The sequence below is a fragment of the Nocardiopsis salina YIM 90010 genome, from assembly GCF_000341025.1.
GTDB lineage: Bacteria > Actinomycetota > Actinomycetes > Streptosporangiales > Streptosporangiaceae > Nocardiopsis > Nocardiopsis salina.
Map to the genome: position 1 here is coordinate 1 of NZ_ANBF01000001.1, position 57,069 is coordinate 57,069.

Genomic DNA, 57,069 nt, shown 5'->3' on the forward strand with positions numbered 1-57,069 from the left:
CGTTCCCGGTTCCTCGTTCCCGGTTCCTCGTTCCCGGTTCCTCGTTCTCGGGTCTCGGTCACAGTCTCCGTCTCGCTCCCGGTCCCCACTCACAGGTCACCCCCAACGAGTCGGGCGCCGCAACCGGATGCGTAAAGGCCGACGAGCCAGGGACTGTGTTTGCGACCACCGCGAATCACGCATGCCGCGGCAGGACCGCACCCCACGCCGCACCCCGCCCCCGAGCCTTCGCCCTCAATCGCACGCCCCATCAGCGATGCAGCGGTGTCAGGGCGTGTTCCGGGGGAGGGCATGCGCTCGCCCGGAGGGTCCGGCTCGTCCTGGTGTGATGTGCTTCACTCTATTGTCTGCATTTGCCCCCCTTGGTTGTGTGGCGTGGAACACGTTAAGGTCCGAATCATCAAACGTTTGATCATCTGGGCAGTCGCCCCCACGAGTGAGAGGTCACCCGACCATGGCCACCAAGCCGTTCGCCTCCTCCGCCGACACCGCAGCCAAGGAACAGACCCTCGAGGTGCTCGCCGACGGCGTCTACGCCCTCACCGCCGAGGGCGACCCCAACGTGGGCGCCATCGAGGGCGAGGACTTCCTGGTCGCCTTCGAAGCGCTGGCCACCCCCACCGCCGCCCGTGACTGGCTCGCCGAACTGCGCAAGCACACCGACAAGCCGGTGCGTTACCTGGTGCTCTCCCACTACCACGCGGTGCGCGTACTGGGCGCGAGCGCCTTCGACGCCGACATCGTCCTGACCCACGAGAAGACCCACGAGCTCATCCGCGAACGCGGCAAGGAGGACTGGGAGAGCGAGTTCGGGCGCATGCCCCGCCTGGCCAAGGACGCCGGGTCCGTGCCCGGGTTGACCTGGCCCACCCAGACCTTCGCGGACCGCACCACCATCGACCTGGGGGGTGAGCGCGGCGAACTGGTCCTGCAGTACATGGGCCGCGGTCACACCGAGGGCGACATCGTGGCCTGGCTGCCCCGGCACAGGATCCTGTTCGCCGGCGACCTCGTCGAGGCCCAGGCCGCCCTCTACACCGGCGATGCCTTCCACCACGACTGGGCCGGGGCCACTCTCGACGGGGTCAAGGCCCTGGGCGCGGAGATGCTCGTGGGCGGGCGCGGGGCCGTCAGCCGCGGCCGCACCGAGGTCGACGCCGCCATCGAGCAGACCCGGGGTTTCTTGAACGTGATGATCGCCGAGGTCGGGGCCGTGCACCGCCGGGGCGGCACCCTCAAGGAGGCCTTCGACGCCACCCACGCCGCCCTGGTCGGCGACTACGGCCACTGGCCCATCTTCGAGCACTGCCTGCCCTTCGACGTCTCCCGGCTCTGGGACGAGCTCTCCGGCATCGAGCGGCCCATCATCTGGACCGCCGAGCGCGACCGCCAGGTCTGGGACCAGCTGCAGAGCTGACCGGTTCCGGACCCACCCCCTGCGCGCCCCCCGCGCGCCTCTGTGAACGGAGCCCCCCATGGCACCCCCCGTCTTCCCCGTTCCTCCTTCCCCTGACGAGCCCGTGCTGGTCCTGGGCGCCGGTCCGGTCGGCCAGACCGCCGCCCTGCTGCTGGCCCGGCGCGGTGTCCCCGCCGTGGTCGTGGACTCGCGCTCCGAACGCGACGCCATCGGGTCCAAGGCCATCTGCCAACAGCGCGAGGTCCTGGACGTGTGGGACTGGCTCGGCGCCGGCAGTATCGCCCGCGAGGGCCTGACCTGGGACACCGCCCGTACCTTCTACCGCGACCGCGAGCTGTTCAGTGTGCGTCTGGGCGACCCCGGCTCCTCCCACCTGCCGCCCTTCGTCAACCTGTCCCAGTCGCGCACCGAAGAAGTCCTGGACCCGCTCCTGGAGGCGGCGGGTGTGCAGGTGCTGTGGAATCACACCGTGACCGGCCTGGCCCAGGACGGCGACGGAGTGGAGGTCACCTGCCGTACCCCCGACGGCCCGGTGCGCCTGAAGGGCACGCACGCCCTGTCGTGCCTGGGCGCGCACGGCGGTGCGGTGCGTGCGGCCCTGGGGGTGGGGTTCGAGGGCACCAGCTTCGACGACCGCTTCCTCATCTGTGACATCCGTGCCGATCTGGGGCACTGGCAGCGCGAGCGCAGGTTCTACTTCGACCCCGAGTGGAACCCGGGGCGCCAGGTGCTCATCCACCCCTGTCCGGGGTCGGTGTACCGCATCGACTGGCAGGTCCCTGCCGGTTTCGACCTGGAGGCCGAACGCCGCGACGGGCGCCTGGAGGCCCGCATCCGGCAGATCGTCGGGGAGCGTGCCTACGAGATCGTGTGGAGCTCGGTCTACCGCTTCCACACGCGGGTGGCCGACCGCATGCGGGTGGGCCGGGTACTACTGCTGGGCGACAACGCCCACCTGGTGGCGCCCTTCGGTGCGCGCGGGCTCAACTCCGGGGTGGCCGATGCCGAGAATGCCGTGTGGAAGATCGCCTACGTGCGGGCCGGGTGGGCGCCTCAGGAGCTGTTGGAGAGCTACCATGCCGAACGCCACGCGGCCGCCGTGGAGAACGCCGATGTCACCAGCGCGACGATGCGTTTCCTGGTGCCGCGTGACGAGCAGGAGCACAGGGTGCGCCGCACCGTTCTGGAACGCGCCGTGTCCGACCCTTCCCACCACCACCGGGTCGACTCCGGGCGCCTGGCCGAACCGTTCTGGTACACCGACTCCCCGCTGACGACCCCCTGCCCCGACCGGCCCTTCGGAGGTCGGCCCCCGCGCGGGCAGACCCCCGACCTGTGTCCCGGTGTGCTCGTGCCCGACGCCCCGGTCTCGGCCGGAAGCGGGTACCGGCGGCTGCGCCCGCTACTGCGCGAGGGCTTGACCCTGCTGGTGGGGGACGCATCCGCGGTCGTCCTGAAGGCCGTGCGTGAGGCGGCCGAGCGCGCCACCCGCGCCCCGGTGGCCGTGCACCCCGTCACGGAGCTGGACACCGACGGTGCTCTGACCCGCGCGCTCAGGGCCCGGCCCGGGCAAGTGTGGCTGGTGCGCCCGGACGCGCACGTGGCCGCCGTGGTCGAAGGCGCCGATACCGCGGCCGTGCAGCGTGCCGTGCGCACCGCCCTGGGGCACGTGCCCGCCCCGTCCAGCCCCGACCTGCCTTCCGACACATCCGTCGGCGGGCCCGCCACCCGAGCCTGAGAGCAGGCTCCGCACGAGGAAGGAAGGCGGCCATGGCCTTCTACCGAAGGGTCGGGGACGTGCCCCGCACCCGCCACACCCAGCACCCCAACCCCGAGGGCGGGCTCTACTACGAGGAGCTCATGGGGGAGGAGGGTTTCTCCAGCGACTCCTCTCTGCTCTACCACCGGGCGATCCCGTCGGCGATCGCCGACGCAGCCGAGTGGCAGGGGGNCGCCCCGCTGATCCCGCGCCACCTGACCCTGCACGACCTCTTTCCCGGGCAGGTGTGGAAGGACGCCGACGTGGTGGAGTCGCGGCGTCTGGTGCTGGCCAACGAGGACGTGCGTATCTCCTACGTCGCCGCGGGCGCGCCCTCGCAGCTGTACCGCAACGGCATCGGCGACGAGTGTGTCTACGTCGAGTCCGGCCAGGGCCGGGTGGAGACCGTCTTCGGGGCGCTGGAGGTCGGCGGGGGCGATTACGTGGTGATCCCGCGCTCGACCACACACCGGTGGGTGCCGACCGGACCAGAGCCCCTGCGTGCGTACGCGATCGAGGCGAACAGCCACATCGCCCCGCCCAAGCGGTACCTGTCGCGGTACGGGCAGTTCCTGGAGCACTCCCCCTACTGCGAGCGAGACCTGCGCGGGCCCGAGGAACCGCTCCTGGCCGAGGGCGAGAACGTGGATGTGCTCATCAAACACCGCGGTGACGGCCCGGGCGGGATCTCCGGCACCCGCTACACCTACCCGTCCCACCCCTTCGACGTCGTGGGCTGGGACGGGTGCCTGTACCCGTACGTGTTCAATGTCGCCGACTTCCAGCCCATCACCGGCCGGGTGCACCAGCCGCCGCCGGTCCACCAGGTCTTCGAGGGCCACAACTTCGTGATCTGCAATTTCGTGCCGCGCAAGGTCGACTACCACCCCCAGGCGATCCCGGTGCCCTACTACCACTCCAACGTCGACTCCGACGAGGTGATGTTCTACTGCGGCGGGGATTACGAGGCGCGCAAGGGGTCGGGGATCGGGCAGGGATCGATCTCACTGCACCCGGGCGGGCATTCCCACGGCCCCCAGCCCGGCGCCTACGAGCGCAGCGTCGGGGCGCAGGCCTTCGACGAGCTCGCGGTCATGGTCGACACGTTCCGGCCGCTGGACCTGGGAGAGGGCGGACGTGCGGTCGACGACGGGGCCTATGCCTGGACCTGGGGGAGGAACGCCCGGTGAGCGCTCTGCTGTACCGACGACTGTTCGACGACGCTGCGCTGTTCCCGCCGGGCAACGCGCCTCTGGGCCAGGCGCTGCCCGAGCACCGTGCCCACCGTTCCGGGCCGCGGGACGAACATGTGGGCCCCTTCCTGGTCTCCGATGCGCGGGTGGCAGAGCTGTGTGCGCTGCTGTCCCGGGAGGAGGCCCCCGGCCCGTTGGAGGTCGTGGTGACCGTGCCCGGCGGGGCCGTTGACGTTCCTGCTGCGCTGGCTGCCGCCGACGACCCGCGTCTGCGCCTGGTGGGGCTGGAGGTCGCCGCGTCGCCCGGCGGGGTGGGCCGGGTGGCGGGGGTGCTGGCGCGGCACCTGCCGCCCGGGGTGAGCGCCTACGTGGAGCTCTCCCGCGAGGGCGAGGTCGCCGGTGATCCGGCCGAACTGGCCGGGTCCGGTTACCACGCCAAGTTCCGGACCGGGGGTGTGAGCGCCGACGCGCACCCGGACGAGGCCGAACTGGCCCGGTCGCTGCATGCGGCGGTGGGGGCGGCGGTGGCCTTCAAGTGCACCGCCGGGCTGCACCACGCGGTGCGTCGCACCGGTGATCAGGGCTTCGAACAGCACGGGTTCCTCAACGTGCTCCTGGCCACCGCGGCCCTGCTCGACGGTGCCACGGCCGCCGAGGCGGCGCAGGTGCTGGCCCGGCGCGACGGTCACGGCCTGGCGCGGGAGACCGCGAGCATCGGCGAGGCTGAGGCCGAGCGCGTGCGCACCGCCTTCCACTCCTTCGGTACGTGCAGCATCACCGAGCCCCTGGAGGACCTGGTGGTGCTCGGCCTGCTGCCCGCCCCCGCGAGTCGTCCCTGACCCCTGCGAACACGGAAAGCGACACCCTTCATGCTTCAGACCTGGCTCGATGTGGCCCCGGACGCCGAGTTCGGCCCGGCCACCCTGCCCTACGGTGTGTTCAGCACCGACCCCGAGGGCGCCGAACGCCGCACCGGTGTGGCGATCGGCGCGTACGTGCTCGATCTGGGCGCGGCGGCCCGCGCCCTGGACGCATCCTTCGCCGAGCAGGTGCAAGGCCCGACCCTGGACACGTTCATGGCCGCCGGCCGCCAGGTGTGGGACCAGGTGCGCGCTGACCTGCAGTGCTGGCTGGGAGATCCCGAGTTCGAGGCGGCGGTGCGCCCGCATCTGGTCGAGCGCACCTCGGTACGCCTGCACCTGCCCTTCACCGTCGCCGACTATGTGGACTTCTACGCCTCCGAGCACCACGCCTCCAACGTGGGGCGCATCTTCCGGCCCGAGCAGGAGCCGTTGACCCCGAACTGGAAGCACCTGCCGATCGGCTAACACCNCTCGGGCACCGACGTGGTGCGCCCCAGCGGCCAGCGCAAGCCCCCCACCGAGCCCGCTCCGCTGTTCGGTGCGTCGGCGCGTTTGGACATCGAGGCCGAGGTCGGGTTCGTGGTGGGCACCCCCAGCCCGATGGGTGAGACGGTGCAGGTGGACGACTTCGCCGAGCACGTGTTCGGGGTGTTCCTGCTCAACGACTGGTCCTCGAGGGATTTGCAGGCCTGGGAGTACGTGCCGCTGGGGCCCTTCCTCGGCAAGTCGTTCGCCACGTCGGTCTCGCCGTGGATCGTGCCGGTCGCGGCCCTGGAGACGGCCCGGGTGGAACCGCCGGTACAGGCCCCCGAGCCGCTGCCCTACCTCAAGGGTGCGCAGGCCTGGGGGCTGGACCTGCGCCTGGAGGTGTACCTGAACGGACAGCATGTGGCGAGCCCGCCCTTCGAGACCATGTACTGGACCGCCGCCCAGCAGTTGGCGCACATGACGGTCAACGGGGCCGGCCTGCGTACCGGGGACGTGTTCGCCTCGGGCACGGTCAGCGGCCCCGAACCCCACCAGCGCGGGTGCCTGCTGGAGTTGACCTGGAGCGGGCAGCAGCCCCTGCTTCTGCCCGACGGCACCGAGCGCACGTTCTTGGAGGACGGCGACGAGGTCACCATCACCGCCTCCGCCCCGGGGCCGGACGGTGCACGGGTGCACTTCGGTGCCGTCAGCGGTACGGTCCTTCCCGCCCGCTGAGGCCCGGATCGTGGACGGTGTGGACCGGGGAGGGGCCCGATACTGTAGCCCTCCCCAACGGGAAGGATGCCCATGGCCGAGAAGGACCCCCGACCGAAGGACGACTACGCCACCGGAGAGCCCGCCGAGGGAGGGGGCCAGGACCCCGCCTGAGCGGTACCGGCGTGCGCGGCACATGTGCGCAGCCCGCGGACCGGACGAGGCCTCTTCCGGTCCGCGGGCCCCGTGAATGCAAGTCCCGCCTCAGCGTTCGGGGCGGGCGATCAGGGCGGAGTTGACCACGTCGTCACAGGGATGCATCTCCACCAGCGGTGTGAAACCGCACAGGTCGTCCGGTGAGACCGAGGGGTACAGGGCGGTGCGCAGCCGGTGCGCCGAGCGGGTGATGAGCAGGGCGTCGGGGCGCATTGCGGTGGACAGGGCGCCCGTGATGCAGCGTTTGGCGTGTGAATCGGTACCCACCAGGGCCGCCAGCAGGACGGCGTCGCACGATGTGGTGGCGGGCAGGTCCACCGCCGAGCCGGCGTCGGCACACACTGTCTGCACCTGCGTGCCGAGCGCCTCGTGCAGGGCCGAGGCGAGGTCGCAGGCCTGCGGATCGTTGTCCACGGCGGTGACTTGCACGCCGTGGTCCTGGGCCATGACCAGGGCGGTCAGGGGCAGTGGCCCCGCACCCAGCACGACTGCCGAGCGCGGGTGCTCGGCTCCTACGGCGTCCAGGCCGGCGAGTTCGAAGCGCACCAGGCGCCGGTAGTTGTCCAGGTAGGGGAAGCGGGCCAGCTCCGCCCAGGGGTTGTCGGCGGCGATGACGCGCCGGGCCCAGGCGCGTTCGAGTTCGCCCTCGCCGCGGGCGCTGACGATTCTGAGCGAGTCCAGGAGCGTGTCCACGGACGGGGAGGCCAGCAGTTGTTCGGTCAGGTGGTCGTCGACGACGGTGCACAGGTCGACCAGGTGTCCGAAGGCCGCGTCGACCTCGGGGCAGGGGCGCAGGTCGGTGGCGCTGAGTTGGGACTCGAGGGCGCGCAGGTCGGCCAGGAGGTCTGGTGGGGAGGGCTTGTGGGAGGGGGCGCGGTCTCGGGTGGGTGTCTCGGTCACGGGCATCCCTTCGGTGAATGCGCAGGTCGTGGCATGGGTTTTTTGGGGTCGGGTGTGTCTGGGCGCGACGGTCCCCGGTTCGGGTCGCCGCAACCACGCCGCATATGATAATCATTTTCATGTGAGTGGATGCGAACTATGTCCAGGAGGCCTGGATGCTCGACGTGGCGGACCTGACCGTTCGGGCCGGCGGTGCCGGGGAACACACCCCCGTCGACGGGGTGGGTTTCACCGTGGGGGCGGGCGAGAGGCTCGGCCTGATCGGCGAGTCCGGTTCCGGCAAGTCCCTGACCGCACTCGCCCTCATGGGGATGCTGCCGCCCGGGTGCACCGCCCGGGGCAGCGTGCGCCTGCAGGGCCGCGAACTTCTCGGGCTCGCGGAGAAGGACCTGCGCGGTGTGCGCGGGAGCGGCATGACGATGGTCTTCCAGGACGCCCTGAGCGCACTCAACCCGCTGGTGCGCGTGGGTCGCCAGGTCGCCGAACCGCTGCGCCGCCACCGGGGCATGGACGCGCGCCGGGCCGCCCGCACCGCCGTGGAACTGCTCGACCAGGTGGGGATCCCCCGCCCCGAGCAGGCCGCCCGCGCCCACCCGGCCCGCCTGTCGGGCGGCCAGCGCCAACGTGTCTGCATCGCCATGGCCCTGGCTTGCCGGCCCCGCGTGCTGATCGCCGACGAACCCACCACCGCGCTGGACGCCACCGTCCAGGCCGACATCCTCGGTCTGCTGGAGCGGTCCCTGGACGCGGTCGGCGAACCCCGGCCCGCCCTGCTCTTCATCACCCACGACCTGGCCGTGGTCTCGCGGGTGTGCGACCGATTGCTGGTCGTGCACCAGGGGCGCATCGTCGAGCAGGGGCCGGCCCAGGACCTGCTGCGCGCCCCCGAACACAGCTACACCCGCACCCTGGTGGCCGACGCCTGGGCCCTGGCCCACCCCTGACGCCGACCGCCCGCCACGCATGTGTCCACCCCCACGACCGCGAGGAAACCTGCCCATGCCCTCCCCTGTCCTGCTCTCGGCCAGTGGCCTGCGTCTGCGCCACCGGACCCGCAGCACACCCCTGTCCCCGCGCCGGGTCACCACCGCCCTGGACGGGGTCGCTCTGACCCTGGCCGAGGGCGAGCGCCTGGGGGTGGTGGGCGCGTCCGGTTCGGGCAAGTCCACCCTGGTGCGCGTCCTGCTCGCGCTCGAACGCCCCGACGCCGGCCAGGTGCGCTTCGGCCCCGAGCAGCGCCCGGTGCGCGCCGGCAGCGCCCGGCGCACACGCTGGTTCCGCTCCCAGGTGCAGTTCGTGCCCCAGGACCCGGCCGGATCGTTCAACCCGCGCCTGCGCGTTGGCGAAAGCATCGCCGAACCGCTGTCCTGCCTGGGTATCGGCGGCGACCACCGCGCACGCGTGGGGCAGGTCCTGGAGGCGGTCGGCCTGCAGGCGTCCATGGCCGACCGCCACCCGCACGAGTTCTCCGGGGGGCAGCGCCAGCGTCTGGCCGTCGCCCGCGCCCTGGCCCCCGGTCCGCGCGTGCTGATCGCCGACGAACCGGTGAGTGCGCTCGACGTCTCCTCCCAGGCCAGGATCATCGAACTGTTGAATCGGTTGAGCGGCGAGCACGGGCTCGCCCTGCTCCTGGTATCGCACGAGCTGGGGGTGGTGCGCCGTCTGTGCGAGCGGGTCATGGTCATGCACCAGGGTCGGGTCGTGGAACAGGGGGAGACCGCCCGGGTCCTGGACCGCCCGGAGGATCCCTGCACGCAGCGCCTGGTCGAGGCCGTGCCCCGCCTGCCCGCGCTGGAGGCAGAAGAGAACGACCCCCGCACCCGCCCGGCAGGTGCGGGCGCCCGCACCGCGGACCGCGCCCCGGTCCGCTGAACCACACCGGAGGAAACCACCGTGACGACCGCCTCTGTGGCGCGCCGCCTCAACCCGCTGCGCCGTTGGTCCCTGCTGAGCAGGTTCACCGAACTCGGCGGCGTGGCCCGACTGCTGCTGCTGACCCAACTCGCCTTCAACCTGGGGTTCTACCTCGTGGTGCCGTTCCTGGCGGTGCACCTGGCCCAGGACCTGGCCATGGCCGGATGGGCGGTCGGGGTCGTGCTGGGGGTGCGAACCTTCAGCCAACAAGGGCTGTTCGTGGTCGGCGGTGCCCTGGCCGACCGGTTCGGGACCCGGCGTGTGGTGTTGGCCGGGTGTGTGGTGCGCATCGCCGGGTTCCTCGTGCTGGCCGTGGCCCCGACCTTCCCGGTCGTGCTGGCGGGCGCGGTGCTGACCGGGTTCGCCGGGGCGCTGTTCTCCCCGGCCGTGGAGGCGGCCCTGGCCGAAGAGGGTACGGACTGCGAGGAGCGCGGCGTGATGACCCGGGCCGAGCTCTTCGCCCTGTTCGCGGTGTTCGGCGAGGTCGGGTCGGTGACCGGGCCGCTGGTGGGCGCGATGCTGCTCGGCGTGGACTTCGCTCTCACCTGCACGGTCGCCGCGGCGGTGTTCGTGCTGATCTGGGCCGGCCACTACCGGATGCTGCCGCGCACCCCGGGGCGCAGTTCCGGGGAGCCGGTCCTGGCCGGGTGGGCCGGTGTGCTGCGCAACCGCGCCTTCCTCGTCTTCGCGGTGGGCTACAGCGCCTACCTGGTCAGCTACAACCAGCTCTACCTGGCGCTGCCGGTGGAGCTGGAGCGCGCCACCGGCAGCCAGGGCGCCCTGGGATGGATGTTCGCCCTGGCCTCGGTCCTCATCGTCGTGGGCCAGCTGCCCCTGGCCGCGTGGGCGCGCGGGCGCTTGGGACGTGCCCGGGCCCTGCCGCTCGGGTTCGGACTGCTGGCGGCGGCCTTTACGGCTGTGGCGTTGAGCGCACCCCTGGACCCGCTGCCCGGGCCCTGGGCGCTGGCCCCGGCGGTGGCGCTGGTGGTGCTGCTGACGCTGGGCCAGATGCTGTCGGTGCCCGTGGCCCAGGACCTGGTGCCGCGGTTGGCCGGCGAGCAGCGCCTGGGCAGCTATTTCGGGTTTCTGTCCTCGGTCGGTGGTGTGGCCGTGCTGGCGGGCAGCGCCGGTGTGGGCGCCCTTCTGGACCGGGCGTACGAACCCGCGCCGGGCGCCGCCCTGCCGTGGGCGGCCATGGCGGTACTGCCGGCCGTGGGCGGGCTCGTCCTGTGGATGGTGGCGCGTCGGGCAAGGGTGCCCCGCGGCCGTGCCAGGGCCGCGGAGCACGCACCGGCCTGAGCCCGGTTCCCCGGCGCCGCGGTGGGGGACACCCCTGCCACGCTTGGGGGAATGATTTTCATTTACGATCGATGTGCCCCTCAGTGCCCCCCTCGGAACAGAAAGTGTGCCCATGACCGTCTCCCCTTCACGCGGGCCCGCCCTGCTCGGTGCCTCGACCGCGCTCGTACTCCTGGTGACCGGCTGCTTCACCGACGGCGGCCAGGACACCGAGGGCCGGCTCGGTGTGGCGCTGGCCTTCCCGCCGGTCAAACAGATGTCGCCCTTCAGCGACGACGCCCTGCTGCTGGGTCGGGTCGGTGCGGCCGAACCCCTGACCCGGCTGGACGAGGAAGGAGAGCTCCAGCCCCTGCTGGCCCAGGACTGGGACCAGGACGAGGACGGCGCCTGGACCCTGCAGCTGCGCGAGGACGTCACCTTCCACGACGGCAATCCGATGGAGGCCGAGCACGTGGTCGAGGCGCTCGAGCACGCCTCCGCCGCGAGCCCGCGCCCGCGCGCCCTGGTCGGTACCGACCTGGATGCCTCCGCCGAGGACGAGCACACCGTGCGCGTCGAGACCGGTGACGGCGACCCGATCCTTCCCCAGCGCCTGTCCGCGCCCGAACTGGCGATCCTGGCGCCGTCGGCCTACGAGGGGGACCCCGCGGCCCCCGACCCGGTCGGCGCGGGCACCGGTCCCTTCGAACTGACCGAGGTCGGCGGGGGCTCGGCCACCCTGGAGGCCCACACCGACTACTGGAACGGGGCTCCCAGCGCCCAGGGGGTGGACGTGGACTTCGTGGAGAACGACGCGAGCCGGGTGGGCGGGCTGCGCACCGGCGAGGTCGACGTGGTCGACGCCGTGCCCATCGTCGAGGCCGAGGCCATGGACGAGGACGAGCTGGTGGAGGTGCCGATCCCGCGCACGGTCGGGGTTCTGCTCAACAACGAGAGCGGTGCCTTCACCGACCCCGGGATGCGGGCCGCTGCGGCCGGCTCGGTGGACAGCGCACCCGTGGCCGAGGGGGTCTACGAGGGTCGCGCCGACGCCGTGGAGGGCCTCTACGGTCCGGTCAGCGACTGGGCCGAGGAGCGTGCCCGGCCCGAGGGCGCCGACCCTGAGGACCCGGACGGCGAGACGATCACGCTGGCCACCTACGACGACCGCCCCGAACTTCCCGAGGCCGCCTCCGCGGTGGCCGAGGACCTGCGCTCGGCCGGGTTCGAGGTCGAGGTCACCGTTCAGGACTTCGCGACCATGGAGACCGACCTGATGGAGGGCGCCCACGACGCGGTCATCGGAACCCGCTCCTACCTGGTCGAGACCAACGACCCGGTCAACTACCTGGCCTCGGACTGGAGCTGCGAGGGCAGCTACAACCTCGCCCGCTTCTGCGAGGAGGACGTCGACACGATGATCGCCGAGGCGGCCGGCCACACGGAGCCCGAGGAGCGGCACGAAGCGGCGGTGGAGATCGAGCAGGCCGTGCTGGCCACCGACTCCTTCGTACCGCTGGTGGCCGAACGCGCCCGGGTGGGTGTGTCCGAGGGCGTGGAGGGCGTGGCCCAGGATCCGCTGGAGCGCACCCTGATCACCGAACGGACCCGGGTCCCGTGAGCGCGTCGGCACAAGAGCGTTCCGGCCGGGCCGCTGCCGCGGCGGCGTCCGGGCTCCGGGGCCCGCTGACCGTTCTGGCCTCCTGCGCGGGGGTCGTCTTCGTGGTGGGTGCCCTGCCCTGGCTCAGCGGCAACGATCCCGCACAGACGGTGCTGCGCGCCCGCTCGGCCGAACGCGAGGCCGACCCCCGAGCGCTGGAGGCGGTACGCCGCGAACTCGACCTGCCCTCCGGACCCGTGGCCGGGACCCTGGAATGGATGGGCGGGGCCCTGCGCGGTGACCTGGGGGTGTCCTGGGTCAGCGGTGCGCCGGTGGCGCCCTCCATCGCCTCGGCCCTGGGGGTCTCGGCCGCCCTGGCCGCCGCGGCGGCGCTGACCGCCTTGGTGACCGGGTTGCTCGTGGTGTTTCCGGCTCTGGTGCGGGCGGTGCGTTCGCACCGGGGGCCCGGGCGCGGGGCCGACGTGACCGGGGCGGCCCTGGCCTCGACCCCCGACTTCCTGCTCGCCTCGGTGCTGCTGTCGGTGGTGGCCGTGGGGTGGGGGCTGGCGCCCACCTCGGGGTGGGAGGGGCCGGCGCACATGGTGCTGCCGGCCCTGGCGTTGGGGATACCCGCGGGTGGTCTGGTCAGCCGTGTGCTGGCCGGAGCGCTATCGGCGACGCTGGCCGAGGCCTGGGTGCGCACCTGGCGTGCGGTCGGCTGCTCCCCGGCGGTGCTGGCGCTGTCGTTGCTGCGGCGGACCGTGGCGGTGGCCCTGCCGCAGGTGTTGCTGGTCTTCGCGGGGCTGATGGGTTCCTCGGTCATCGTGGAGAGCGTCTTCGCCGTCCCGGGCCTGGGGCACACCGCGTTGGACGGGGTGCTCGCCCAGGACCTGCCCAGGGTCCAGGGGGCGGTGGCGGCGCTGGTGGTGACGGGCCTCGCCGTGGGCGGTGCGGGTATCGTGCTGCATCGCGTCCTGCTGGGGCCGGCCCTGGGATCGGCCGGTCTGTCCCCCGCCGTGGCCGCGGGGGCACCGCCGCGGTCCCTGCCGGTGTTCCTGGGCGGAGTGCTGGCCGCAGTGGTCGTCCTGGGGTTGTTGCGCGACCCGGACGCGGTCGGCCTGGCCGCCCGCCTGGAGGCACCCTCGCCGGCCCACCCCCTGGGCACCGACGCGCTGGGGCGCGACGTGTGGGCCCGGTTCGGCCACGGCGCTCTGATCAGTGTGGGCGCGGGGGTCGCGGTGAGCCTGGTGGCGCTGGCCGTGGGTACCGCCGCGGGCGTGTGCGGGCGCCGGGCGCGTGCCGGAGCGGCCGATGTGCTCAACGCGCTGCCGCCGGTGCTGGTGGGTGTGTTGGTGGCTGCGGTGGTCGGGCCCGGACTGGGTGGGGCGATGGCGGCCGTGGCGGCGGTCGCCTGGATCCCGGTCGCTGTGCACGCGCGCACACTGGCCACGGAGGTGCGTGCCTCGGGGTTCCACATGGCGGCCGTGGCCGGGGGAGCGGGGCGTTCGTGGCTGGCCCGTCGGCACCTGGTGCCCTCCGTGCTTCCGGCGGTGTCCCGGCACGCGCTGATGCGGATCCCCCACAACACCCTGGCGCTGGCCGGGTTGAGTTTCCTGGGCCTGGGCGCGCCCCACGACTCTCCGGAGTGGGGCGCGATGCTGGCGGAGGGGGTGCGCTATGTCGAGCGCGCCCCGTGGGTGGTGGCGGTGCCCGCGCTGGGGTCGGCCCTGCTGGGCGCGGTCGCCTCGCTCGTGCGTACGCGGGGCCCGGGCAGCTGATCCCGGGTCGGCCGCGATGTGCGGGCCGTTCTCACCCATTGCCGCGGCGGACGACTTTCGGTAAGCAGGTGAGGTACGTCACTGTCCGGTGCGGCGCTGCCGCGCGGGTCGGGACGTGTTCCGACGGCGTCGTCGCAAGGGGCAGCATGAGGACGGAACGACCTTTCACCACCTGCGCGGCGGCCGCGGCCTCCGCGGTGCTCCTGGCCGCCACGGGGTGTTCGGGGGAAGGCGACCGCGACCCGGACACCGTCCGCGTGGTCTACCAGAACTACGGCACGTTCATCGCCATGGACACCCTGATGCAGAAGGTCAAGGAGGAGTTCGAGGCCGACAACCCCGGGACCACCGTTGAGCTCAACGCTGTCGAGGCCCCGCCGGAGGACTTCCAGACCCAGGTCAACCTGATGAACGGCTCGCCCAGCGAGGCGCCCGACCTCATCTACCAGGACACCTTCACCATCAACCAGGACGCCGACGCCGGCTATCTCATGCCCCTGGACGATCACTTCGCCTCCTGGGACGAGGCCGAGCACTTCACCGAGCAGGAGGCCGAGGCGGTCACCTCCCTGGACGGTGACCGCTACGGGGTCATGCTCGGCACTGACGTGCGCGGGCTCTGGTACAACACCGAACTCCTCGAGGAAGCGGGGTTGGAGGTGCCGTGGGAACCCGGATCCTGGGAGGAGGTGCTGGAGGCCGCGCGCACCGTCGATGCCGAGCTGGGTGACGAGGTGGTCCCGATGAACGTGTACTCGGGCACCCCGGCCGGGGAGATGGCCGCGCTGCAGGGGTTCCAGATGCTGCTCGGCGGCACTGGTGACACTCTCTTCGACGAGGACTCCGAGCAGTGGGTCGTCGACAGCGCCGGGTTCACCGAGTCCCTGGAGTTCGTGCACACCCTCTTCGACGAGGAGCTCACCCTCGACGCGCAGGATGCCCTGGACGCCAACATCGGCACCCTCAACAACGAGGAGCGTTTCCCCTCGGGCGAGCTCGCCATCAGTCTGGAGGGTTCCTGGGCCACCCAGTCCTGGATCGAGGAGGCCAACCAGCCATGGCCCGAGTGGGAGGAGACGATGGATTTCGTGCCCATGCCCACCCAGGAGGGCCAGGCCCCCGGCATCACGAGCATGTCCGGCGGGTGGGCGCTGTCGATGGGCGCGCACGCTACCGACCCCGACCTGGCCTGGGAGGTCATGACCCACGCCCTCACACAGGAACACGCGGTCAAGTTCGCCGTGGAGGGCGGCCAGATCCCGGTACGGGAGGACGTCGCCGAGGACCCCGGCTTCCTGGAGGCCGCACCCATGGCCGAGGAGACGGCTGAACTGGTCGAGGTGACCGGGTTCCGTCCTGCCTACAGCGAGTACCCGCAGGTGTCGTTGGCGATCCAGGAGGCGATGGAGGCGGTGATGCTCGGCGAGGCGAGCCCACAGGAGGCCGCGCAGGCCTACGCCGAGGAGGTCGAGGGGATCGTGGGACCCGACCAGGTCACGGGTTCCTGAGCATGGCCGTCCGGGCGCACGCCCCCGCGCCCCGCCGCGGCACGCCCGGGGCAGGGGCGCGCACGTTCTGGGAGCGCACCGCACGGTGGGCGGTGCCGATGGGCCCGGCGGTGTTCCTGTTGCTGGCCTTCTTCGCCGGGCCGGTCCTGTGGACGGTGTGGGCATCCCTGACCGACGTGGCCCTGACCGGGGCGCAGGCGGCCGACACCCGGTTCGTGGGCACCGCCAACTTCGAAGAGATGCTGGCCGACCCGCGGTTTCGCACCGCCGTGGTGCTCACCGTGGTCTTCCTTGCCGGGTGTGTGCTCGGCCAGACCGTGCTGGGCCTGGCGCTGGCCCTGCTGATGCAGAACCGCCACGGCTGGGTGCGGGGCCTGGTCGGATCGGTGGTGGTCGGCGCCTGGGTGGTGCCCGAGGTCGTGGCCGGGTTCGTCTGGTACGCGTTCCTGGAGCGCGAGGGCACCCTCAACGCGATCCTGGAGCGCTTCGGCGCCCCCGAGCAGAACTGGCTGTTCACCGCGCCCCTGCTGGCGGTGGTCCTGGCCAACGTCTGGAAGGGCACCGCCTTCTCGATGATGACCTACTCGGCGGGGCTGGCGGAGGTACCCGAGGACCTGAAGGAGGCTGCCCGCGTGGACGGGGCCTCCGGGTTCCAAGTGCTGCGGTACGTGGTCCTGCCGCTGCTGCGCCGCACCCTGGCCACGACGCTGCTGCTCATCACCCTGCAGACGGTGCAGGTGTTCACGCTGATCTTCGTCATGACCTCGGGTGGTCCCGGCGCACGCAGTACCACCCTGCCCCTGCTCATGTACCAGGAGGCGCTGCAGATGGGCGACCTGGGCTATGGGACCGCGATCGCGCTGGCCCTGCTGGTCGTGGCCGGTCTGTTCTCGGCGGTGTACGTGTGGATGCTGCGCAAGGAGGAGGCACGGTGAGCGGTGGTCGAAGCAGGGGGCGGCGCCTGCGGGTGAGCAGCCCGAGCCGGGCCGGTGGCAGCCTGCTCGCCCACCTGATCCTGGCCGGGCTGGGGTTGGTCTTCCTGCTGCCGCTGCTGTGGATGGTCTTTGCGNCCCTGACGCGTCGCTGCGAGCGAGGCGGCCCTCGGGGTTCACGCTGGAGAACTTCACAGCCATCATGACGCCGGAGATCGTCTACGTCCCGATCTGGAACAGCATCCTGACCTGCGGGGGAGCGGCGCTGATCACCGCGGTGTGCTCGATGCTGGCCGCCTACCCGCTCTCGCGCTACCAGCTGCGTTTCAAGAAGCCGTTCCTGTACACGGTCCTGTTCGCGACGGGGTTGCCCATCACCGCGATCATGGTGCCGGTCTACGGGATGTTCGTGCAGGCCGACCTGTTGAACTCTCTGACGGCCACGACCCTGTTCCTGTCGGCGAGCACGCTGCCGTTCGGGATCTGGCTGACCAAGAACTTCATCGACGGCATTCCCATCACCCTGGAGGAGGCTGCCTGGGTGGACGGTGCCTCGGCCTGGCAGTCGATGCGGTACCTGGTCGCACCGCTGCTGGCCCCTGGGTTGTCGGTGGTCGCGATCTTCACCCTCGTCACCACCTGGGGCAACTTCTTCGTGCCCTTCATCCTGCTGACCAGCGCCGAGAAGATGCCGGCGGCCGTGCGGGTCTTCACCTTCTTCGACCAGTACGGGTCGGTGCGCTACGGCGAGCTGGCCGCCTACTCGCTCCTGTACACCGTCCCGGTGGTCGTGCTCTACCTCCTGGTCTCCCGCGCCCTGGGCGGGCGCTTCGCCCTGGGCGGGGCGCTCAAGGGGTAGTTGTGTTGTTCGGTGAGGCCGCCGAAGCGGTCGGCGGAGATCGCCCTCGACGGACGCCTGCGGGGCAGTACTCGTCGAAGCCGCAAAGGGGGCACCGAACAAGTGCTGGTCCATCCAGGGGCGGCTCAGCGGCGCAAGCGCAGGGTCAGGATCTGGAAGGGCCGCAGGGCGAACACGGCCGCCCCGCCCTCGGCGCCGCCCGGGCCGCCGGGCAGGTCCACGTCCAGGTGCGGGGCCTCGTCGTAGGGCTCCTCCAGCAGGTTCACCGCCTCGATGCCCGAGACGGGCAAGTGCGCACGCGCGGTCGCGCTCGCCCGCCCGCCCCGGGCCTCGTACAGGCGGACCACCACGTCTCCGGAGCGGTCGTCGGCGAGCTTGACCGACTCCACGATCACCCCCGGGTCGTCCACGCTCACCAGCGGTTCGACGGCCCCGCCCGCGGTGCGGCGCTGCGGCAGGTTGAGGCGGTACCCCTCGCGGACCGCGTCCTCGATGCCGGCACCCGGGGCCAGGGCGTAACGGAACCGGTGCTGGCCCTGGTCGGTGTCGGGATCGGGAAAGCGCGGTGCGCGCAGAAGCGACAACCGCACGGTCGTGGTCGTGCCCCCGTCGGTGCGTACGTCGCGGGTGACGTCGTGGCCGTAGGTGGAGTCGTTGAGCACCGCCAGCCCGTATCCGGGTTCGGCCACGTGTACCCACCGGTGCGCGCAGATCTCGAACTTGGCAGCGTCCCACGTGGTGTTGGTGTGGGTGGGGCGTTCCACGTGCCCGAACTGGATCTCGGAGGAGGAGGCGTGCGCGCGCACGTCCAGGGGGAAGGCGGTCTTGAGCAGCTTCTCTCGCTCGTGCCAGGCGACGGTGGTCTCCACGTCCAGGCGCCGGGCCCCCGCCTCCAGGGTGAGGGTCTGTGACAGGTGGGAAGAGCCGAAGGAGCGCAGCACCCGTACGGCGCCCGCCCCGTCCGCCTCGTGCACCGCCTCGACGCTGTCGGCTTCGGTCAGGTCCGTGACGGTGTTGCGGTAGAAGTGGTCCACGTCCCAGGCGTCCCACTGGTTGGGCAGGTCCTGGTGCAGCTGGAGCAGGTTCCCCGCCTGTCCCGGGGCGAGCGCTTCACGTCCCTCCACCAGGTCCGTGACCGAGGTGAGCAGCCCGTTCCGGTCCACGTGTGCGCGCAGGAGCCCGTTGTCGAGGACGAAACCGTCCCCGGTCCCGGTGACGGGCACGGGCACGGACGGGCGGGTCTGGTCCACGGGCAGGGCGCCCAGGGCCGGGACCCCTTCGCGCGGGTGCGGGCAGGCGTTGAAGACGGCCTCGCCGTCCTCCTGTGGTCCGGCCGAGTCCCGGGCCAGGGTGTGCTGGGCGGTCTCGATCAGTTCGGTGAGCTCGTGCGCGGCCCGGGCGTAGGACTGGGCGGCCTCGCGGTGGACCCAGGCGATGGAGCTGCCCGGCAGGATGTCGTGGAACTGGTTGAGCAGCACTGTGTGCCACAGCCCCTCGAGCTGCTCGTAGGGGTAGGCGGCGCCGGTGCGCACCGCCGCGGTTGCCGCCCACAGCTCGGCCTCGCGCAGCAGGTGTTCGCAGCGCCGGTTGCCCTGTTTGGTGGCGGCCTGGCTGGTGTAGGTGCCGCGGTGGAACTCCAGGTACAGCTCGCCCCACCAGACCGGGGCCTGCGGGTACTCGGCGCAGGCGCGTGCGAAGAAGTTCTCGGGGTGTTCGATCCGCACCCGGGGCGAGCCCTCCAGATCGCTCAGGCGCCGGGCGCGGCCCAGCATCTCGCGGGTGGGGCCTCCGCCGCCGTCACCGTGGCCGAAGGGCACCAAGGAGTGCGAGGAACCGCCCTTGTCCCGGAAGGTGCGCGATGCGTGGGCGAGCTCGGCGCCGGTCAGTTCGGCGTTGTAGGTGTCCACGGGCGGGAAGTGGGTGAACACGCGGGTGCCGTCCAGACCCTCCCACCAGAACGTGTGGTGGGGGAAGGCGTTGGTCTGGCTCCAGGAGATCTTCTGGGTGAGGAACCAGCGTGACCCGGACAGCCGCACCAGCTGGGGCAGGGCGGCCGAGTACCCGAAGGAGTCGGGCAGCCACACCTCCTGGGTGTCCACGCCCAGTTCGTCGCGGAAGAAGCGTTTGCCGAAGCTGAACTGGCGGGCCAGGGCCTCGGCCCCCGGCATGTTGGTGTCCGACTCCACCCACATGCCGCCCACGGGCACGAACCGGCCGCGGCGTGCAGCCTCGGTGACCCGGGAGAACAGCTCGGGTTCGTGCTCCTTGAGCCACACCCATTGCTGGGCCTGGCTCATCGCGAAGACGAACCCGGGGTGCTCCTCGGCAAGGGAGACGACGTTGGCGCTGGTGCGTACCACCTTGCGTACGGTCTCGCGCACGGGCCAGAGCCAGGCGGAATCGATGTGGGCGTGGCCCACGGCCGAGAGCCGGTGGGCGCTGGCCGAGGCAGGTGATTCCAGGGCGGGGGCCAGGTGTCGGCGTGCGTCGGCTGCGGTGGCGGGGACGTTCTGCAGGTCGAGCGTGTCCAGGGTGCGTTCGATGGCGCGCAGCAGCTCCCAGCGGCGCGGGTCGCCGGTGTCGAGCTCGCGCATGAGTCCGCCGGCCACCTCCAGGTCCAGGACCAGTTCCCACACCTGGTCTTCGAAGACGGCCAGGTCGGCGCGGGCGAGCCGGTAGAGGGGCTCGTCCTCGGGGCCGCGTCCGGATCCGCGGTCGGTGGGGCGGAAGGGCGGGTGTCCGAGGATGACGGGGTTGGCGGCGGCTTCCACGTGCAGGGCCACGTCCTCGCCGCCGCGAGCGGATCCTGCTACGGGGATCCAGGCGTTGCGGGGGTTGAGGCCCTTGACGATGCTGCCGTCGGGGCGGCGGACGAGCCCTTCGGCCTGGAAGCCGGGGTTGGCGTCGTTGAAACCGAGGTCGACCAGCGCCTCGACGGTGCGCCCGGCCCAGTCCCGGGGCACTTGTCCGCGAAGCCGGAACCAGGTGGTGCCCCAGGCCGGTCCCCAGGCGTCGCCGACGCGGGCGGGGGAGTGGGGTGCGGCGAGGGCCTCGGAGGCGGGCACGGGTTCGCCGGGTGCGTCCCAGCGGGCCACGTCCAGGGGGTGGAGGGTGGTGTGTGCACGGCCGGCCGGATGCGTTCCTCGAGGGCCCGGTCCAGTCGTGCTTCGGTCGGCCGCCGGTCGTCGTGCACGCTGTTACCCCGTTCGGTCGTCGTGGCCGGCTCACGCCGGTCACGCTCCCACCGCGCGGGGGCCGCGTCAACGGTCCGGTCCGGGACCGCCGTGCGCGCCCAGGGAGCGCAACAGGTAGGGCAGGAGCTGGTCGGCCATCTGGTGTCCGGGGCCGGGCTCCTGGCCGGGGGTGTGGGGGATGAGGAAGGTGTGGCTGACCATGGGGCCGATGACCATCTCCCCGACCACGTCGGGGTCCTGCACGGGATCGATCTCCCCGCGGTCTGCGGCGCGTTCCAGCAGGGCCGAGACGCGCTGTTGAAGGGGCACGACGAAGTCGTCGAAGAGCACGTCGGCCAGGGCGCGGTTGTGTGCGGCCTCGCCGAGCACGGCGCGCAGTAGCCTCCCGGAGGCCCCGTCCAGGGCGCGTGCCTTGTCGTGCAGGAGCGTGGACAGGTCGCCGTGCAGGTCGCCGGTGTCGCGGTCGGGGCCCAGGTCCTCGGCCCAGGTCTGGGCAGCGCCCACGACCAGGTGTTCCTTGGAGCGCCAGCGGCGGTAGAGGGTCGCGGTGGAGACCCCCGCCTCCTTGGCGACGGCGGCGGTGGTCAGCCCGCTGTAGCCGTGGGACTGCAGGACGGAGAGGGTGGCCTCCATGAGTGCGCGGTCCCGCGTGGTGTCGCGGGGCCGTCCCCGGGTGGAGGCGGGTTCGGCCTCCGGCAGGTGCTCGGTGGTCATGACGGAAATCTTATGCGGGTCCCGTCAGGGGGTTGGAAACGAAACACTTTCGTTTACCATCGGTCCATGACGAGAACCGAAACCCCCGGCGAACCCCTGACACTGACCACCGACATCCCACCGACCGTGGCCCGCCTGCGCTCGGCCTTCGCCTCCGGGCACACCAAACCCCTCGGGTGGCGGCGCGCCCAGCTGCGCCAGCTGCGCCGCATGCTCGTGGAACAGCGCCCGGTGATCGAGCGCGCGCTCCACGACGACCTGGGCAAGAGCCCCGTCGAGGCGCACACCACCGAGATCGGGTTCGTGATCAACGAGATCGACCACACGCTGCGCCACCTGTCGGCGTGGCTGCGCCCCAAGCGTGTGGGCGTGCCCATGGCCCTGGCCCCCGCCAAGGCCCGCACCGTGCGCGAACCCCTGGGTACCGTGCTCATCATCGCGCCGTGGAACTACCCGGTGAACCTGTCCCTGGCACCCTTGGTCGGTGCTCTGGCGGCCGGCAACGCCGCCGTGCTCAAGCCCAGCGAACTGTCACCGACCACCTCCGGTGCGCTGGCCGAACTGCTGCCGCGCTACCTGGACACCGAGGCGGTCGCCGTGGTCGAGGGCGGCATCCCCGAGAGCACCGCCCTGCTGGAGGAGCGCTTCGACCACATCTTCTACACCGGCAACAGTGCAGTGGCGCGCATCGTCATGTCCGCGGCGGTCAAGCACCTGACCCCCGTGACGCTGGAGCTGGGAGGTAAGAGCCCTGCGATCGTCGAACCCGGCGTGGACCTTGCCACCACCGCGCGCCGCCTGGCCTGGGGCAAGTACACCAACGCCGGCCAGACCTGCGTGGCCCCCGACTACGTGCTGGCCATCGGCGACACCGCCCAGGAGCTGCAGACCGAACTGGCCGCCGCCATCACCGAGATGTTCGGCGAGCAGCCCCAGAAGAGCCCCGACTTCGGGCGCATCGTCAACGAGCGCCACTTCGAACGCCTCAACGCCCTGCTGGAGAGCGGGACCGTCGTGACGGGCGGGCAGACCGACCGTGAGGACCTCTACATCGCCCCGACCGTGCTCGGCGGCGTTGAACCCGACACCCCTGTCATGGCCGAGGAGATCTTCGGCCCCGTCCTGCCGGTGATCAGCGTGCCCGACCTGGACGCGGCGATCCGGTTCGTCAACGAGCGGGACAAGCCCCTGGCCCTGTACGCCTTCACCGACTCGGCCGAGACCAAGCGACGCCTGACCGCCGAGACCTCCTCGGGCGGTCTCGCCTTCGGGCTGCCCATCGCGCACCTGGCCGTGCCGGGGCTGCCCTTCGGCGGTGTCGGGGAGAGCGGCATGGGTGCGTACCACTCCAGCGCTTCGCTCGACACCTTCTCGCACGTGAAGTCGGTGCTGGACAAGTCGCTGGCCATGGACACCATGCGGGTTGCCTACGCGCCCATCGACTCCTTCAAGGAGAAGGTGCTGCGGCGCATGCTCTGAGACCGGGGTGCCCTGGCTTCACTGGAGCCAGGGGTCGTCCCCTGTTTCGGGCTGGCCCTCGAGCCCGTCGTCACCTTCGAGCCCGTCGTCATCGCCGGGCTCGGGCGTGTCCTGCAGTTCGGTGCCGTCACCGGGCCGGGGGGCCTCCTCCAGCTCGGTGTCGTCGCCGTACTCGGGCCCGCCGTCGGGCCGGGCGTGGTTGTAGGACGCGCCCGGCTCCAGCTCCTGGCCGTCGAAGAGCTGGTCGACGGTCACGAAGGTGAAGCCCTGCTTGTCGAGCTCCTTGAGCACGTAGGGCACGGCCTCGACGGTGGTCTCGTGCACGTCGTGGAAGAGTACGACGCTGCCCTGGGCGGCCTCCTCCACGGCCACGTCGGTCACCGCTTCGGGGTCCAGGCTCTGCCAGTCGAGGGTGTCCACGTCCCACAGCAGCATGGGGTGGTCCACGGTCTGGCGCACGGTCTGGTCGAGCTCGCCGTAGGGCGGGCGCATGGTCCGGGGGGCCTCGCCGGTGACCTCGGCGATGGCTTCGTCGGTGCGCCCGACCTGCTCCTGGATCTCCTCGGTGGAGAGCTCGGGCAGTTCGGGGTGGTCCCATGTGTGGTTGCCGACCTCGTGGCCTTCTGCGGCCATGCGCTCGACCGTGGCGGAGTGGTCCTCGACCTTGGAACCGAGCAGATAGAAGGTCGCGGCGGCCCCGTGTGTGTTCAGCGTGTCCAGGAGTTCCTCGGTGAACTCGTCCGGGCCGTCGTCGAAGGTCAGCGCGACGCACCGCTCGACGGAGCAGTCGGGCTCCGGCTCCTGGTGCTGGGGCTCGGTCTCGGCGGCGGCACTACCGGGTCCGGCCAGCAACAGCCCTCCGGAGAGCAGGAGGGTGGAAGTTGCAGCAAACCCGAACTTTGGTATCGATCTCGTAACGTTCACAGCATGCACTGTAAATGACGGGGTGACCTGTGTGGGGTGGGGCAGGTCACGCTCGATCGGTGGGATGGGCGACACCGGGTCGGCTCAACCTTTTCCCTGCACGCGCAAAGGAGCCCGCGATCCCGGTCGGATCGCGGGCTCCGGCGGCCGACGGCGGCCTTTGCGGGTCAGCCGATCCGGGCGTCGGTGAGCACGTCACCCGACCCCATGCCGCCCAAACCGAACAGGTCGGTGATGGTCACGAAGTGGTAACCCTCTTCGTGCAAGCCGTCCAGGACGTCCGGAACGGCGTCGACCGACTTGCCGTGGATGTCATGGAACAGGACCACGCTGCCGGTCTCGGCGTTGGTCAGGGCGTGCTCGGCCACCTTGTCCGAATCGCGGCTCTGCCAATCCTGGGTGTCCACGTCCCACAGGATGATCGGCTGGTCGACCACCCCGCTGACGGTGTCGTCGACCGACCCGTAGGGCGGGCGGATGGTGGGCGGCTCCGCCCCGGTGATCTCGCTGATCGCGTCGTTGGTGCGCGCGATGTCCTGGCGCACCTCCTCGGGCGGCAGCTCGGCCAGGTCGTCGTGCTGCCACGTGTGATTGCCCAGTTCGTGGCCCTCCTCGTCCATGCGCTCGAGGGCCTCGGGGTGCTCGCCCACCAGCTCGCCCAGCACGTAGAAGGTGGCCCGGGCGTCGTACTCGTCCAGGATGTCCATGAGCCGGTCGGTGTGCTCGCCGGGGCCGTCGTCGAAGGTCAGGGCCACGCATTTGAGCCGTGCGCAGTCCATACTGACCCCCTGGTGGTCCGGGGAGTCCCCGAGTGGGAACTCCCCGGCGCCGGACTCGTTGTCCAGGGCGGCGTCGCGCGCGGCCAGGCCCAGCTCGGAGAGCATCTCCTCGCTCGCCTCGGCCTTGACCGGCAGCACGGCCTCCCGGCCGCCGGAGGCCTCGGGAACCTCGCCGGGGGGCATGTTGACCGCCAGGCCCCCGGCCGTGCTGAAGGCCAGGTCCTCCAGCGGGGAGCCGGCCCAGTTCTCGGCGGCCTCGTCGGCCTGTTCGGGGTCGGAAAGGTCGAGGGAGTCGTCCGGGGCGGCCGCTTCCTGATTCTCGCCCTCGCCCTCGGCCGCGGCCTCCTCGGTCTCCTGTGCCTCGTCGGCCCGGGAGGCGACCTCGCCCAGCACCCCGGGAAGCTGCTGGGAGGTCATGTCGTACTCCTCCTGCAGGGCCCCGGCCAGGGACAGGTGGGCCCGCTCCAGCGCGGCCTCGTCGGCGAACAAGGAGGTCCAGGGCAGGACCTCGCCGGAGGAGGCCTCGTACCAAAGGGTCTGGTGCTCGTCGTCGTCCTGCACACCCGAGGAGACCGCGGAGGTGATCCGGGCGCCCACCACCTGGGACGAGACGGCCAGGAAGCTCGCGTCCTGCTGCAGTTCGGAGCCGCCGCGGTCCGGCAGCCCCTCCAGGAACTCGGTCTGGCGCTGGGCCATGCGGGTGCGCACTTCCATCATCAGCGGGTGCGAGGCGGCCACGCGCGGGTAGCTGGTGCCCACGGTGCTGTGTCCGGCCTCGACGGTCGTGGACTCGACCGTGACCCCTTCGAAGGCGTCCAGCGGAGTACGGATCGCCTCCGTGGGCGCCGTGGGCTCCTCGGTCGCCTGGCAGGCAGAGGTCAGGAGCAGTCCGGCAGCGGCGGTAACGAACAACTTTCGGCGCAGTGAGGTGTCAGCCACGGGGGGACCATAGCGGAGCGACCCGGCCCGAGGTGAGGCACGCCGCAGCCGATTGGCTACTCTGGGTGAGTAATTGCCCAGGACGTGTCCGGGCGTGTGCATCCGGGCTTCCGGACGCCGCGGACCTCACAGGGGCAGGGCCGATTCGGCTGCGGCGGCGACCAGAGCACGCGTCTGGGCCAACACCTCCGGCCCCTGTTCCTCGGGCAGGTGTACGTGCCCGGACGGCAGGCCGCGGCCCGAACGGTCGCGCAGCAGGGTGTTGCGGTAGGCGATCTCGTTGGAGAGGTAGTCGCCGCCGCTGCCGCGTACCGCCACCGAACCCGGCGTGGGTCCGTCGGGCCGCTCCACTTGCGGGTGGCCCTCGACCACGTGCGTGTTCACCTGTACCGGGATCGGACCGGGCGCGGCCAGAGCCATCTGCTCGGTCGGCAGTGAAGTGCGGGTCCACTGCGGTCCGCCGCCGGGCGCAGGGATGCTTCCGCTGCGCCGCACGCCCAGGTTGTCGGCGCCTCCGCCGCGGCGGGCCCCGTTCCACACCTCCAGGTCGAAACGGCCGCTGCGCCCGCGGCTGAGCGTGAGCACCGCCTCGGCGCGCTCGTGCTGCTCGGCCAGGGCCTGTTCCACCAGCCCGTCGTCGAAGTCGGCCCAGCGCACGGGGAAGATGGCCGCGCGCACCACGGCCGTGCGACGGCCCACGGGGAAGGTCCACCCGTTCAGGTCCAGGGCCGCGGTGCCGGAGGGGTTGGAGCGGGAGGGGTCCTGGTCCAGGTGGAAGGGGTCGAACCCGGTCACCACCACGCGCACCCACCGCTCACCGGGCGGGAAGTCCAGGTCGGTGATCCCACGCGACTCCACCTCCAGTACCCGCATGAGATCGGCGCGGCCGGCGGGGTCCAGGGGGAAGGAGGGACGCCAGGTGCGCAGCCGCCCGGCCAGAGCCAGGCGCGCCCAGTACAGGGGCCGGTCGTCGAGCTCGTCCAGACCGGTGCGGGTGGCCTCGGTCCACAGGCGCGAGCCGTGCGCGGCCACCACCTCGTGCGCCTGGGCCAGGTCCTTCGCGTCCCTGAGCTCGGCGGTGAACAGGGGCTCGGCCGCACCGAAGCCGGAGCGGGCCAGGATCCGACGGGGCTCGGGGAGGTCGACGCGGGCCTCTTCGGGCGTGGTGTCGTGGTGCACGGGGTCGCAGACTGTCGGGGTCGGGTCGTGGGGCGGTCGGGGCGCCGGTCCGACAGCACAGCCTAACGTCGCCGGGTCCTGTTCGTGCGCGCGGATCCGCGCCGTGGCGGGGGAGAGGGGATCCTCACGTACGGGCGCGGCCGGGTCTGGACCGGCAGGCCCGGACTTGGCAGGGTGTGGTGTGTCCATCGTCCCTCTCAACGAAGAGAGAAGCACATGAGCACTGCTGCCCTCCCCCAGACCGAGGTCCTGGCGCAGCGGGCACGCACCGCCCTGGAGCGCTGCGGCCTGTCCCGGCTGCCCGAACCGGTCGGGGCGGCCGGTATGGCGCGCACGCCCATCACCGGGCAGTACCTGTTCCCCGTCGAGTACGACACTCCGCAATCCGCCGGGCGTGCCGTGGGCGCCGCCCAGGAGACCTTCGGCTCCACCTGGCGCGAGACGCCCGCCCCCGAGCGCGGACAGCTCGTGCGCCGCTTCGGAGAGCTGCTGCGCGAGCACAAGGCCGACCTGGCCGAGCTGGTCACCATCGAGGTCGGCAAGATCCGTTCCGAGGCCCTGGGCGAGGTCCAGGAGATGATCGACATCTGTGAGTTCGCCTTGGGGCTGTCCCGGCAGCTGTACGGGCGCACCATGCCCTCCGAGCGCCCCGGGCACCGGCTCATGGAGACCTGGCACCCGCTGGGTGTGGTCGGTGTGATCACGGCGTTCAACTTCCCCGTGGCCGTGTGGTCGTGGAACACGTGCGTGGCACTGGTGTGCGGCAACACCGTGGTGTGGAAGCCCTCCGAACTCACCCCGTTGACCGCGCTGGGCTGCCACAGTCTGCTGCGCCGGGCCGCCGAGGACGTTGGCGCCCCGGCCGACGTGCACCGCTTGGTGCTGGGTGAGGCGCAGGTCGGCGACGCCCTGGTGGAGGACGAGCGGGTGGCGCTGCTGTCGGCGACCGGTTCGACCGCCATGGGTCGCACCGTGGCACCGAAGGTGGCCGCTCGGATGGGCCGTTACCTGCTGGAGCTGGGCGGAAACAACGCGGCCGTGGTGGCCCCCTCGGCCGACCTGGACCTGGTCGTGCGCGGCAGTGTGTTCGCCGCCGCGGGCACGGCCGGCCAGCGCTGCACCAGCCTGCGCCGGCTCATCGTGCACGAGGACGTGGTCGACCGGGTGGTGGACGGCGTCGTGGGCGCCTACGGCCAGCTGCGCGAGCGCATCGGCGACCCGTACCAGGACGAGACGCTGGTGGGCCCGTTGGTGGCCGAGCGCGCCCACAGTGCGATGCGCGAGGCCTTGGAACAGGCCGAGGCGGAGGGCGGGCAGGTCCTGGCCGGCGGCGCGCGGTGCCTGGAGAAGGAGGCGCCCGACGCCTACTACGTCGAGCCTGCCGTGGTGCGCATGCCCGAACAGACCGAGACCGTGCGCCGGGAGACCTTCGCGCCGATCCTGTACGTGCTGACCTACCGCACCTTCGACGAAGCGTTGCGGTTGCACAACGGCGTGCCCCAGGGGCTGTCCTCGGCCGTCTTCACCCAGGACCAGGCCGAGGCCGAGCGCTTCCTGGCGGCCTCGGGCTCGGACTGCGGCATCGTCAACGTCAACATCGGCACCTCGGGCGCCGAGATCGGCGGAGCCTTCGGCGGTGAGAAGGAGACCGGCGGCGGACGCGAGTCGGGCTCGGACGCTTGGAAGGCCTACATGCGCCGGGCCACCAACACGGTCAACTACGGGGGCGAGCTCCCGTTGGCCCAGGGGGTGCGCTTCCTCTGAGGCCCTGATCGGGTCCCCTCGCCGCGAGGGCCGGGGACCCCCGGGGTCAAAATGATTGCCCACAACCTTGTTGGGTGCAATCAATATTGTTAGCGTGAGGAGGGAACGAGGGAGAGGGGGAAGCCGTGGCACACGAGGCCGGAGGGGACCGGCTCGCCCTGGACAATCAGCTGTGCTTCTCCCTCTACACCGCCTCCCGGGCCCTGACCGGGTTCTACCGGGAACTTCTGGAGGGCTTGGGGCTGACCTACCCCCAGTACCTGGTCATGCTCGTGCTCTGGGAACGCGGCCCGCTCACGGTCAAGGAACTGGGACGCGCCCTGCACCTGGACTCCGGCACGCTCTCACCCCTGCTGCGCCGCCTGCAGGGGGCCGGGCTCATCACTCGCGAGCGCGCCGACGAGGACGAGCGCATCGTCAGGGTCGCCCCCACGGAGGACGGGGTCCGCCTGCGCGAGCGTGCGCACAACATCCCCGATGCCCTGTTGTGCGCCGCAGAACTGTCCACCGAACGGGCCCGTGCCTTGCGCGAGAGCCTCGACGCGGTCACCCGCGCGGTGGAGGGCCGGGGCGAAGGATCCCTGCCCGCACAGGACACGAACACACCCGACCCAGGCCCCGCCGAGGGCCGAGAGAGGTAGTTATGGCACGCCAGACCCTTTACACCGCAGACGCCACCGTCACCGGCGAAGGCCGCAAGGGCCACGGCAGGACGAGTGACGGCCGCCTCGAGGTCGACCTGTCCGTGCCGGCCGGCGTGGGCGGTGACGACGGGCCGGGTACCAACCCCGAGCAGCTCTTCGCCGTGGGTTACGGCGCCTGCTTCCACGGCGCCCTGCGCAAGGTCGCCCGCGAGTCCAAGACCGAGATCGGCGAGTCCACCGTCGACGCCCAGGTCGGGCTCGGCAAGTCCGACGAGGGCCTGGACATCGCCGTGGACCTGACCGTCACCATCGCCGGCGTCGACCAGGCCACTGCCGAGAAGCTGGTCGAGACCGCGCACCAGGTCTGCCCGTACTCCCGCGCCACGCGCGGCAACATCGAGGTGAACCTGACGGCCAAGGCCGGCTAGGCGCAACCAGCACGATCATCGGGCCGGGACACGCAGTGTGCGTGCCCGGCCCCTTCGTGTGTGCCGTCTTCAGGCCTTTTCTCCCCTTCGATAGGCGGCCAGAGCTCGCTCGAACCCGGGGTCCACGGGGTGCGAGCTCTTCCTGGAGCGGTCGACGACGACCACGGTTGCGGTGGACGGCTCCTGCAGCAGCGAGGTCACCGCCAGGGCGAAGGTGTCCGGGGCCAGGACCGGTTCGGCGCCCAGGGCCAGGGGGCGGCGTCCTGCCGGGCCGATGCGGCCCCAGCCGCGCTGCTCGTCCCAGCACAGCAGCAGCCCCCGTTCGGACTGCGTGCGCGGAACCCTGACCAGGGCGCTGCGCACGTCGTGCCGCTGGACATGGCACTCGGGCAGGTACAGGTGGGGCGGGTGGACGAGCTCCTTCGCCAGGCGCCGGACGCACATGTGGATGTAGGCGTGGTGGTTCAGCGGCCAAGGGGTGGAGTTCGCATCGGGGTAGGACGTGCAGGGCGTGGGCTGCATCGCCGTCCTCCTCACTCTGTGGTCGTGGCTGCGGCGATGCCGGGGGCGGGGGCTGTCTCCGGGGCGGGGGTGGCCGCCCCGGCCACGGTCAGCAGCACGGTGATCGGCAGTTCTCCGTACGTGCCGTTGACGGTGACCAGGCGCTCGTCCGGGCGTTCGTGGTGGGTCTCCTGGCCCGATTCGAGGACGGATCGCCAGCGGGCCAGCACCCCGTCGGGGCCGAAGAGCGCCGACGCCTCCGGGCTTCCCGCGCCGGCCGCGTAGTGCACTGCGGTCAGCCCCTCCACGTCGACCACGCAGGTGGTCAGGCACGGCCAGAGGCCGGGTTCTCGTTCGAGAAGTTCGGTGACATTCTGTGTGCAGGTGATCGCCTTCTCCGGACCTCTTGGTGTGGGTTCGGTTACTCTTTCCCGACTCTGCTTCCGATTCGTGGGATGCGGGGGCCCGCCCGGGGTGGGCATGATGGAACGCATTCTCTATTCCCTTGATTCGGGGGTAGTTCTCTGGGTCTTTCTTCGTGATTCGTTGCGTGCCTCCTCGACGTATCGGTTCAACGATTCACAGGTGATACGCCGGATCCATTTCTTCGGCCCGATTTTCACCGATTCGAGTTCCTGGGCGTAGCACAGCTCGTATACGATGCGCTCCGACACATCCAGGAACTCCGCAGCTTTGCGTACGCTGACCAGGAGTTTCGGCTGGTCGACGATCCGGACTTCTGGCGGCGTGGCCATGCGGAAAACCTAACAATCGACGGATGGGGTGTACAGGCCTCTCCACTTCTGCATGCCGGTGCAACCAGCGGTCTATGTCGTGGTCGGGACCTTGGTGCGGTCCGAGTGGAGGCGGAGGGAACTTCGCCAGGCCTTGCGAGCTTCTGCAGGCCTCGAATGCAAGTCTGCCCGATCCCGCTGCGAAGTTTCAGGCAAAAAAATTTCTGACACCCGGAACGATGCCAGAAAAGTGAAGTTTCGGAGCGGGTCGCGGGGACCCTCGTTCGTTCCTCACCGCTCCGTAGCGGTTCGCCGGCGGACCGGCAACAGCCGACCCGGAACCCTCTCCGCGGGTGACCGACTCCAGGGACCCGTCGGTCCCGCACGCCGGGCACAGGTCTCCGGTGTCCTCCACCAACGCGGCCGGCCGCAGAGGGCCAGGGCCGGTTGCGCTTTCCCGCTCCTTCGGTGGGGAATCGCCGCCCGGAAAGGAACGAGGGGTGCAGGAAGCCCTCGGGCTCCCTGCACCCCGGTGGAACCACGGGGTTCCTGCCTCAGGCGGCCGCCTCCAACAGCAGCAGGCGGTCGAGGATGTCCTGCAGGGTGACCAGCCCGATCAGCTCACCCTCCTGCTCCACCAACGACAGGTGGCTGCGGCTGTCGCGCATGATGCCCATCGCCGCATACATCGGCGTGGTTGCCGGCAGTGTGAGTACCGGGCGCATCAGGTCCGCGGCGGTGGTCCCGGCCGGGCTCGCCAGCGCTTCGCGCACGTGCAGGACCCCGACCGGGACGGTCTCGTACGGGTCGGCGACCACCAGGCGCAGGTGCGTGGACTCGCGCGATACCTGCTTGATGCGTTCCACGTCCCCGTCGGGGTGCACCCACGCGATCTCCTCGCGCGGGGTGAGGATCTCGTCCAACGGGCGGGAGTTGACCTCCAGCGCCGTGGCCAGCTGGTCGCGGCGCTCCGGGTCCAACGCACCGGCCTTGGCCGAGTGGTCCACCAGCTCGCGCACGTCCTCCGGGTTGTGGCCGCTGGAGAGCTCGTCGACCGCCTGGACCCCGAACCGGTGCAGCACCCAGTTGGCCATGCCGTTGAGCATCAGCAGCGCCGGACGGGTCACCCACATGAAGGCCCGCATCGGGACCGCCAACAGCGTCGCCGATTTCTCCGGGTGCGAGATCGCCCAGGACTTGGGTGCCATCTCACCCACGACCAGGTGCAGGAACGTCACGATGATCAGCGAGAACGTGAACGAGAGCATGTACCCGACCGCGCCGGGCAGCGAGTCGAAGAGCGGCTCCAGTATCTGGTGGAAGGCCGGTTTGGAGACCGCACCCAGAGCCAGCGTGGCCAGGGTGATACCGAGCTGGGAGCCGGCCAGCAGCAGCGACAGGTCGCGTGCGCTCTTGAGCGCCGCCCGCGCCGAGACGCTGGCGTGCGCGGCCTGCTCCAACCGGNCGATCGCCACGAAGAAACCGCTCAACGCGATGAACACGACGGTCAGCGCCATCGCCAACCACAGGTTCATGTCACTCACGCGCGCACCTCCTGGGAACCGTTCTCGATCTCGTGCAGCCGCAGTTCCACCGTGTGGGGCACGTGGCGCTGGACGGTGTTGACCACCATCGTCAGAGCCATGTCCGGGTCGCCGTCGTGGGCACTGGCCGGGCGCGGCAGCGCCAGGTCGACGCTGTCACCGGGCTGGGGCAGACGGTGCAGTTCGTGGATGACCAGGCCGCCGACTGTCTCGTAGTCGCCCCCGGGCAGGTCGTGCCCGATGAGGCGCTCGACCTCGTCGATGTGCAGTGCCCCGGGGATGAGGTAGGTGCCCTCTCCGTCCAGGGACGCGGGGGACTCCTCCTCGGGCGTGTGCTCGTCGGCGATCTCCCCGACCAGTTCCTCGGCCAGGTCCTCGGTGGTCACCACCCCGGCCAGGCCTCCGTACTCGTCCACGACGCAAGCGAATTCGTCCTCGGCCTCGCGCAGGTGCGCCAGCACCGAGGGCAGCGGGAGCGAAGCCGGGACCATCACGGTCTCCCGGGCCACTTCCCTGACCTCCACGCCCGACAGGTCGCGCTCACCCAGGGCCAGGACGTCGCGCAGGCAGATCACGCCCACGATGTCGTCGACGCCCTCGCCCAGGACAGGGAAACGCGAGTGGTCGGAGGCCATGAGCTCCACCACGCGGCTGACGGGCTCGCCGTCCTCGACGGTGGTGACCTCCGGGCGGGGGATCATGGCGTGCCCGGCAGTGCGCTCGTGGAAGTCCAGCGTGCGGTCCAACAGGGTGGACAGCTCCGCGGGAAGGTCGCCGCTCTGGCGGGACTCGGCGATGATGCTCTCCAGGTCCCGCGGGGTCGCCGCGTGCTGGACGTCCTCGACCGGGGTGATGCCCACCAGCTCGAGCAGGCGGATCGAGGCCTGGTCGAACAGCCAGATGACGGGCCCGAAGATCTTCAGGTAGATCTGCGTCGACAGCGACAGCCAGCGTGCGACCGGCTCGGGCCGGGCGATGGCCAGGTTCTTGGCGAAGAGCTCGCCGAAGACCATCTGCACGACGGTCGAGAACAGAATGGCCAGGGCGATACCGATCGCCAGGCCGGTGCCGGTTGGAACCCCGGCCAGGCCGAGGAGCTCTGCCAGACCGTCACCGATCAGCGGTTCGGCCACGTAACCGACCAGCAGGGTGGTGACGGTGATGCCCAGCTGGGCACCGGAGAGCATGAAGGAGGTGCGGTTGGTGATGTTCAGCACCCGCTGGGCCCCATGGTCACCGGCAGTGGCGCGGGCGCGGACACGCGAGCGGTCCACGGCCACGTATCCGAACTCCTGAGCGACGAAGTAGCCGGTCAGGACGGTGATCAGGAAGACCACCAGGGCGCCGAAGGCGATACCGAGGACGGTCATCATCGGGCACGCACCGCCATGCGGGGGAGGACCCCGGAGCCTACGGGGTCAGGCGAACGGTACGCACCCTTGCGAGAAGGGGGTTCGTCGGAGTCTGGGTCGCAGCATCCCGCGGGGATGCTGCCGGTACTTCGGGACGGGTCCACTGTTCCTCTCTCTGCGCTCGCGCGCGTGGGCTGTGTGACTGGAGTGGTCCAGGTGAAGTCAATGACGTCGGGAGCGGGCAGAAAGTTCCCGCGCCCGGCTCAGGCGCCGACGGGGGCGTCGGCCTCGTCGCCGAAGCCGGCCCACTCGCGGCGGCGGATCTCGGCGAGGGCGATCGCGGTGGCCACGGCCACGTTGAGCGATCCGACCCGGCCGATCTGCGGAATGTAGGTGATGGCGTCAGCCCCCGACAACAGAGCAGGGGAGCAACCGTGGTCCTCGGCGCCCACCGCCAGGCACACGTCGCCCTCGAGCGGGGCGGCGTGCAGGGGGACGGCGTTCTTGGCCAGCTCCAGCGCCACGACCTTGTAGCCGTCGGCGCGTGCGGCCTCGATGGCCTTGCCCGTGGTGGACAGGCGCGTGTGCTCGACCTTGGCGGCGGTGCCCAGGGCGGTCTTTCCGACCTTGGGGTCCTCGGGGTCGGCGCTGTTACCGCTCAGCCAGAGGCGGTCCACGCCCAGCGTGGCGCAGGTGCGCAGGATGGAGCCCAGATTGTAGGGCTGGGTGACGGACTCGACCAGAAGGGCGAGGCGCCCCTCGGTGCGCCTGCGCCACTGGCGGTTCAGGCGTTTGACGTCCGTGGGGCGCAACTGCGAGCTCAACGCTTCCTCGATGGATCGGGTAGCCGGAGGGACCGGCGACGAGAGTGTGCGGAACAGATTACCGGCCGGGTGCCTGACGTGCACGTATGATGCCGGACACATCGGGCGGGGCGGTTCAGGACGGACTGTGGCGGACGGCCAGGACACGGAAGCCCGCGCGCGAGGCGGTGCGCTCGACGTGCCACCCCTGACCGGTGAGCCACTTGTGCAGGGAGTCCGAGCCCAGGTGGCGCTGGACGACCAGGTGGGCGGTGCCCTCCGTGGAGAGCCGGCCCAGCCAGGTGCGCAGCATGCCGTGCAGCACGGCCTTGCCCACTCGGATGGGCGGGTTGGACCACAGAGCGTCGAAGGGGCCCTGCAGTTCCTGCGCGGAGGGTTCGGACACGGCTTCGGGCAGCGGCTCCTGCTCGACGGCGAGTCCGGCCTCGGGTGCCACGACGGCGAAACGGGCCCCGAGCCCGTGCTCTGCGGCGTTGCGGCGGGCAAGGGCGACCGCGCGGGCGTTGACGTCCACTCCCAGAACGGTGGCCTGCGGGGCCCGGGAGGCCATGGTCAGCGCGATGGGTCCGTAACCGCAGCCCAGGTCGAGCAGGCGCCCGTGCGTGGGTGGGGGCGGCACGCTCTCCAACAGCACGCGGGTCCCCAGGTCGACCTTGTCGGGGGAGAAGACACCGCGGTCGGTGTGCAGACGCAGGTGCACATCCGGCAGGACCAGGTCGGCGGTCGAGGGCCGACTGGTGCTGTCGGGGTCGGAGTCGAAGTAGTGCTGGGCCACGCCGTGACGCTACCAGGCCGGGGGCACGGCCACACCTGCAAAAACCTCACAGCGGTGCGGAAACGAAACGCCAACAACGGTGGAATGTCCACCATCCTGAGGAAGATGGATGTAGGAGCAGTCCGCGACGCGTGAGGGGACCGATGCCATGCAGACGATGAAGCGCTGGGAGGTCGACGTCGTCGTCGCCGAGGAGAACGAGGGCGACAACGCACGCACCTGGGCCGAGGTCGGCCTCATGGCCGACGACGGCACCGCACTGCGCGGGCACGGGATGGCGCGCAAGCACCCTTACGACGGCGACGTCCCCGAGATCGGCGAGGAACTGGCGGTCTCACGCGCCCTGTCCGACCTGTCGCGCCAACTCCGTCAGGTCGCGGCCGAGGACATCAACGACAACACCGGTAACCCCTGGCGCCCCACCTGAGCGCCCGGGTCCCGCACACCACATCGGAGGGTGCCCCGCCGCAGGCCTGGTGCGGGGCACCCTCCGATCGTGCCCCCGACCTGTGCCGGTCCCGCCCGGCCCGGCCGAGCGAGACCCGCACGACACGGAGGCCAGCACCCGCCGGTCACCCGTATCGGGCACACTCGGAGGACGGACCCGTCACTCCCATCCACGGGCACGAGGCACCGTACAGACCCTGACCGGCCCGGCCGGTGAGGGCGAGGGCCCGGTGCCGCCCCGGACGCACGCCGGGGTTGACCATACAAGGAGACCCCGTTGACCACCTCTTCCGGACCGCAGGCCAGACCGCACCGGAGCCTGGGCACCATCGATGCCGCCGCCATCGGTGCGGGTGCGATGCTCGGTGCCGGGGTGTTCTCGGTGTTCGCGCCCGCAGCGGTCGGCGCGGGCGCCTGGCTCCCGGTCGCCATCGCCATCGCCGGTCTCGTCGCCTACTGCAACGCCGTCTCCTCGGCACGGCTGGCCGCGCGCCACCCCGAGTGGGGCGGCGCTTACGTGTACGGGACCGAGCGCCTGGGCGAGCTGTGGGGCTTCCTGGCCGGGTGGGCGTTCGTGGTGGGCAAGGTCGCCTCCTGCGCCGCCATGGCGCTGACCTTTGCGCATTACGTGCTTCCGGGGTGGGAGAGACCGGCTGCCGTGGCCGCGGTCGTGGTGATGGTCGCGCTCAACTTCCGCGGCATCAGACGTTCCACGCTGGTGGTCAAGGTCCTTGTACTGCTGGTGCTGGGCGTGCTGGCGGTGTCCGTGGTCGCCATGCTCATGAGCGGGCGCCTGGCCGCGGTCGCTGAGGTCGACGGGCTGGGGCCCTGGCCCGGCTCCTTCGGTCTTCTGGGCTCGGCTGCGATGATCTTCTTCGCCTTCGCCGGCTACGCCCGTGTGGCCACCCTGGGCGCCGAGGTGCGCGAGCCGCGTACCACCATCCCCCGTGCGATCAACCTGTCGATGGTCACGGTGCTGGTGGTCTACATGGTCGTGGGCACCGGGCTGCTCATCGTCCTGGGGCGTGAGCGCCTCATCACCAGCGAGGCGCCGTTGGTGGACGCGGTCCTGGTCTCCGGCCAGCCCTCACTGGTGCCGGTGATGGTCGCCGGCGCGGCCGTGGCCAGCCTGGGAGCGCTGCTGTCGCTGTTGCTGGGGATCTCGCGCACCACCGCCGCCATGGCCTCGGACGGGCACCTGCCCCGCGCCCTGGGCATCGTGCACGAGCGCTCCGGCGTGCCCCACCGGGCCGAGGCCGCAGTGGGCACGGTGGTCATCGTGTTGATCCTTTTCGGCGACCTGACATCGGCCATCGCCTTCTCGGCCTTCGGTGTGCTGGTCTACTACACCGTCACCAACGCCTCGGCTCTGCGCCTGGGCCCGGACGAGAACCGCCCGCCCCTGGTGGCTCCACTGGGCGGGCTCGTCGGCTGTGTGGTGCTGGTGTGCAGCCTGCCCTTGCCCGTGATCGGGCTGGGTGTGCTGGTCCTGGGCGCGGGTGCGGGCCTGTGGTGGGTGCGTGACCGGATGGGCCACCGCGCGGGCTGAGGCGAGACCGCCCCCGATTCAGGGGCGGCCGACCAGGAACTCCAACCCGCGCCGCGCTGTCGTGGACAGGTGCAGTCCCGAGAGCTCCTCGGGCGTGAACCAGCCGCACTCACACGTCGAGCCACCGCTCTCCAGCACCTGCGCCGGCCGGGGCTCGGGCACGAACACGTGCGAGAAGACCCAGACGGAGTAGATGTCGGTGCCGCTCTGGACGGCCCTGCGGTGGCTGGTCACGGTGATGAGCTCACCGACCACACCGTGCTGGCCGGTCTCCTCCAGCACCTCGCGGCGCAGGGCGGCACGGGAGTCCTCGCCGTCGTCGACCCCTCCGCCCGGCAGATGCCATGTTCCGGCCCCGGGGAACCCCTCGGAGATCCGGCTGAGCATGATGCGCCCGGACGCGTCGGTGACGATGCCGTAGGAGGCGAACCGTCGAAGGCGCGGGCGTTCGGCCTCCTCGCCCGCGACATCCTCCTCGGCCTCCAGCTCGGCCGGGCCCGGGGCCAGGGCTGCCGAACCGGCCAGCTGCGCCCAGCTGTGGCGGTGTGCGGGCTCGGCGAAGACCACCCGGTCGATGTGCAGCCGCCGACCGCCCGGGCGCGGCACCAGTTCGGTGATCACGTCCACTGCTGTCAGTGGGGCCTCGGGCGCCAGGCCGTTGCTCTCGCGCAGCAGCACGGCCGGGTCCTGGCCGAACAGCACACGTTCGCCGCGCAGCTCGGGGCCGTGGGCGCCCGCAGTGATCAGGTGCGCGGTCACGCGCCTAGTCGTCCCCCCTCGGGGGTCGGACTTCACAGGGTCCCCGCGGGGGCCGGGCCGGAGACGCCGGTCATGGAGAGCAGTTCGTCGAGCGAGGTGATGGTGGTCAGGCCCTCGTCGCCGGCACGGCGCTGACGGTCGATGACGACCGGGCGCATGCCCGAGGCCACGGCGCCCACGGCGTCGGCCTGAACCTGGTCGCCCACGTGCCAGCAGTCGGCGGGGTCCACCCCCAGGCGCTGGGCGGCGGCCTCGAAGATGCGGGGCTCGGGCTTGCCGGCGCCGGCGGTGTCGGCGCACACCACGGTGTGGAAGTACCCGGCCAGTTCCATGCTCTGGAGCTTGGGGTGCTGCATCTGCTCGGGCCCGTTGGTGACCACGGCCAGGCGCAACCCGGCCGACCCCAGGGCCTGCAGTGCGGGGTGCGCGTCGGCGAAGACCTGCCAGGAGCTCCGGTGGGTCTCCAGGTAGAGCCGGTAGAGCTCGTCGCAGTGGTGGTCGGAGATCTCCGAGTGCCCGGCCTGCACGGCCAGGGCCCGGATGCGCTCGCGGCGCTGCTGGTCCAGGCTCAGCTCCCCGCGCAGGTAGGCACCGAAGGAGATCTCGGTCTGGACGTCCCACAGGCTGCGTGCGGCACCGAAGTCGGGGTGGCCGAGCCGCTCCATGACCGCGCGCAGTCCCGCCGAGGACGCGCCCGCGTCGTCGATGAGAGTGTCGTCCAGATCGAAGCAGATCGCGGCCGGGGTTGCGGGATTGTTCGGCATCGTTCCTCTATGGATGGGCAGGACAAACAACCCAACGCTAACCCGTTGATCAGATGGAAAAGGTGTAAACCCCACTGAAAGGGATGTGTCCAAGATCACTGTACGGCCCGTCGGTGCAGCGCTTCGCACCGCGGTCGGGTCACGGCATCCGCTGGAACCACAGCAATGAGGTCACAGCGGTACCCAGGATCAACAGGATCGCGACCACCACGAATCGTGTGACGATCTCCTCGTGCACGACCTCGGTGCCCAGCGAGGAACCGATGTCCTCGTAGACCTGGTCGAGCTCCTCCTCGCTCTCGGCCTCGTAGAAGTGGCCCCCGGTGTCGTCGGCCAGCCCCTGCAGGGCGTCCTTGTCGATGTCGGCGGGCACCTGGTAACCGTCGATCTCGATCATCGCCGCCCCCGAACCGAAGGCGATCGTGGAGACCGGGACCTCCTCCTCGGCCGCCACCGCCGAGGCCTGGGTGATGTCGCGGCCGCTGGTGTTCTCCCCGTCCGAGAGAAGCACGATCGCCGAGGGCGGGGGATCCTCGGCCGACTCCTCGTCGAACCCGCGGATCGCCTCCATCGACGCGAACACCCCTTCGCCGATGGCCGTTCCCGGCCCCAGGCGCAGGTTCTCGACCGAGGAGATCACCGCCTGGTGGTCATGGGTGGGGGAGGAGACCACCGTCGCGGTCGAGGAGAAGGAAACCAACCCCACGTTGAACCGGTCCGGAAGTGTCTCGACGAACCCCTGAGCCGACTCCTTGGCCGCCGCCAGCCGGTCCGGCTCGATGTCGTCGGCCGCCATCGACAACGACACATCCACCGCCACCATGATCGTGGCGCGCTCCCGGGGCTGCTCCACCGGCATCGCGGGCTGGGCCACCGCCGCCACCAGCACACCGAGCGCGGCGGCGAACAGCGCCGGGGGTACGTGCCGGCGCACGTCAGGGCGGTGCGGGACCACCTGGTCGAGCAGATCGAGGTTGGTGAAACGTACCGTGTACTGGCGCCGTCGGCGCTGGGCCAGCACGTAGGCGGCCACCACCGCGACCACGAGCAGCAGCCACCACAGCCGCTGGGGTTCCAGAAAGGTCATGGCCTGTACCCCCCGTGCCTCGTTCGGCTCGTTCTCGCTTCGGTCACCTGGGAGCCCCCGGAGTGTGGCGGGCCAGGTGGCGGGCGGTGCGCCGCTGGTGGATGACGAAACGTGCGATGTCCAGGACCCAGTCCCGGTCGGTGCGCAGAGCTAGATGGTGCACACCACAACGCCGCAGCGTCCCGCGCACCGCCTCGCGCTGGGCGGCGGCCGCCTGCCGGTACTTGTTCCGCACCGCACGGGTCAGGCGCACATCGCGCACCCGCCCCGTACGCGGATCCCGCAGCGGCACGTCCCCCACTTCGGGCAGATCGAGCTCGCGCGGGTCCAACATCTCCACGACCAGTACCTGATGGCGCGTGGACAACTGCCTCAACGGGCGCTCCCACGTCGCCTCACCTCCGAAGGCCGGGGTGTCCAGGAAATCGGAGACGACCACACGCAGCCCGCGGCGCCGCCGCGTGCGCGCCAGGTCGTCGAGCGCGTCGGCCAGCGTGGCCCCGCGCGGATCGGGGTTCTCCACGTCCCCGGTGGGGGCGGCCGCCACCGTCGCCAGCAACGACAGCAACGCCTCCTTGCCCGACCGGGCCGGCCAGCGCCGGATCGCGCCCCGGTGCAGGAAGTGCGCCCCGAACCGGTCGCCCACACGCTGGGTCAGCAGATTGGCCGCCACCATGGCCCCGACCGCCACCTCGCGCTTGGTCCGGGTCTGGGTACCGAAATCCATGCTCGGCGACAGGTCGAGCAGGGTCCAGCTCTCGAGCTCGCGGTCGGCGACCAGATCGCGTACGTGCGGGGCGTCGGTGCGTGCGGTCACCGCCCAGTCCATGTGTCGGACGTCGTCCTCACCGGGTTGGTACAGGCGTGCCTCGGCCGCCTCCGAGCCCGGCCCCAGCCGCAGTCCCAGGTGTTCGCCGTGCAGCAGACCGTCCAGCCGGTGCACGATCTTCAGGTCCAGACGGCGCAGTGCTGCACGCAGGCGGGGGTCGGTGCCGATAGCCGGTGGTCTCACGCCGCTCACCTCGAGGGGGCGAAGGAGGCGCTCTCCCCGCTGGGTGGTTCGTCCCAGATCACCCGCGGTGCCATCACGGTCGACAGGATGCGCTCGACGACCTGCCCGGCGGTGATGCCGTCGGCCAGAGCGTCGAAGGTCAGCACGAGTCGGTGGGCGATCACGTCGCGGGCCAGGGTGCGCACGTCGTCGGGCAGGACGTAGTCGCGACCGCGCAGCAGGGCCAGTGCGCGGGCGGCGGCCACGAGTCCGAGGGTGGCGCGCGGGCTGGCGCCCACCTCCAGCACCTGGCGCAGGTCCGGCATCTGGTAGTTCTCCGGCTCGCGGGTGGCCATGACCAGGCGCACCACGTAGTCGGAGATGAGCTGGTGCACGTGCACCTTCTGGGCGTCGGTCTGCAGTTCGCCGAGGGTCACCGGGTCCAGGACCTGGTGGGCGGTGGGCGGTGCGGCCGACATCCGTCGCAGGATCTCCATCTCCTCGTGCGCCTTGGGGTGGCCCACGTCGACCTTCATGAGGAAGCGGTCGCGCTGCGCCTCGGGCAGCGGGTACACGCCCTCGGACTCCACCGGGTTCTGGGTGGCGATGACGATGAAGGGCGAGGGCAGCGGGTAGGTGGTCCCGCCCAGGGAGACCTGGCGTTCGGCCATGACCTCCAGCAGCGCCGACTGGACCTTGGCCGGGGCGCGGTTGATCTCGTCGGCCAGCACGAAGTTGGCGAAGACCGGCCCCAGCTCGACGTCGAAGCGTTCGGTGGAGGGGTGATAAATCCGGGTGCCCACGATGTCGGAGGGCACCAGGTCCGGGGTGAACTGAACCCGGGCGAAGGAGCCCCCGGTGACCTTGGCCAGGGTCGACACGGCCAACGTCTTGGCGATGCCCGGAACCCCTTCGATGAGACAGTGTCCCTGGGCGACGAGGGCGATCAAGGACCGCTCCACCATGGACTCCTGGCCCACGATGACCGTCGAGACTTCGTGCAGCGCTGCACGAAGCAGTCTGGTCGGCTCTCCCGGTGTGCTCTCCGGCCCCGGGGAGGGAGCGGAGCCGTTGCCGGTCTCTGCCATGTTCCGCCTTCCCGACATGGGTACCCCGTTGGCATGGGGACGCGAATAGGGTGTGGATCACCCACCTGTGGCGACACTACCCGTTCGGCGCGGCGGCCGTCGGGTGGACAACGCCGGGACCACAGCGGGCGGGCGAGCGCGAGAGGGGGCGCGAGATGGCCGGTCCCACGTCGGGCCTGACCGAGACCGACCCGACCCAGTTGGGCGGTTACCGCCTGGAGGGCCGGTTGGACACCTCCTCGCTCGGGGTGGTCTACCTGGGACGGGACAACACCGGCGCGCCGGTGGACGTGGCCGTCCTCAACGCGGGTGCGGGTATCGACCCGGGCTCGCGACGACGATTCGTCGACGCCGTCGCTGGGGGAGAGGACGTGCTCTCGGCGCGCACGCGCGGGCGCGCTCCCCTGTGGGTCGCGGTGGCCCACGACGAAGAGGGCCACGGGGCGGGTGAGTACCTGCGCAAGGCAGGTCAGGGCGGTCCGGTGATGGCCGCGGGCCCCGTGGTGATGCCGCACTGGGCCGGCGAACGTTCGGGGGCGGTGCGGTGGACGGCCTGGGACGGCCGGCGGGGGAGCAGTGCCGCGGCCGGCCCTGGCAACTGGGGGCTGATCCTGGCCCTGGCGCTGTTGCTGCTGTTCCTGCTGTTGGTGATCACGCTCCTGTACTGGTGGATGCTGCAGTTCCCCCAGCCGGACATGTCGATGGACGGCAGCCCCGACATGGAGTCCGGCCCACCCGAGGACCCTGGTGAGGATGCGAGCCCCTCACCGGGGGAGGAGGGCGAGCCCGAGGGGGGCGACGAGGGCGACGAGGAGGTCCCCGCGCCCACCACCGGTGAGGAAGAGGGCGACGACTGGGGCGACCGGCCCGAGGACAACCTCTGATGGTTGATCGTGGAGTACCCGGACCGGGAGTGGGGTGCTCTCCGACGGCCCCGGTGTCGGCCAGGGGAGCGTGTCTCTGCTGGTCGGTGGTGGTTTTCCGGGATAGCGGCGGGCGCGCTCCTGTCCCTTGAGGGAACGGCCTCTTTCGCCTGGAAAATTCACGGCTCGGTTCAGTATTAGATCTACAACGTAAAGGTGCTCTGGCTTTTCAAAGAAAAACCTTACAGCAATTCGTGTGCGGCTACGCCGCACACCCTTTCCATGGCTCCGCCACACNGCTAGAACGCGTTCAGCGTCTCGTTGCGGCGTCGGTGGCGGGTGGGGCAGGGATGGACACGGCATCGGCCGCGCTTGTCCCGGAGCGGCCGACGGTGGGTTTCCACAGCCCCTCGACAACGCCACCTCGGATTCGTCCCTCCAATTCGTCGGTGCGTACTACTTCGCGCGGCCCTCTGCACGGCGGAAGTGCACCAGCGCAATCGGCGACGGCCTCGGGCAGGTCCGACACCTCGTCCGGGAGGGGGACGGTGAGATGTGCCGCGATCCCTGGGACGGGGGTGTGACAGAACCGCGGTGCATGCGGGGGCGGGCGTCGCTCCGCGGGTGCCTATGCTGGTCGGCGTGCTGAAAAAGGTGATCGCGACGCGGTACGTGTTGCCGCTGCGCGAAGGAGGATCGCTCCCGGGCTTGGTGGAGGCCGACGACCTCGGGACGTACGTGGTCAAGTTCATCGGCGCCGGCCAGGGGCGCAAGACGCTCGTGGCCGAGGTCGTCACCGGTGAGCTGGGTCGCGTGCTCGGATTGCCGGTTCCCGAACTGGCGGAGGTGGAGTTCGACGCCGTCATCGCTCGGAGCGAGCCCGATCAGGAGGTTCAGGAGCTGCTCAGGTCCAGCGGCGGGCTCAACCTGGGTATGGACTTCCTGCCGGGGGCGCTGGGGTTCGATCCGCTCGGTTTCGACATCGGCTCCGATCTGGCCGGGCGCATCCTGTGGTTCGACGCCTTGACCGGCAACGTGGATCGTTCCTGGCGCAACCCGAACATGTTGCTCTGGCACGGGAAGCTGTACCTGATCGACCACGGTGCGAGCCTGATCTTCCACCACAGCTGGGCCAATGCCGACCGGTTCGTCACCCGGCCCTACGCCGCCGAGGACCATGCGCTCATCGACTCCTCTCCCGATCTGAAGGCCGCCGATGCCGCGCTTGCCCCGCTGGTCACCGAGGAGAGGCTGCGCGGTGTGGTCGCGATGGTGCCTGACGAGTGGCTGGTGGACGAGCCGGGGTTCGCCTCGGCCGACGAGGTGCGTGAGGCCTACGTTCGGCACCTGTTGGCGCGGGTCGCCGATCGTCGTTGGCTGCCGGAGGTGGCGCAGTGAACCAGTTGCAGAGGTACAGCGATGCGGTGACGACCGGACGGGTCGGTGAGCAGCGCGATCTTGTGGTGTTCGAGTATGCCTTGTTGCGGGTGGTGCCGTGCCTGGAGCGGGGTGAGTGCGTCAATGCCGGGGTGATCCTGTACGCACAGGAGCAGGGGTTCCTGGCGGCCCGTTGGTCGCTGGAGGAGGAACGGTTGCTGGCTCTGGCGCCGCAGGTGGATGTCGAGGGTGTGCGCCGTGCCCTGGAGTCGGTTGCGGCGATGTGTCGGGGCGGTGCCGAGGCCGGGTCCGCCGGTCGTGAGCGTCCTGGGCAGCGGTTCCGGTGGTTGACGGCGCCGCGGAGCACGGTCGTGCAGCCCGGGCCGATCCACGGGGGGTTGACCGAGGATCCGGCGGCCGAGGTGGAGCGGTTGTTGGATCGTCTGGTGCGCTGAGGTTCTGGGCTCGTGTGGCGGCGGGTGTGGTGCCCGCCGNGTGTTTCGTACGGGTAACCGAGGTCACATTCTTTCCGGGTGGGACGGGGCAGCTTTTCCGGTGTGGGCGGTGTTGGTATGGAGTGGCCCCTTGTCGGTGGATGCGCTCCCAGGGTGTGTACGCCGGCTCTTCGTCTCGTGTGAACTGGAGTGCTTGTGCGGTCCCCGAACTCCCCCGACCCGGTCGCAGACCAACAGGGTGTGGAGCCCCCCGACGAGGCGCGTCCGAGGTCGCGCCGGTCGGTCGTGCTCCTGGTGCTGGTGCTGGGTCTGCTGACGGCGACCGGTCCTTTGGCCACCGACATGTACCTGCCCGCGTTCCCGCAGATCACCGAGGATCTGGGGACGGTCGAGGCTCAGGTGCAGCTGACGTTGACCTCGATGATGTTGGGGCTGTCGTTGGGGCAGCTGATCATCGGGCCGATGAGCGATGCGCTGGGTCGGCGCAAGCCGTTGTTGGTGGGGATCGCCGTGTTCACGGTGACCTCGGTGTTGTGTGTGTTCGTGCCCAACGTGACGGCGTTCATCGTGTTGCGGTTCATTCAGGGGATGGCCGGTGCTGCGGGTGCGGTGATCGCGCGTGCTGTGGTGCGCGATCTGTTCCGTGGTGACGAGGCGGTGCGGTTCTTCTCGCGGTTGGCGCTGGTGATGATGCTGGCTCCGCTGTTGGCCCCGTTGTTGGGGGCGCAGCTGTTGCTGGTGGGGCCGTGGCAGCTGAGCTTCTGGGTGCTTGCGGGCATGGCGGCGCTGAGTTTCGTGGTGACGCTGCTGTGGTTGCCCGAGTCGTTGCCCGAGGCCGCGCGGGTGCGGCGGGGGCCGCGGGAGCTGGTGGCGACGGTGGGGCGTCTGGTGCGTCAGCCGCGGTTCATCAGTCCGGTGCTGACGCTGGGGTTGAGTTTCGGGATGCTGTTCACGTACGTGTCGGCGTTCTCGTTCGTGTCTCAGCAGGAGTTCGGTGCCTCGCCGCAGACCTATGCGTGGCTGTTCGCGGTGAATTCGTTGGCGATGATGGCCGGTACGCAGACCAACGGGTTGTTGGTGGGCCGGGTGGAGACACTGCGCCGGTTGGGTGTGGGGTTGTCCTTGGCCTTGTCGTCGGTGGCGGTGCTGACGTTGATGTCGTTGGCGGGGGTGGCCTCGTTGTGGACGGCTGTGGGGCTGCTGGCGGTGATGATGTTCAGCGTCGGTTTCATCATGCCGAATGCGACGGTGACGGCGTTGGACGGCCAGCCGGTGGCGGTTGCCGGTACGGCCTCGGCGTTGATGGGGTCATTGCAGTTCGCGATGGGTGGTGGTGTGGCCGCGTTGGCCGGGCTGACGCCTTCGGGTGAGGCCTCGTTGGTGAGCATGTCGGTGGTGATGGTCGGGGCGGCGTCGTTGTCGGCAGTGGCGTATGTGTGGTTGCTGCGTGCCAAGCGGGCTTCGGTGGCGGACTGAGCGGTGTGCGCGGGGCCGATGTGCCTGAGTATGGGCGGTGTGGGTGGTGGGGTCCGGGTTGCCGTGGTGTGGGGGTTGCGGGCACAGTAGGGCCGACTTCCCCGATGTGGGCGGGTCCGTTCCGGGTCCGCTCTTGGACGCGGCAGAGGAATGAGTGGTATGGGCGAGGCGAGTGTCACCCCTGGTACGCGGGCCCGGCGGTTGTCCGGGTTGGGCGAGCTGGTCTACGAGGTGGCGACCGCCGACGCTCACGCTCAGACATGGTCGGTGGTCTCCGGTGAGGACGGTGACTGGGAGCGTGTGACCGCGGGGGCCTTCGCCACGGATGTGAGTGGTGTGGCCAAGGGCCTGGTGGCCGCTGGTGTGGGTGAGGGCGACAGGGTCCTGCTGGTGGCCGACAACCACCACGACTGGGTGCGGGTGGCCTTCGCGGTGTGGACGGTGCGTGCGATTCTGGTGCCTTTGCCGGCGGTGGCCTCGGCCGAGCGGCTGGCGCACGTGGTGCGCAGTACGCGGCCGGCCGCTGCGGTGGTCGAGGGTCGGCGTGCGCACCGTGTGGTGGCGGGGATGCAGCGCGAGTTGCCGGACCTGGGCCGTGTGTGGCGGTTGACGCCGGGCCTGCCCGAGGTGGTCTCGCTGGGGGCGTACATGGATGCGTCCGCGGTGCGGTTCCGGCGTGAGGCGGCCTCGTCGGAGGATGCGGCGGTGATCGCGTTCCCGATGAGTACGGTGTCGCGGACGATGCGCGGTGCGGTGCTCACGCACGGGGCGTTGTTGGCGGCCGGTGCCGATGTGATCGACCGGATGTGGCCGCGGTTGTCGGCGTTGGAGCCGGGGGCGGCGAGTGCGCTGTTGGACGAGCCGTTGTCGCAGGCGCAGGGGCTGGCCTCGTTGGTGGCGTGTGTGGTGGGCCGGGTGCGTGTGGGGGTGGGTCGGCCGGGTTCGTTGCGGGCGTCGTTGATGGGGTTCCGGCCCACGGTGGTGGTGTGCGGGGCGTCGTTGTTGATCTCGGTCTACGACGCGCAGCGGTCGGCGGCCAAGTCGACGGGGTGGGACTCGTTGGGGACCTTCAACGCGTCGGTGGATGCCGCGGTCCAGTTCGACCGGTCTCCGAAGAAGGGTGCCTGGCGGCGGCTGTCGCGGTCGATGTACGACTGGTCGTTCTCGAAGGTGCGTGAGGTCTTCGGTGGGCGTGTGCATCTGATCGTGTGCTGGGGCGGTGCTCTGCCGGAGAAATTGGATGCTTTCTACACCGGTGTGGGGATGCCGGTGATGCAGGTGTTGGGGTGTGCGGAGACGGCGGGGGTCTTCGCTGCGAACGGTCCTGAGGGGCGTGTGGCCGGTTCGGTGGGGTCTGCTCTGCCCGGGCGTGAGGTGTGGGCCTCGCGGGAGGGCGAGCTGTTCGTGCGCGGGGGTGCGGTCTTCTCGGGGTACTGGGACGACGCCGAGGGGTCGCGTTCGGCGTTTCGTGAGGGCTGGCTGGCTACGGGGGTGGCGGCCGAGGTCGACGGTGATGGTGTGGTGTGGCCTCGGGGCCGGGAGCGGGTGCAGTCGGCGTCGGCTGCGGTGCCGGGGCGTTTCGTGGCCGGTTCGGTGGGGTCGGGTCCGGGGGTGCGCGGGCCGGCTCAGGTGGGTCCGGCGCCGGGTTCCGAGGCGAGCGGTGGTGCCGTGGAGCGGCGTGCTGCGGGTCCGTCCCCGGCGGTTGGGCAGGGTGCCTCTGATGGTGCGGCGACGGTGGAGCTGCCGGTGGTGGCCGGTTCCGGGGCCGGTGGTGGGGCTGCTGCTGCGGCGGAGCCCTCTGACGGGGAGCTGGTGGCCGGGTTGGAGGCGCGGCTGCGTGCGCATCCGTTGATCAGTCAGGTGATGGTGATCGTGGAGGGGCGGCCGTTCGCGAGTGCGTTGGTGACGTTGGTGCGTGACCAGTTGGAGTACTGGCGGTTGGTGAACGGGCGGCCGTTGTCGATGGCGGCGGAGGAGATCGCGGGGGACCCGGATCTGTTGCGTGAGGTACAGGGGTTGGTCTATGAGGCCAATCGGAGTGTGCCGCGGCGGTTGGCCGTGCGTTCGTTCCATGTGTTGGCGGAGGAGTTCACGGCGCAGTCGGGGTTGGTGTTGGCCTCGGGGGAGTTGCGGCGTGAGGCGGTGTTGCGGGCCTTCTCGGAGGAGATCGAGGGTCTGTACCGCTCTCGGCCCTAGGACGTGTCGGTGCGGGCGGTGTCGGTTGTGTGCCGGCGCCGCCCGTTTCGTGTGTTCGGTGGGTGGTCGGGGTGGGGTTGTGGGGCTCAGGTGGGGTTGTCGGTCCCGTTGAGGTAGGCGAGGACGGCGAGGACGCGGCGGCTGTCGTCGGTGGAGGGGGCGAGGTCGAGTTTGGTGAAGATGTTGTTGATGTGCTTGCTGACGGCTTTGTCGGTGATGAACAGGCGTTGGGCGATGGCGGGGTTGGAGCGTCCTTCGGCCATTTCGGCGAGGACTTCGCGTTCGCGGGGGGTGAGGTCGGCCAGGGGGCCGCTCTGGTCCTGGCTTGCGAGGAGTTGGGAGATGACGGCGGGGTCCATGGCGGTGCCGCCTTCGGCGACGCGGCGGATGGATTCGATGAATTGGCCGATGTCGAAGACGCGGTCCTTGAGGAGGTATCCGACGCCGCCGTGGTCGTCGGAGAGGAGTTCGCGGGCGTAGAGCTGTTCGACGTGTTGGGAGAGCACGAGGATGGGGAGTGCGGGGATCTGGGTGCGGGCGTCTATGGCGGCCTGGAGTCCTTCGTCGGTGAAGGTGGGGGGCAGGCGGACGTCGACGACGGCGACGTCGGGGCGGTGGTGGGTGAGGGCGGTGTGGAGGTCGGGGCCGTTGTCGACGGCGGCCACGACGGTGCAGTCGTGGGCCTGCAGGAGGCGGATCAGGCCGTCCCTGAGGAGGGCAAGGTCTTCTGCGATGACAACGCGCACGGGATCTCCAGGGTGATGATGGTGGGTCCGCCGGGTGGGCTGGTGATGTTCATCGTGCCATCGAAGGCGTCGATGCGGCGTTCGATGCCGGCCAGGCCGCTGGCGGGGGTGGTGGTGGCTCCTCCGTGGCCGTTGTCGGTGACGGTGATGACGAGGCGTTTGTTGCCGTGGTTGATGTGGACCCAGGCGTGGGTGGGGTTTGCGTGTTTGGCGGCGTTGGTGAGTAGTTCGGCGATGGCGAAGTAGGCGGCTGATTCGACGGGGTCGGCTGGGCGTCCGTCCAGGCGCACGGTGACGGTGACGGGGAGTTGGTGGGTCAGGGCCAGGGCGTGGACGGCGCCGTGGAGTCCGCGTTCGACGAGGACGGGTGGGTGGATGCCGCGGACGAGGTCGCGGAGTTCGGTGAGGGCGTGGCGGGTGGTTTCGCGGGCTTCGGTGAGCATGGTGCGGGCGGTGTGGGGGTCTTGGGTGACGATCTGTTCGGCCATGCCCAGGTGCATGCCGAGGGCGACGAGGCGGGCTTGGGCGCCGTCGTGGAGGTCGCGTTCGATGCGTCGGATTTCTGCGGATTGGGTGTCGATGGTGTTGGCGCGGCTGGTGGCGAGGTGTTGGACGCGGGCGGTGAGTCGGGCTTTGGCGGTGGGGGTGAGGAGGAGGTGGTTGAGGCGTGTGTAGAGGGTGAGTGCGGGGTGGGTGAGGCGGTGGGCGAGGTAGAGGAGGGTGGTGGCGATGGTGATGAGTAGGAGGCGGGTGCTGAGGGTGTGGGGGATGGGGAGGTCGTAGATGGTTCCGGGGGTGGGGGTGAGGGCGGTGGTGGCTTGGTGGAGGGCGTGGATGGCGAGGGTGGGTGGGGTGGCGAGGATGAGGAGGCTGAGGGGGGCGGAGATGAGCCAGAGGAGGTCTTTCCAGGTGGCTGGGTCGGTGATGAGGGTGCTGGCTCGGCGGTTGATGCCGGTGGGGGGTATGGGGCGGTAGGTGGGGGTGAGGGGTTGGTGGGTGAGGTGGGTGAGGGTGTGGCGTTGGCTGTTGGCGAGGGTGCGGAGGAGGGTGCCGGTGAGGATGACGAAGGGCAGGCCGATCCAGATGAGGGTGAGCAGGGCGGAGGCGATGACCAGGGGCAGGAGGAGGAAGGCGGCGATGTGTTGGGAGAGCAGGAGGATGAGGTAGGCGAGGGTGGTGTGTGGTGGGTGGCGGGTGCGGTGGTGGGGTGTGGTGGTCATGGTTCCTGCTCGTGGGTGGTGTGGGTGGGTGTCCTTTCCATTGTGGGGGTGGTGGGGCCCGGCCGGTGGTGGTGGCCGGGGCTGTGGGGCGGTGTGGGTTCTTGTTCGTGTGTGGGGTCAGGGCCAGCGGATGTCGGTTGCGGGGCCGAGTTCGTCGGTTCCGAGGGCGTCTTTGAGTTGGGTCCAGGCTTGTTCGGGGGTGTTGTCGGTGCCGTCGCAGGTGCGTTGGTCGCAGGCGGTGTGTTGGCTCATGGCGCCTGCGAAGTCGAGGTGGCCGTGTTGTCCGTGGGTGTGGATGTTGGCCCATTGGTGGGCTTGGGTGCCGTCGGTTCGGTAGATCTGCGGGATGAGGTGGACGTTGTCGTGGGTGGCGCCGGCGGCGGTGTGGACGTCTTGGAGGGTCCAGTTGTTGTTGCAGGGGCCGTCGCCGTCGGTGGGGCAGCCGTCGGCGGAGTTGGCGGCGTAGAGGGGTGCGGTGGTGGTGGAGGTGTAGGCGTCGAGCCAGTCGTGGGCCCAGGTGGGGGTGGACCAGGCGGGTTCGGCGTCGATGGCGCCGGTGATGGTGACGTTGGGTGTGGTGGAGCGTTGTTGGGCGGTGTGGATGGTGTTGGCCCAGGTGGTTCCGGCGTGGGTTCCGGTGGGTCCTCCGTCGTCCTTGTTGTTGACGCCGAGGGCGAGGTGGGTGGTGGTGTCGGCGGTGGCGCATTCGGTGAAGCCTTGGGCCCAGTGGTGGGCGTAGTCGAGGGCGTCGGTGGTGGGGGTGCGTTCGGTGGTGGTGTCGGGGCTTGTGCCGGGTTGGCGGAGGGTGTCGTCGTCTTCTTGGGTGCCGAAGAAGACGATGGTGAGGCCGTTGGTGTCGGCTTGGGCTTGGGAGCAGCCGTTGGTGTGGGCTTGGTCGTTGGTTTGTGGGAGTGGGGCGTAGTGGCTGGTGGTGTGTCCGGGGTAGTCGGGTCGGGGTGTGGGGTGGGCGGTGGCGGGTGTGGCGAGGGTGAGGGTGAGTAGGGCTGCTGTTGTGGTGGCTGTGGTGGTCAGGTGTGTGTGGTGCATGGGGTCCAGTTGAGCGCGGGGGTGTGGGGTGGGGCACGCAGGTGGGGTGTTGGGAGGTTGTGGGGCATTCGGGGTGGGTGTTTGTTGGGGGTTTCTGGTGCGACTCGCCGTCGTCGATTTCCCGTGTCTTGGCCCGACCTGTGATGATCGGGGGTGTGTGGCGTGAACTGATCTGGGAGATGTATCCGGAGGCCGTGTTGGCCGATCCGGTCGACGAGGTGACCTTGTCCGAGGTGGAGAAGCACTTGCAGCTTCCTCTGCCGTTCGAGCTGGCGTCGTTGTTGCGCGAGGTGGACGGGGTGGCCAATGAGTACGGGGACGCGGTGGTGTGGAGTGCGCGTCGTCTGGTGGAGGACAACCTGGGGATGCGGCGGGGGGCGGGTTNTGCGCCCTTCGGCGAGATGATCTTCTTCGGTGATTCGGACATGGGGCCGCAGTTCGCGTACGTGCACACCGATTACGGTCCGGGGATCGTGGTGTGGGATCACGAGACGGATCGGCGCCGGTTGGTGGTGGTGTCGTTGCGGGACTACTTGGCGCGGTGTCTGATCCAGGGGAATTCGTGGTTCCGGTGAGTGGGGGGTTGACCTGCCGGTTCGTGCTACTTTTTCGGTGTTGACCGAGGTTGAGCACGTTTGAGAGTAGGACCATGTCGGAGCAGTCCACGGCCTCGCAGGTGGCCGCTGTGGTGCAGGGCCGCCAGGTGTCGGAGTTCGGTGAGTTCGCCCCGGAGGCGGTGCGGGGTGGGGTCCTGCGGGTGACCGAGGCGGGCGAGGAGGTCTTGCACCGGCGGTGTGCTGATGTGGGGCCGGACATGTTGGGCGGTTCGGAGCTGGGGGCTCTGGTCGATGACATGTTCCGGACCATGTATGCGGCCGAGGGTGTGGGGTTGGCGGCCAACCAGGTGGGTGTGGATCTGCGGGTGTTCGTCTACGACTGCCCTGATGACGAGGGTGTGCGGCACGTGGGTCATGTGGTGAACCCGGTGTTGGACGAGCGTGATGTGGACGATGCGGTCGTGGTGGAGGCCGAGGGGTGCCTGTCGGTTCCGGGGCCGCACGCTGATCTGGGGCGGGCCGAGCATGCCACGGTGCGGGGTGTGGACCGTGACGGGGAGCCGGTGGTGGTGTCCGGGAGCGGTTTTTTCGCTCGGTGCCTGCAGCACGAGACCGATCACACGGTCGGCAGGGTGTATGTGGATCGGTTGTCCAAGCGTGAGCGCAAGCGGGTCCTCAAGCGGATGGAGGAGATGCGCGAGGGGGTTCTGGAGCGGCGTGAGGAGCGTGCCGGGGAGCTGAGTGAGGAGCTTGCGGTCTCCTGAGGGGCCTGCTGTGGCTGGTTCGAGGGCTTCGACCTGCGGGTCGGGGCCCTTTTGTCGTGTTCGGGCCAGGTCGGGCCCGTGGGAGCCTTTGTGGGGGTGTGTGGTCCACTGGTGGGCTCACGAGGGTGCCAATGGGGTGGATTGGCTCTGCCATTGGCTCTGACGTGGGGGGTTGTGATCCCGTTGTGATGCGCGGGGGCGGTAGATTGCCCGGCATGCAGAACGGGGACTCAGGCGGCGGTGAGCCGACACAGCAGGTGGTCATCTACACCGACGGGGCGTGCAGCGGCAACCCCGGCCCGGGCGGGTGGGGCGTGTGGTTGCGCTACGGCGACCACGAGAAGGAATTGTTCGGCGGTGAGCGCGAGACCACCAACAACCGGATGGAGCTGATGGCGGCGATCCAGGCGTTGGAGGCGCTGCACCGTCCGATGCCGGTGGTGCTGCACACCGACTCCTCCTACGTGCGCAACGGCATCACCTCCTGGGTTCAGGGGTGGAAGAAGCGCGGGTGGCAGACCTCGGCGAAGAAGCCGGTCAAGAACGTGGACCTGTGGCAGCGCCTGGATGCGGCCCGTGAGCGTCACGAGGTGGAGTGGCGATGGGTACGCGGCCACAGCGGTGACGAGGGCAACGAGCGCGCCGACGAGTTGGCGCGGCGCGGTCGGGACGAGGCCGCGGTGGGTTGAGTCCGGCGGCCGGCCACCGGTGTGGGCCCGTGCCCCTTTTTCGAAAGGGGGTGCGGGCCTTTTTCGTGTCGGGGCTCAGGTGTGGTCGGCCCGGTGGTCGTGGTCCTGTTCGTCGCGGAAGCGTTCGACCATGAGGCGGCGGGGGCCGGTGCCGTCCTCGGAGAGTTGGTCGTCGGGGTTGGAGAGGGTGCAGGTGCTCAGGGACAGGCAGCCGCATCCGATGCAGTCGCTGAGGTCGTCTCGCAGGCGGGGGAGTTGGTCTATGCGGGCGTCGAGTTCGTCGCGCCATTGGGCGGACAGGTCGGCCCAGTCGGTGCGGGTGGGTGTGCGGTTGTCGGGGAGTTGGTCCAGGGCCTGGCGGATGCGGGCCAGGGGGATGCCCACGCGTTGGGAGATGCGGATGAAGGAGACGCGGCGCAGGGTGTCGCGGCGGTAGCGGCGTTGGTTGCCGCTGGTGCGGCGGCTGTGGATGAGGCCTTTGCGTTCGTAGAAGTGCAGGGCCGAGACGGCCACGCCGGAGCGTTCGGCCACCTGGCCGACGGTGAGTTCCTTGGTGATGGGTGCCACGGGGCCGAGTTTATGCGGGGTGGGTGTGGGGTCCGGTGAGGGCGTAGGCGCGGGCGTAGCGGCCGCCGCGCAGGAGGAGTTGCCGGTGGGTTCCGGTTTCGGTGAGGTGGCCCTGTTCGAGGTAGAGGATGCGGTCGGTGGTGCGGGTGTGGGTGGGGTGGGTCGTGGCGGTGATGTGTGCGCGGTGGTGGGTGGTGGTGATGAGGGCGGTGGTGGGGTTCAGGGTGCGGATGTGGGCGGGTTGGGGTGTGTGTAGGTGGCCGGTGGTGGGGCGGGTGTGTCCGGTGAGGAGTCGGAGGAGTGCGGTGGGGTCGGGGAGGCCGACCAGGGCCAGGCGTTCGCCGGGGTGCAGGGTCAGGTCGAGGTGGTGCAGGTGTGGGGGCAGGGTGAGGTCGACCAGTTCCACCAGGGGTGGGGTGTGGCGGGTGGGTGCGGGGTGGGTGCGGAGTGTGTGTCGGTGGGTGAGCCTCACGGGTGTTCCGTTCTGGTGGTGGTGCCTCTTGGGTGCTTGGATCACTGCGGGAGGGTGAGAGTTCTTGTTGTGTGTTCGTGTCCTGGGGGCGGGGGTCGGGGCTGGTGGGGGTGTGTGGGTTCAACGTGTGGGTGTGGGTGTGGGTGTGGGTGCCCGTGGGTGGGGTGGCTGTTGTGGTGGGGTGTGCGACCTTGTGGCCTTGGTGGGGGCTTGGTGAGGATGTGGGCCATGGCGCACGAGGTGGTTCTGGTCTGTTTCGAAGACATGTTGGCTCTGGATCTGTCGGGGCCGTTGGAGGTTTTTGCGGCTGCTGATGGGGGTGAGGGGTTCTACCGGCTGCGTACGGCGTCGTTGGGCGGGCACGGGGTGCGGGCCTCCAACGGGTTGCGGGTGGGGGTGGATGTGGCGTTGGAGGAGGTGGAGGGGGCGCACACGCTGCTGGTGGTGGGTGGGCCGGGTGCGCGGCGCGCTGATGCGGTGTTGGCCGGCCAGGTGGGGCGGGTCGCGGCGCGTTCGGAGCGGGTGGTGTCGGTGTGTACGGGGGCGTTCGTGTTGGCGGCTGCGGGGTTGTTGGCGGGGCGGCGGGTGGCCACGCACTGGCGGCACGGTGCGGAGTTGGCTCGGGTGTGCCCGGGGGCGGTGGTGGAGTGCGATCCGGTGTTCGTGCGTGATGGGCGGGTGTGGACGTCGGCGGGGGTGAGTGCGGGCATCGATGTGGCGTTGGCGTTGGTGGAGCAGGACCGGGGGCGGGCGGTGGCGTTGGAGGTGGCGCGGTCGTTGGTGGTGTTCCTGCGGCGTCCGGGTGGGCAGGCGCAGTTCTCTGCGGCGTTGTCGGGGCAGTGGGCGCAGCGTTCGGGGGTGCGGGCGGTGCAGCACTGGGTGGTGGAGCATCCGGAGGCGGATCTGTCGGTGGGGGTTTTGGCCGGGCGTGCGGGGTTGTCGGTTCGTCAGTTCTCGCGTGTTTTTGCGGCGCAGGTGGGGTGTACGCCGGGCCGGTATGTGGAGCGGGTGCGGGTGGAGGCGGCGCGGCGGGGGGTGGGGGGGGGGNATGCGCCGGTGTCGGCGGTGGCGCGTCGGTGCGGTTTCGGGGGTGAGGAGGTGATGCGGCGTGTGTTCGTGCGGGTGGTGGGGTGTGCGCCTTCGCAGTACAGGCAGCGGTTTCGTGGTGTGTGAGTTGAAAAGGGGTGTGTTGTGGTGCAGGTGGCGATGGTGGTGTTCGAGGGTGTGACGTTGCTGGATGCGGTGGGTCCGTATCACGTGTGGAGGTCTTTGCCGGGTGTGGAGGTGGTGTGGGTGGCTGAGCGTCCCGGTGTGGTCGGTGATGGGCGCGGGGGTTCGGTGGTGGCCGAGTACGGGTTGGAGGAGGTGACCGGTCCGGACGTGGTGTGTGTTCCGGGTGGGCCGGGTCAGGAGGCGCTGATGGGTGGGGACGCGGTCGTGGACTGGGTGCGTGCTGTGGATGAGGGCAGTGCGTGGACGGTGTCGGTGTGTACGGGCGCGTTGGTGTTGGCGGCTGCGGGGTTGTTGGAGGGGCGGCGGGCGACGACGCACTGGTTGGCGCGGGGGGAGTTGGGTGCGTGGGGTGTGCAGGTGGTCGAGGAGCGGGTGGTCTTCGACGGCAAGTACGCCTCGGGTGCGGGGGTGAGTGCGGGCATTGATGTGGCGTTGGCGTTGGGTGGGCGCCTGGTGGGGGTGGAGGCGGCTCAGCGGGTGCAGTTGATGTCGGAGTACGATCCGGCGCCGCCGTGGGATGCGGGGTCGCCGGGGCGGGCTCCGGGGTCGGTGGTGGCGTGGGCGCGGGAGCGGTCGCGGTTCTGTCGGTAGCGGGGGTCGGGTGTGTGGGGGAGGTCTCGTGCGGGGCTTGGGTGGTGGCGAGTGGGGTGGGGGTAGGTGGTGGGTGCTTTTCGTTCCCCCCCGATGGGAAGGTGTGTGGGCTCGGTGGAGCACGTGGCTGCTGTGGGGGGGGNNNTCGCCGAGCATTTTGCTTCGGTGGGTGCGCAGGACTATGCGCGTATCGCCCGGGGTGTGGCCGGCGATGCGCACCTGGTGGGGTTGGTGGCGTCGTTGCCGGCGGGTAACAAGCGTCAGCCGAACCTGTTGTTGGGTGCGGTGCGGTTCCTGGGCGGGCCGGTGGGTGAGTGGGCCGGGTTCCGGGCGTTCGTGGTCGAGCACTGGGACCGGGTGCGCTCGGTGGTGCTGGAGCGGTTGACCCAGACCAACGAGGCGCGCCGGTGTGCGGTGTTGTTGCCGGTGTTGGCGCAGTTGCCGGGGCCGTTGGCTCTGTTGGAGGTGGGGTCTTCGGCGGGGTTGTGCCTGTACCCGGATCGCTACCGGTACCGGTTCGGTGATGGGCCCTGGGTGGGGCCGGCCGGCAGCGGTGTGGCGTTGGAGTGTGCGGTCTCGGGTCCGGTTCCGGTGCCCGAACGCGTCCCCGAGGTGGTGTGGCGGGGCGGGGTGGACCTGAACCCGCTGGATCCGGGCCGCGGGGACGATGTGCGCTGGTTGGAGTCGCTGATCTGGCCGGGGCCGCAGGAAGCAGCCCGGCGCGAGCGGTTGCGGGGTGCGGCTGCGGTGGCGGCGGCCGAGCCGGCGCGGGTGGTGGCCGGGGATCTGGTGCAGGTGTTGCCGGAGTTGGCCTCGCAGGTTCCGGCGGAGGCGACGTTGGTGGTCTTTCACAGTGCGGTGGCGGCGTACCTGCCGGAGGCGGACCGGGACGCGTTCGTCGACGTGGTGCGGTCCTTGCCCGGGCACTGGGTCTCCAACGAGGGGTGGAAGGTCTTCC

The 57,069-nt window shown here is 70.5% G+C and carries 51 protein-coding genes and 2 pseudogenes (1 of these 53 only partly in view); 30 read left to right on the forward strand and 23 right to left on the reverse strand.

Features of this window, described 5'->3' with window-relative positions; translation table 11 throughout:
* Positions 1-454 precede the first annotated feature (454 nt).
* The 5 genes and pseudogenes from D474_RS0100005 to fahA all read left to right on the forward strand — a co-directional run bounded on the left by D474_RS0100005 (position 455) and on the right by fahA (position 6,435).
* A complete protein-coding gene (locus D474_RS0100005) occupies positions 455-1,417 on the forward strand; it encodes an MBL fold metallo-hydrolase (RefSeq protein WP_017611546.1) in 963 nt (320 codons plus the stop codon).
* Positions 1,418-1,475: 58 nt separating this feature from the next.
* Entirely contained in the window at positions 1,476-3,155 is a 1,680-nt protein-coding gene (locus D474_RS0100010) for an FAD-dependent monooxygenase (protein ID WP_017611547.1), read from the forward strand.
* A gap of 32 nt (positions 3,156-3,187) precedes the next feature.
* Positions 3,188-4,366 (forward strand): homogentisate 1,2-dioxygenase, encoded by a 1,179-nt coding sequence (locus tag D474_RS0100015; RefSeq protein ID WP_017611548.1) that lies wholly within the window; start codon positions 3,188-3,190, stop codon positions 4,364-4,366.
* Positions 4,363-5,208 carry a hypothetical protein gene (locus D474_RS0100020; RefSeq protein ID WP_017611549.1) on the forward strand — a complete coding sequence of 282 codons (846 nt, stop codon included), beginning with the start codon at positions 4,363-4,365 and terminating at the stop codon, positions 5,206-5,208. Before D474_RS0100015 ends, D474_RS0100020 begins: the two co-directional genes overlap by 4 nt.
* A 30-nt stretch (positions 5,209-5,238) precedes the next feature.
* Positions 5,239-6,435, forward strand: a pseudogene (fahA, locus tag D474_RS31565) (fumarylacetoacetase).
* Between the two features lie 243 nt (positions 6,436-6,678).
* Here fahA and D474_RS0100040 read toward each other — a convergent pair.
* Positions 6,679-7,536 (reverse strand): nicotianamine synthase family protein, encoded by an 858-nt coding sequence (locus D474_RS0100040; RefSeq protein ID WP_017611552.1) that lies wholly within the window; start codon positions 7,534-7,536, stop codon positions 6,679-6,681.
* Between the two features lie 119 nt (positions 7,537-7,655).
* On the opposite strand from D474_RS0100040, the gene D474_RS0100045 reads away from it, so the two are divergent.
* From D474_RS0100045 to D474_RS27140, 8 genes and pseudogenes are all read left to right on the forward strand, one after another.
* Positions 7,656-8,474, forward strand: a complete 819-nt coding sequence (locus tag D474_RS0100045) for an ATP-binding cassette domain-containing protein (RefSeq protein WP_239646959.1) — start codon at positions 7,656-7,658, stop codon at positions 8,472-8,474.
* A gap of 55 nt (positions 8,475-8,529) precedes the next feature.
* Entirely contained in the window at positions 8,530-9,402 is an 873-nt protein-coding gene (locus tag D474_RS27135; protein WP_017611554.1) for an ABC transporter ATP-binding protein, read from the forward strand.
* A 21-nt stretch (positions 9,403-9,423) separates the two neighbouring features.
* Positions 9,424-10,743, forward strand: coding sequence for an MDR family MFS transporter (locus tag D474_RS0100055; RefSeq protein WP_017611555.1), 1,320 nt, complete (start codon positions 9,424-9,426; stop codon positions 10,741-10,743).
* 112 nt (positions 10,744-10,855) lie between these two features.
* Positions 10,856-12,343, forward strand: a complete 1,488-nt coding sequence (locus tag D474_RS0100060; protein WP_017611556.1) for an ABC transporter substrate-binding protein — start codon at positions 10,856-10,858, stop codon at positions 12,341-12,343.
* Positions 12,340-14,100, forward strand: coding sequence for an ABC transporter permease subunit (locus tag D474_RS0100065; RefSeq protein WP_017611557.1), 1,761 nt, complete (start codon positions 12,340-12,342; stop codon positions 14,098-14,100). Before D474_RS0100060 ends, D474_RS0100065 begins: the two co-directional genes overlap by 4 nt.
* 146 nt (positions 14,101-14,246) lie before the next feature.
* The gene (locus tag D474_RS0100070; RefSeq protein ID WP_017611558.1) at positions 14,247-15,608 is read left to right on the forward strand and encodes an extracellular solute-binding protein; all 1,362 of its coding nucleotides are present in this window, start codon (positions 14,247-14,249) and stop codon (positions 15,606-15,608) included.
* Positions 15,609-15,706: 98 nt separating this feature from the next.
* Complete coding sequence (locus D474_RS0100075; RefSeq protein ID WP_017611559.1) at positions 15,707-16,543, forward strand: carbohydrate ABC transporter permease; 837 nt, start codon at positions 15,707-15,709, stop codon at positions 16,541-16,543.
* A gap of 26 nt (positions 16,544-16,569) precedes the next feature.
* Positions 16,570-17,399, forward strand: a pseudogene (locus tag D474_RS27140) (carbohydrate ABC transporter permease).
* Between the two features lie 125 nt (positions 17,400-17,524).
* Here the strand turns inward: D474_RS27140 and D474_RS27145 are convergent.
* On the reverse strand, positions 17,525-20,494 hold the full coding sequence (locus tag D474_RS27145) for an alpha-mannosidase (RefSeq protein ID WP_017611561.1): 2,970 nt from the start codon (positions 20,492-20,494) through the stop codon (positions 17,525-17,527).
* Between the two features lie 165 nt (positions 20,495-20,659).
* Positions 20,660-21,307 carry a TetR/AcrR family transcriptional regulator gene (locus D474_RS0100090; protein WP_017611562.1) on the reverse strand — a complete coding sequence of 216 codons (648 nt, stop codon included), beginning with the start codon at positions 21,305-21,307 and terminating at the stop codon, positions 20,660-20,662.
* A gap of 66 nt (positions 21,308-21,373) precedes the next feature.
* Between D474_RS0100090 and D474_RS0100095 the strand changes: the two genes are divergently transcribed.
* On the forward strand, positions 21,374-22,786 hold the full coding sequence (locus D474_RS0100095) for an aldehyde dehydrogenase family protein (protein WP_017611563.1): 1,413 nt from the start codon (positions 21,374-21,376) through the stop codon (positions 22,784-22,786).
* Positions 22,787-22,804: 18 nt separating this feature from the next.
* Here the strand turns inward: D474_RS0100095 and D474_RS0100100 are convergent, their stop codons facing one another.
* The 3 genes from D474_RS0100100 to D474_RS0100110 form a co-directional block, all read right to left on the reverse strand.
* The gene (locus tag D474_RS0100100; protein ID WP_017611564.1) at positions 22,805-23,638 is read right to left on the reverse strand and encodes a polysaccharide deacetylase family protein; all 834 of its coding nucleotides are present in this window, start codon (positions 23,636-23,638) and stop codon (positions 22,805-22,807) included.
* A 239-nt stretch (positions 23,639-23,877) separates the two neighbouring features.
* Entirely contained in the window at positions 23,878-25,428 is a 1,551-nt protein-coding gene (locus tag D474_RS0100105; RefSeq protein WP_017611565.1) for a polysaccharide deacetylase family protein, read from the reverse strand.
* Between the two features lie 126 nt (positions 25,429-25,554).
* Positions 25,555-26,607, reverse strand: coding sequence for a C15 family peptidase (locus D474_RS0100110; protein WP_017611566.1), 1,053 nt, complete (start codon positions 26,605-26,607; stop codon positions 25,555-25,557).
* Positions 26,608-26,823: 216 nt separating this feature from the next.
* Here D474_RS0100110 and amaB point away from each other — a divergent pair, with 216 nt between their 5' ends.
* The 3 genes from amaB to D474_RS0100125 all read left to right on the forward strand — a co-directional run bounded on the left by amaB (position 26,824) and on the right by D474_RS0100125 (position 29,443).
* Positions 26,824-28,371, forward strand: a complete 1,548-nt coding sequence (amaB, locus tag D474_RS0100115; protein WP_017611567.1) for an L-piperidine-6-carboxylate dehydrogenase — start codon at positions 26,824-26,826, stop codon at positions 28,369-28,371.
* A 125-nt stretch (positions 28,372-28,496) separates the two neighbouring features.
* Complete coding sequence (locus D474_RS0100120; protein WP_017611568.1) at positions 28,497-29,012, forward strand: MarR family winged helix-turn-helix transcriptional regulator; 516 nt, start codon at positions 28,497-28,499, stop codon at positions 29,010-29,012.
* Between the two features lie 2 nt (positions 29,013-29,014).
* Positions 29,015-29,443 carry an organic hydroperoxide resistance protein gene (locus D474_RS0100125; protein ID WP_017611569.1) on the forward strand — a complete coding sequence of 143 codons (429 nt, stop codon included), beginning with the start codon at positions 29,015-29,017 and terminating at the stop codon, positions 29,441-29,443.
* 69 nt (positions 29,444-29,512) lie between these two features.
* On the opposite strand, the gene D474_RS0100130 is transcribed toward D474_RS0100125, so the two are convergent.
* From D474_RS0100130 to D474_RS0100155, 7 genes are all read right to left on the reverse strand, one after another.
* Complete coding sequence (locus D474_RS0100130) at positions 29,513-29,965, reverse strand: hypothetical protein (protein ID WP_017611570.1); 453 nt, start codon at positions 29,963-29,965, stop codon at positions 29,513-29,515.
* An 11-nt stretch (positions 29,966-29,976) separates the two neighbouring features.
* Entirely contained in the window at positions 29,977-30,261 is a 285-nt protein-coding gene (locus D474_RS0100135; protein ID WP_017611571.1) for a hypothetical protein, read from the reverse strand.
* 180 nt (positions 30,262-30,441) lie between these two features.
* Positions 30,442-30,699 (reverse strand): helix-turn-helix domain-containing protein, encoded by a 258-nt coding sequence (locus tag D474_RS30700; RefSeq protein ID WP_083931688.1) that lies wholly within the window; start codon positions 30,697-30,699, stop codon positions 30,442-30,444.
* Positions 30,700-31,232: 533 nt separating this feature from the next.
* On the reverse strand, positions 31,233-32,222 hold the full coding sequence (locus tag D474_RS0100140) for a hemolysin family protein (protein WP_017611572.1): 990 nt from the start codon (positions 32,220-32,222) through the stop codon (positions 31,233-31,235).
* Positions 32,219-33,595, reverse strand: coding sequence for a hemolysin family protein (locus tag D474_RS0100145; RefSeq protein WP_017611573.1), 1,377 nt, complete (start codon positions 33,593-33,595; stop codon positions 32,219-32,221). The genes D474_RS0100140 and D474_RS0100145 overlap by 4 nt, the downstream gene beginning before the upstream one ends.
* A gap of 242 nt (positions 33,596-33,837) precedes the next feature.
* Complete coding sequence (locus D474_RS0100150; protein ID WP_051050891.1) at positions 33,838-34,398, reverse strand: TrmH family RNA methyltransferase; 561 nt, start codon at positions 34,396-34,398, stop codon at positions 33,838-33,840.
* Positions 34,399-34,513: 115 nt separating this feature from the next.
* Positions 34,514-35,173, reverse strand: a complete 660-nt coding sequence (locus D474_RS0100155; RefSeq protein ID WP_017611575.1) for a class I SAM-dependent methyltransferase — start codon at positions 35,171-35,173, stop codon at positions 34,514-34,516.
* A gap of 148 nt (positions 35,174-35,321) precedes the next feature.
* Between D474_RS0100155 and D474_RS0100160 the strand changes: the two genes are divergently transcribed.
* Positions 35,322-35,600 carry a DUF1876 domain-containing protein gene (locus D474_RS0100160; protein ID WP_017611576.1) on the forward strand — a complete coding sequence of 93 codons (279 nt, stop codon included), beginning with the start codon at positions 35,322-35,324 and terminating at the stop codon, positions 35,598-35,600.
* A gap of 297 nt (positions 35,601-35,897) precedes the next feature.
* Positions 35,898-37,169, forward strand: a complete 1,272-nt coding sequence (locus D474_RS0100165) for an APC family permease (RefSeq protein ID WP_017611577.1) — start codon at positions 35,898-35,900, stop codon at positions 37,167-37,169.
* Between the two features lie 18 nt (positions 37,170-37,187).
* Here the strand turns inward: D474_RS0100165 and D474_RS0100170 are convergent, their stop codons facing one another.
* The 5 genes from D474_RS0100170 to D474_RS0100190 form a co-directional block, all read right to left on the reverse strand.
* Positions 37,188-37,928, reverse strand: coding sequence for an NUDIX hydrolase (locus tag D474_RS0100170; protein ID WP_017611578.1), 741 nt, complete (start codon positions 37,926-37,928; stop codon positions 37,188-37,190).
* A 32-nt stretch (positions 37,929-37,960) separates the two neighbouring features.
* The gene (locus D474_RS0100175) at positions 37,961-38,692 is read right to left on the reverse strand and encodes an HAD family hydrolase (RefSeq protein ID WP_017611579.1); all 732 of its coding nucleotides are present in this window, start codon (positions 38,690-38,692) and stop codon (positions 37,961-37,963) included.
* Between the two features lie 139 nt (positions 38,693-38,831).
* Positions 38,832-39,779 carry a VWA domain-containing protein gene (locus D474_RS0100180; protein ID WP_017611580.1) on the reverse strand — a complete coding sequence of 316 codons (948 nt, stop codon included), beginning with the start codon at positions 39,777-39,779 and terminating at the stop codon, positions 38,832-38,834.
* A 43-nt stretch (positions 39,780-39,822) separates the two neighbouring features.
* A complete protein-coding gene (locus D474_RS0100185) occupies positions 39,823-40,791 on the reverse strand; it encodes a DUF58 domain-containing protein (RefSeq protein ID WP_017611581.1) in 969 nt (322 codons plus the stop codon).
* A gap of 5 nt (positions 40,792-40,796) precedes the next feature.
* On the reverse strand, positions 40,797-41,858 hold the full coding sequence (locus tag D474_RS0100190) for an AAA family ATPase (protein WP_017611582.1): 1,062 nt from the start codon (positions 41,856-41,858) through the stop codon (positions 40,797-40,799).
* 155 nt (positions 41,859-42,013) lie between these two features.
* On the opposite strand from D474_RS0100190, the gene D474_RS0100195 reads away from it, so the two are divergent.
* From D474_RS0100195 to D474_RS0100215, 5 genes are all read left to right on the forward strand, one after another.
* Positions 42,014-42,742 carry a hypothetical protein gene (locus D474_RS0100195; protein WP_026118034.1) on the forward strand — a complete coding sequence of 243 codons (729 nt, stop codon included), beginning with the start codon at positions 42,014-42,016 and terminating at the stop codon, positions 42,740-42,742.
* Between the two features lie 609 nt (positions 42,743-43,351).
* The gene (locus tag D474_RS0100200) at positions 43,352-44,119 is read left to right on the forward strand and encodes a HipA family kinase (RefSeq protein WP_017611584.1); all 768 of its coding nucleotides are present in this window, start codon (positions 43,352-43,354) and stop codon (positions 44,117-44,119) included.
* Positions 44,116-44,553 (forward strand): DUF3037 domain-containing protein, encoded by a 438-nt coding sequence (locus D474_RS0100205; protein WP_017611585.1) that lies wholly within the window; start codon positions 44,116-44,118, stop codon positions 44,551-44,553. Before D474_RS0100200 ends, D474_RS0100205 begins: the two co-directional genes overlap by 4 nt.
* 195 nt (positions 44,554-44,748) lie before the next feature.
* Positions 44,749-46,029, forward strand: coding sequence for a multidrug effflux MFS transporter (locus D474_RS0100210; protein WP_017611586.1), 1,281 nt, complete (start codon positions 44,749-44,751; stop codon positions 46,027-46,029).
* A gap of 159 nt (positions 46,030-46,188) precedes the next feature.
* Positions 46,189-48,225, forward strand: a complete 2,037-nt coding sequence (locus D474_RS0100215) for an AMP-binding protein (protein ID WP_017611587.1) — start codon at positions 46,189-46,191, stop codon at positions 48,223-48,225.
* Between the two features lie 86 nt (positions 48,226-48,311).
* On the opposite strand, the gene D474_RS0100220 is transcribed toward D474_RS0100215, so the two are convergent.
* The 3 genes from D474_RS0100220 to D474_RS0100230 all read right to left on the reverse strand — a co-directional run bounded on the left by D474_RS0100220 (position 48,312) and on the right by D474_RS0100230 (position 51,238).
* Positions 48,312-48,971 (reverse strand): LuxR C-terminal-related transcriptional regulator, encoded by a 660-nt coding sequence (locus D474_RS0100220; protein WP_017611588.1) that lies wholly within the window; start codon positions 48,969-48,971, stop codon positions 48,312-48,314.
* Entirely contained in the window at positions 48,923-50,191 is a 1,269-nt protein-coding gene (locus D474_RS0100225; RefSeq protein WP_017611589.1) for a sensor histidine kinase, read from the reverse strand. Before D474_RS0100225 ends, D474_RS0100220 begins: the two co-directional genes overlap by 49 nt.
* A 117-nt stretch (positions 50,192-50,308) precedes the next feature.
* Positions 50,309-51,238 (reverse strand): hypothetical protein, encoded by a 930-nt coding sequence (locus tag D474_RS0100230; RefSeq protein WP_017611590.1) that lies wholly within the window; start codon positions 51,236-51,238, stop codon positions 50,309-50,311.
* Between the two features lie 143 nt (positions 51,239-51,381).
* Between D474_RS0100230 and D474_RS0100235 the strand changes: the two genes are divergently transcribed.
* The 3 genes from D474_RS0100235 to rnhA all read left to right on the forward strand — a co-directional run bounded on the left by D474_RS0100235 (position 51,382) and on the right by rnhA (position 53,248).
* A complete protein-coding gene (locus D474_RS0100235) occupies positions 51,382-51,813 on the forward strand; it encodes an SMI1/KNR4 family protein (RefSeq protein ID WP_017611591.1) in 432 nt (143 codons plus the stop codon).
* A 74-nt stretch (positions 51,814-51,887) separates the two neighbouring features.
* Entirely contained in the window at positions 51,888-52,559 is a 672-nt protein-coding gene (def, locus tag D474_RS0100240; protein WP_017611592.1) for a peptide deformylase, read from the forward strand.
* Between the two features lie 215 nt (positions 52,560-52,774).
* Positions 52,775-53,248, forward strand: coding sequence for a ribonuclease HI (gene rnhA / locus D474_RS0100245; protein ID WP_017611593.1), 474 nt, complete (start codon positions 52,775-52,777; stop codon positions 53,246-53,248).
* A 75-nt stretch (positions 53,249-53,323) separates the two neighbouring features.
* Here rnhA and soxR read toward each other — a convergent pair whose 3' ends face one another.
* Both soxR and D474_RS0100255 read right to left on the reverse strand, forming a co-directional pair.
* The gene (gene soxR, locus D474_RS0100250; RefSeq protein ID WP_017611594.1) at positions 53,324-53,815 is read right to left on the reverse strand and encodes a redox-sensitive transcriptional activator SoxR; all 492 of its coding nucleotides are present in this window, start codon (positions 53,813-53,815) and stop codon (positions 53,324-53,326) included.
* 10 nt (positions 53,816-53,825) lie between these two features.
* Positions 53,826-54,287: a hypothetical protein gene (locus tag D474_RS0100255; protein ID WP_017611595.1), complete on the reverse strand. Its 462-nt coding sequence runs from the start codon at positions 54,285-54,287 to the stop codon at positions 53,826-53,828.
* 228 nt (positions 54,288-54,515) lie between these two features.
* Here D474_RS0100255 and D474_RS0100260 point away from each other — a divergent pair, with 228 nt between their 5' ends.
* The 3 genes from D474_RS0100260 to D474_RS0100270 form a co-directional block, all read left to right on the forward strand.
* Positions 54,516-55,460: a GlxA family transcriptional regulator gene (locus tag D474_RS0100260; RefSeq protein ID WP_017611596.1), complete on the forward strand. Its 945-nt coding sequence runs from the start codon at positions 54,516-54,518 to the stop codon at positions 55,458-55,460.
* A 33-nt stretch (positions 55,461-55,493) separates the two neighbouring features.
* The gene (locus D474_RS0100265) at positions 55,494-56,111 is read left to right on the forward strand and encodes a DJ-1/PfpI family protein (protein ID WP_239646962.1); all 618 of its coding nucleotides are present in this window, start codon (positions 55,494-55,496) and stop codon (positions 56,109-56,111) included.
* Positions 56,112-56,204: 93 nt separating this feature from the next.
* Positions 56,205-57,069 carry the 5' portion of a DUF2332 domain-containing protein gene (locus D474_RS0100270; RefSeq protein WP_051050892.1) on the forward strand. It continues 110 nt past the right edge of the window, so 865 of the gene's 975 nt are visible here — the first part of the coding sequence; the start codon lies at positions 56,205-56,207; its stop codon lies off the right edge, out of view.

Bases quoted from the DNA above. Each gene is read 5' to 3' on its own strand.
- D474_RS0100005 (WP_017611546.1), top strand. From the start codon at position 455: ATGGCCACCAAGCCGTTCGCCTCCTCCGCCGACACCGCAGCCAAGGAA.
- D474_RS0100010 (WP_017611547.1), top strand. From the start codon at position 1,476: ATGGCACCCCCCGTCTTCCCCGTTCCTCCTTCCCCTGACGAGCCCGTG.
- D474_RS0100040 (WP_017611552.1), bottom strand. From the start codon at position 7,536: ATGCCCGTGACCGAGACACCCACCCGAGACCGCGCCCCCTCCCACAAG.
- D474_RS27135 (WP_017611554.1), top strand. From the start codon at position 8,530: ATGCCCTCCCCTGTCCTGCTCTCGGCCAGTGGCCTGCGTCTGCGCCAC.
- D474_RS0100060 (WP_017611556.1), top strand. From the start codon at position 10,856: ATGACCGTCTCCCCTTCACGCGGGCCCGCCCTGCTCGGTGCCTCGACC.
- D474_RS0100070 (WP_017611558.1), top strand. From the start codon at position 14,247: ATGAGGACGGAACGACCTTTCACCACCTGCGCGGCGGCCGCGGCCTCC.
- D474_RS0100075 (WP_017611559.1), top strand. From the start codon at position 15,707: ATGGGCCCGGCGGTGTTCCTGTTGCTGGCCTTCTTCGCCGGGCCGGTC.
- D474_RS0100090 (WP_017611562.1), bottom strand. From the start codon at position 21,307: ATGACCACCGAGCACCTGCCGGAGGCCGAACCCGCCTCCACCCGGGGA.
- D474_RS0100095 (WP_017611563.1), top strand. From the start codon at position 21,374: ATGACGAGAACCGAAACCCCCGGCGAACCCCTGACACTGACCACCGAC.
- amaB (WP_017611567.1), top strand. From the start codon at position 26,824: ATGAGCACTGCTGCCCTCCCCCAGACCGAGGTCCTGGCGCAGCGGGCA.
- D474_RS0100125 (WP_017611569.1), top strand. From the start codon at position 29,015: ATGGCACGCCAGACCCTTTACACCGCAGACGCCACCGTCACCGGCGAA.
- D474_RS0100130 (WP_017611570.1), bottom strand. From the start codon at position 29,965: ATGCAGCCCACGCCCTGCACGTCCTACCCCGATGCGAACTCCACCCCT.
- D474_RS30700 (WP_083931688.1), bottom strand. From the start codon at position 30,699: ATGGCCACGCCGCCAGAAGTCCGGATCGTCGACCAGCCGAAACTCCTG.
- D474_RS0100145 (WP_017611573.1), bottom strand. From the start codon at position 33,595: ATGATGACCGTCCTCGGTATCGCCTTCGGCGCCCTGGTGGTCTTCCTG.
- D474_RS0100160 (WP_017611576.1), top strand. From the start codon at position 35,322: ATGCAGACGATGAAGCGCTGGGAGGTCGACGTCGTCGTCGCCGAGGAG.
- D474_RS0100175 (WP_017611579.1), bottom strand. From the start codon at position 38,692: ATGCCGAACAATCCCGCAACCCCGGCCGCGATCTGCTTCGATCTGGAC.
- D474_RS0100180 (WP_017611580.1), bottom strand. From the start codon at position 39,779: ATGACCTTTCTGGAACCCCAGCGGCTGTGGTGGCTGCTGCTCGTGGTC.
- D474_RS0100190 (WP_017611582.1), bottom strand. From the start codon at position 41,858: ATGGCAGAGACCGGCAACGGCTCCGCTCCCTCCCCGGGGCCGGAGAGC.
- D474_RS0100195 (WP_026118034.1), top strand. From the start codon at position 42,014: ATGGCCGGTCCCACGTCGGGCCTGACCGAGACCGACCCGACCCAGTTG.
- D474_RS0100200 (WP_017611584.1), top strand. From the start codon at position 43,352: ATGCTGGTCGGCGTGCTGAAAAAGGTGATCGCGACGCGGTACGTGTTG.
- D474_RS0100215 (WP_017611587.1), top strand. From the start codon at position 46,189: ATGGGCGAGGCGAGTGTCACCCCTGGTACGCGGGCCCGGCGGTTGTCC.
- D474_RS0100225 (WP_017611589.1), bottom strand. From the start codon at position 50,191: ATGACCACCACACCCCACCACCGCACCCGCCACCCACCACACACCACC.
- D474_RS0100230 (WP_017611590.1), bottom strand. From the start codon at position 51,238: ATGCACCACACACACCTGACCACCACAGCCACCACAACAGCAGCCCTA.
- def (WP_017611592.1), top strand. From the start codon at position 51,888: ATGTCGGAGCAGTCCACGGCCTCGCAGGTGGCCGCTGTGGTGCAGGGC.
- rnhA (WP_017611593.1), top strand. From the start codon at position 52,775: ATGCAGAACGGGGACTCAGGCGGCGGTGAGCCGACACAGCAGGTGGTC.
- D474_RS0100265 (WP_239646962.1), top strand. From the start codon at position 55,494: ATGGTGGTGTTCGAGGGTGTGACGTTGCTGGATGCGGTGGGTCCGTAT.